Below are 57,671 nucleotides of genomic sequence, written 5' to 3' on the forward strand. Positions count from 1 at the left end.
GGCCGGCCGCATCCATGGGAGTGGCCGGCCACGTCCACGGACGGGAGACAGGCCGGTGAGCAGGGCATCTGCCCCCACCGCACCGGTCGGCCGGTGCGATGGGGGGCGGGGTCGGTGCGGCCGGGTCGGTCCGGGTCGCCGCCGTCAGGCCAGTTCGTCCGGGTCGACCCCGAGCAGGTTCGCCACCTGCTCGATGATCACGTCGTGGACGAGGTCGGCCAGGTCCTCGCGGTCCATCGCGCGGAACTCCAGCGGCCGGCGGTAGAGCACGATCCGGGGTGGCACCTCCTGCCGACCGGGTCGGCCGGGCAGCAGCCGGGCCAGCGGAACCTCGCCGTCCTCCAGCACGTCGGAGTCGTAGACGTTGAGGTCCGGGGGGACGTCCTCGACGGCGAACTCGACGCCTGCCAACTCCGTGGCGAACCGGCGCTCCAGCGTCTCCACCGTGTCCAGCACCAGGTCGTCGAAGATCTCGGCCTTGGTCCGGGCCAGCGGCACGGTCGCCGGCACCAGCCGCCCGCGGAGGCCACGTCCGTGGCGGTCGCGGTGGTTGCGCCGGCCGGAGCCGGGGCGGCGGTGTTCCGGGCTCGTCATGAGCAAAAGGGTAGCCCTCGGCCCGCCCCGGCCGGTGGTGGCGCGCGTCGACGGGCGCGGCGGGAGCACCAGGTGCGAATTGTGATCACGGTGACGGGCGTGTCGCAAAGCGAACCGGTGCGCCGGACCCGGTAATGGGGATACCCTGCCGCACGTGAGGTCACCACGGCGCTGCTCCCGTAACGGCTGCCCCCGGCAAGCGGTCGCCACATTGACCTATGTCTACAACGAGTCGACGGCGGTGGTGGGCCCGCTGGCGGCATTCGCCGAGCCGCACACGTACGACCTGTGTGAGCAGCACGCGCGGAGCCTGACCGCCCCCCGGGGTTGGGACGTCGTCCGGCACGAGGGCGAGTTCGAACCGCCGCCGCCCACCACCGACGACCTGGTCGCCCTGGCCGAAGCCGTCCGTGAGGCGGCCCGCCCGGTCGCCCCCCGCCCGCCCCAGGACGACCACGACCCCCACCACCCCAACCCCCAGACGCCTCCCACCGGCCGCCGAGGCCACCTCCGCGTAATCCCCCCCAACCACTGACCGCTCCCGCCTCGCCGCCTCGCCGCCAGGATCTCCCCGGTGATCAAGAGGTTTGCGTCATGGTCGATCTTCAGACTGACGCAAACCTCTTGATCACCGGGGAGATCCTGGCGGCGAGGCGGCGGCGGGCGAGCGGGTGGGTGGGGAAAGGTGCGGGGGGTCAGTGGCCCAGGAGGGGGGAGAGGGCGGTGGCGCGGCGGGCGGGGCGGCCGGTGCGGCGTTCGACCTCGTCGGCCGAGGACATCACCCGCAGACCGGCGTTGATCGCCAGCCAGCGCAGTGGTTCCGGCTCCCAGCGGGGGGAGCGGTGGCCCACCCACGGCAGCGCCGTCAGCTCCGACTCCACGCCCCGGACCAGGTCGGCGAGGGTGCGACCGGCCAGGTTGCTCGTCCCCACCCCGTCGCCGACGTAGCCGCCGGCCCAGGCCAACCCGGTCGACCGGTCCAGCCCGACCGAGGCGGACCAGTCCCGGGCCACCCCGAGCGGGCCGCCCCAGGCGTCGTCGACCGGCACGTCCGGCCCGAGCACCGGGAAGAGTTCACCCAGCGTCCGGCGCAGCGCGGCGAAGACCCGGGGTTCCCGGTCGTAGCCGGGGGAGACCCGGGAGCCGAAATGGTACGGGGCACCCCGCCCGCCGAAGGCGAGCCGCCCGTCGGCCGTGCGCTGGCCGTACACGATCAGGTGCCGGTAGTCGGAGAAGGTCTCCCGGCCGGTGAGCCCGATCCGCTCCCACGTGCGCCCGGGTAGCGGCGCGGTCACCACCATCAGCGAGTACACCGGGGCGACGGTACGGCGGTGGCCGGGCAGCGCCGGGGTGTACGCCTCGGTGGCCCGCACCACCACCTCCGCCCGTACCGTGCCGTGCGGGGTGACCACCGCGCCGGGCCGGATCGCCGTCACCGGGGAGCGCTCGTGCAGCCGCACCCCGAGCCGGCACACCACACGGGCCAGCCCCCGGACCAGCTTCGCCGGGTGCACGGCCGCGCAGTGCGGGGTGTACGTGCCGCCGCGTACCCCCTCGGCGGCGCACCTGGCGGCGGCCCCGGCGGCGTCGAGCAGCACCAGGTCGTCGGGGTCGAGGCCGTGCTCCCGGGCCTCGGCGACGGCGGCACGGGCCCGACCGAGCTGCACGTCGGTCCGGGCCAGCAGCACCGTCCCGCCGTGCCGCCAGTCGCAGTCGATCCCCTCGGCGGCGACCACCCGACCGACCTCGGCGACGGTGTCCCGCATGGCCCGATGCATCGCCAGCGCCGCCGCCGTGCCGTGCCGACGGGCCAACGCCGGCAGCGCGGTGGGGAACAGCGCCGAGCACCAGCCGCCGTTACGCCCAGACGCGCCGTACCCGGCGATCTCCGCCTCCAGCACGACGATCCGTAGCGTCGGATCGGCGCGGGCGAGGTAGTACGCCGTCCACAGTCCGGTGTAGCCGGCGCCGACGACCACCACGTCGGCGTCGGTGTCGGCGGGCAACGCCGGCCGTGGGGTCAACGGTTCGTCCACCGTGGACATCCAGTGGGACAGCTTCTGGTAGCGCATGTGCGGCTCCGGGGGAGAGCGCCGGTGGTCTACAGGCGGGCCCACGCCTCGGTGAGGACGGCGCGCAGGATCTGTTCCATCTCGTCGAACTGCTCCTGCCCGACGATCAGCGGCGGGGCGAGCTGGACCACCGGGTCACCCCGGTCGTCGGCCCGGCAGTAGAGCCCGGCGGAGAACAGCGCCGAGGACAGGAACCCGCGCAGCAGCCGCTCCGACTCGGCCTCGTCGAAGGTGGCCTTCGTCGTCTTGTCCTTGACCAACTCGATGCCGTAGAAGTAGCCGTCGCCCCGGACGTCGCCGACGATCGGCAGGTCGGTGAGCTTCTCCAGGGTGGCCCGGAAGGCACCCTCGTTGGCCCGGACGTGGCCGATCAGGTCCTCCCGGGCGAACACCTCCAGGTTGGCCAGGGCCACCGCGCAGGACACCGGATGCCCTCCGAAGGTCACCCCGTGGGCGAACATGCCGGTCTCGGTGAGGAACGGCTCCATCAGCCGGTCGCTGGCGATCATCGCGCCGAGCGGGGCGTAGCCGGAGGTGATGCCCTTGGCGGTGGTGATGATGTCGGGCTGGTAGCCGTACCGGACGGCACCGAAGTACTCGCCGAGCCGGCCCCACGAGCAGATCACCTCGTCGGAGACGAGCAGCACGTCGTACGCGTCGCAGATCTCGCGTACCCGCTGGAAGTAGCCGGGCGGCGGCGGGAAGCAGCCGCCGGAGTTCTGCAACGGCTCCAGGAACACCGCCGCCACGGTGTCCGGCCCCTCCCGTTCGATGGCCCGGCGGATCTCGTCGGCGGCCCAGACGCCGAACGCCTCGGGCGAGTCGCCGTGCTCGGGCGCCCGGTAGAAGTTGGTGTTCGGCACCTTGATCCCGCCGGGCACCAACGGCTCGAAGTCGCTCTTGATGCCGGGCAGGCCGGTGATCGACAGCGCGCCCATCGAGGTGCCGTGGTAGGCGAGGTACCGGCTGACCACCTTGTGCTTGGTGGGCCGGCCGGTGCGCTTGAAGTAGGCGCGGGCCAGCTTCCACGCCGACTCGACGGCCTCCGACCCGCCGGTGGTGAAGAAGACCCGGTTGAGGTCGCCGGGCGTCAGCGAGGCGATCTTCTCGGCCAGTTCGACGGCCTTCGGGTGGGCGTACGACCACAGCGGGAAGTACGCCAGCTCGCCGGCCTGCTTCGCGGCGGCCTCGGCAAGCTCGGTGCGCCCGTGTCCGGCGTTGACGACGAACAGCCCGGCGAGCCCGTCCAGGTAGCGACGGCCCTGCGCGTCCCAGACGTACGCGCCGTCGCCGCGCACGATGGTCGGCACCTCCCCGGCGGCGTAGCTGGCCATCCGGGTGAAGTGCATCCAGAGGTGGTCGGTGGCGTCGGCAGCCATTGTCAGCCCCATCGGGTCTTGGGCCGGTCAGGAGGGGAAACCGGCCGCTCTGCCCTCGGTTATCCCACAGCCCGACCGCGAAATGCAAGCCCACTTCGCCTTCGAGGCGACGGATTCAGCGTGACTCCGGGTAGTTGGCAACGGAATCCGCACACCCTCTGCGACGGTGCGCCCGACTCGACCTCCGCCGGCTCCATGATCGACTCAACATCGGCCAAGTTGCGGTATCCGGGTCATGGGACACCGCAACCTCGGCCCACAGGAGTGGATCAAGCGATCCTGCGGGCCGCGCATGGGGCGTCCGGGGTGCGGGATGCCGCTACTCCGGCCCGCGGGGGTGGATGAAGCGAGCCTGCGGGGTGGACGGTGGCATCCGGGCGTGGGGCAGCGCTACTCCGGCATCCCGGAGTGATTGAGGTGGGAGGGGTGGACCGGGGTGGGGCATTTCCGGTGCACTTCCGGTGCACCTCGGGGGCTTTCGGAGAGGTCCCGGGCCAACACGCGGATGCCGGGCGGACATCGACACGCACTGTCGCTAGGGTGCGCCGGAGCGTGTCGATCGGGCGGGAGGAACTGCCGGTGAACGAGGTGCTTCGGGTGGCGATGGCGGAACGCGGGGAGACGGTGGAATCCCTCGCGCACCAGGTCGGTGTCGATCCGAAGACGGCCGGCCGGTGGCTCAGCGCCGGGCGGGTGCCGCATCCCCGGACCCGGGTCGCGGTGGCCGGCATCCTCGGTCGGGAACCCGCCGAACTCTGGCCCGAGCCCTACCGCCGCCGCGACCTGCCCTGGTTCCGCCCGTGGGCGGAACTGGAACAGGACGCCGTCTCGATTCGCTCGTACCAGTCATTGCTCGTGCCGGGCCTGCTCCAGACCGAGGAGTACGCCCGAGCGGTGTTGGGGACCGGCGGCCTGCTCCCGCCCGACGAGGTTGCGCAACTGGTGAGCGGACGGTTAAAGCGACAGGTTCTGCTCGATCGTGACCCGCCGGCCCAGGTGGTATTCATGATCGACGAGCTGGTGCTTCATCGAATGGTGGGCAGCCGCGTGATCATGGCCCGACAAGTGGCCCATCTGGTGGCCGTCGCCGGGCGGGAGCACGTGCAGCTACGAGTGATCCCGCTCGACGGACCCTGGCACACCGGTCTGGCCGGGCCGTTCATGCTGGCGCGGCTGCCCGACGGAGCCGAGGTGGCCTATCTGGACAATCAGCTCCGTGGCGAGCTGGTGACTGAGAGCGCCGAAATTGCTAGCCTGGGCAGGAGATGGGAGAGCGTGGCCGGCGAGGCGCTGCCCGCTCGCCGATCGATTGAGCTGACCCGGGAAGCGGTGCAGAGATGGACCTGATCGAGCCCCGCTGGCGCACGGCCACTCGGAGCAGCAGTAACGGCGGCGACTGTGTCGAGGTAATGGACAATCTGCCGGGTCGGGTGCTGGTGCGGGACAGCAAGGACCGGGCCGGCGGCACGTTGAGCTTCACCCCTGAGGTCTGGCGTACCTTCGTTGCCGCCCAGAAGTAAGCGGTGGAGAGCATGGACGTGAACGGGCCCCGCTGGCGGACCGCGAGCCGCAGCAGCAACAACGGCGGTGACTGTGTCGAGGTGGCGGACAATCTGCCGGGTCGGGTGCTGGTGCGGGACAGCAAGGACCGGGCCGGCGGCACGTTGACCTTCACCCCCGACGCCTGGCGTGCCTTCGTCGCCTCCCGCTGAGTCCGGGGGAGTGGGCAATGGTGGGCGGGCTCAGGCCGTACCCCAGGTGTAGGTCTGTTTGCGGAGCTTGAGGTAGACGAACGCCTCGGTGGCGAGCACCCCGGGCACCGACCGCAGCCGTTGCAGGATCTCCAGCAGGTGGGCGTCGTTGCGGCAGACCACCTCGGCGAGCAGGTCGAACGAGCCGGCGGTGATCACCACGTAGTCGATCTCGTCGAACTCGGCCAGCCGGTCGGCGACGGCCTCCAGGTCGCCGTCGGTACGCAGGCCGATCATGGCCTGGCGGGGGAAGCCGAGCTGGAGTGGGTCGGTCACCGCGACGATCTGCATCACCCCGGCGTCGAGTAGCCGTTGCACCCGCTGGCGGACCGCCGCCTCGGAGAGCCCGACCGCCTTGCCGATCGTCGCGTACGGCCGGCGGCCGTCCTCCTGCAACTGTTCGATGATCTGTTTCGCCACGTCGTCCAACAGCGCGTGGCTGGCACCCTCACGCACCGCGACGCGTCGCCCGCCGGTGCCGTGCTCCTGCTGCCGGATCGTCATTGTTCGCTCCCCATGTCCGTTTCCCCCGGCCGAGCTTAGTCCCACCCGCACAGGCTGGCGTAATTCGTCGTCACAGCCTATTCCAGCAACGGAATCCCTTGTGGGGGCGGTGACCTCATGCCAGGATCATTCGTCTCAGGCACCCGACCTTCCCGCCGGCGCCGCACCCCCGTCCCCGCCGCCGTCGGACGACCCTTAGGAGTCGTCACATGCGTACTCCCCTCCGGCCCCTCACCCGGCGTGGACTGCTCACCGGCACCCTCGGATCGGCCGCCCTGCTCGCCACGGGCGGCAGCCTCACCGGCTGCGGCACCAAGGCGGCCACCCAGACCGAAGCCGGCTGCACGAGCGACGACGTGTCCGCCACGGAGAAGACCCTCGCCTTCTCCAACTGGCCGCAGTACATGGACGTGGACGACAAGGACGCCGCCAAGCGGCCCAGCCTCGACGCGTTCGTCGCCGCCAGCGGCATCAAGGTGACCTACACCGAGGACATCAACGACAACAACGAGTTCTTCGGCAAGGTGCAGAACCAGTTGGCCGGCTGTCAGAGCACGGGGCGGGACATCATCGTCCTGACCGACTGGATGGCCGCCCGGATGATCCGGCTCGGCTGGATCCAGAAACTCGACCCGGCCAAGCTGCCGAACGTGGCGGCCAACCTGCTGCCGTCGCTGCGTGGACGCTCCTTCGACCAGGAGAACCGGGTCGCCATCCCGTGGCAGTCCGGCCTCGCCGGGCTGGCCTACAACGGCAGCGTCACCGGGGAGATCCGCACCGTCGACGAGCTGCTCACCCGCTCCGACCTCAAGGGCAAGGTGACCGCCCTGTCGGAGATGCGGGACACCATGGGCCTGCTGCTCCAGTCCAACGGGCACGACCCGTCGAACTTCACCGCCGCCGAGTTCGACGACGCCCTCGCCAAGCTGCGTAAGGCCGTCGAGTCGAAGCACATCCGCCGGTTCACCGGCAACGACTATGCCCCCGACCTGGCCAAGGGTGACATCGCCGCGTGTGTCGGCTGGTCCGGTGACGTGATCCAGTTGGCCGGCGACAACCCCAAGATCAAGTTCGTCGCGCCGGACTCGGGGGTGATGCTGTTCAGCGACAACATGCTGGTGCCCAACAAGGCCACCCACCGGGGCAACGCCGAAGCGCTGATCGACTACTACTACCAGCCGGCGGTGGCGGCGAAGCTCGCCGCCTACGTCAACTACATCTGCCCGGTCAAGGGCGCCCAGGCCGAGATGGAGAAGATCGACCCGGAGTTGGCCGCCAACCCGCTGATCTTCCCGGACGACGCCCTGCTGGCGAAGTCCAAGGTCTTCATGGCGCTGGACGAGAAACAGGAAAAGGAATACGAGTCGAAGTTCCAGCAGGTCATCGGGGCGTGAGCGGGATGGCGAACGAGGCACCCGCCGGTGACCTGCGGCTGGCCCAGCTGACCAAACGGTTCGGCATCTTCACCGCCGTCGACGAGCTCAACCTGACCGTCCCGCAGGGGTCCTTCTTCGCGCTGCTCGGGGCGTCCGGCTGCGGCAAGACGACCACCCTGCGGATGATCGCCGGGCTGGAGGAGCCCACCGCCGGCCAGGTGCTGCTGGGCGACCGGGACATCGCCCGGCTGCGGCCGTACAAGCGGCCGGTCAACACGGTCTTCCAGAGCTACGCGCTCTTCCCGCACCTGGACATCGCCGAGAACGTCGCCTTCGGGCTGCGGCGGCGGGGCATCCGCAAGGTCGGCGACCAGGTCCGCCGGATGCTGTCGCTGGTCCAGCTCGACGGCTACGAACGGCGTCGCCCGGCCCAACTCTCCGGCGGCCAGCAGCAACGGGTCGCGCTGGCCCGCGCCCTGATCAACCACCCGCAGGTGCTGCTGCTCGACGAGCCGCTCGGCGCGCTCGACCTGAAGCTGCGCCGGCAGATGCAGATCGAGCTCAAACGCATCCAGACCGAGGTCGGCATCACCTTCGTGCACGTCACCCACGACCAGGAGGAGGCCATGACGATGGCCGACACGGTCGCGGTGATGAACGCGGGCCGGATCGAGCAGCTCGGCGCACCGGCCGAACTCTACGAGTACCCGGCGACCGCGTTCGTGGCGAACTTCCTCGGCCAGTCCAACCTGCTCGCCGCCGAGGCCGCTGGCCCGGCCGGGTCCGAGGTGCCGGTCACCGCACACGGCACGCGCTTCTCGGTGCCCGTCGACCGCGCCCGCGTCGACCGGGGCGCGGTCTACCTGGGGGTACGCCCCGAGAAGCTGCACCTGGCCGAGGCCGCCGACCAGGTGCCCGCCGGCCACCAGCAGGTCGAGGGGGTGATCACCGACGCGTCGTACGTGGGGGTGAGCACGCAGTACCTGGTGCGCACCGGGTGGGGCAGTGAACTGTCCGCGTTCGCGGCGAACAGCGGCGTCGGCCGGCAACACCCGGTCGGCGCGTCGGTGGTGGCGCACTGGGACCCCCGGCACGCCTTCCTGCTGCCCCGCGAGCCGGGCCAGGACGACCGCACCACCCCGCTGCTCGACGAGCCGGTCAAGGTGCCGTCGTGACCGCCCTGGCGCAGCTCGGCGGCGGGGTGCCCGCCTCGGGGGCGGCACCACCGGCCCGGCCGGGCCGGCACCGGCTGCTGCCGTACCTGCTGCTGTTGCCGGGGGCGGCCTGGCTGGTGCTGTTCTTCGTCGTACCGCTGGTGCAGCTCGCCGCCGCCAGCCTCTACGACCCGACCGGCTCGCTGTCCACCGGGTACGTGCTGACCTGGGCGTTCGGCAACTATCCGGAGGCGTTGCAGGCGTACGCGCCGCAGTTCGCCAGGTCGTTCGGCTACGCCGGGGCGGCGCTGGTGCTGGCCCTGCTGCTGGGCTACCCGCTGGCGTACGCGATCGCGCAGAAGGCCGGCCGGTGGAAGAACCTGCTGCTGGTCTGCGTGGTCGCCCCGATGTTCACCAGTTTCCTGGTGCGCACCCTGGCCTGGAAGACCATCCTGTCGGACAACGGGGCGCTGGTCGGGCTGCTGCGCGACGTACACCTGCTCGGCCCGGACGGGCGGCTGCTCGCCACCCCGGTCGCGGTGGTGCTCGGGCTGACGTACAACTTCCTGCCGTTCCTGGTCCTGCCGTTGTACGCGAGCCTGGAGCGGCTCGACCACCGGCTGCTGGAGGCAGCCGGTGACCTGTACGCGGGCCCGCTGCACGCCTTCCGCACGGTCACCCTGCCGCTGTCGATGCCCGGCCTGATCGCCGGCACCCTGCTCTTCTTCATCCCGGCCACCGGCGACTACATCAACGCCGAACTCCTCGGCACCCCCAACGAGTACATGATCGGCAATGTCATCGACTCGGCGTTCCTGGTCCGGCTGGACTACCCGCAGGGCGCCGCCCTGTCGTTCCTGCTGATGGCGGCGATCCTCGCGGTCGTCTTCGTCTACCTGCGCAAGGCCGGCACGGAGGAAGTCCTGTGAGCGCGAGGAGTGCAGCGCAGCGGAGCCCCGCAGTCGCGAACGAAGGTGGGTCCCTGTGAGCGCGAGGAGTGCAGCGCAGCGGAGCCCCGCAGTCGCGAACGGAGGTGTATTCCGGTGAGGGTGTCGCGGTGGTTGGCCGACCGGTGGGTGATGATCGTCGCCCTGCTGGTGCTCGGCTACCTGTTCCTGCCGATCGCCGTGGTCGCCGGCCTCTCCCTCAACCGCCCGTCCAGCCGGCTGTCGTACGACTTCAACGAGTTCACCCTGGACAACTGGCGGCAGCCCTGCGCCACCCCCGAGATGTGCGACGCGGTGGTGCGCAGCGTACAGATCGGGTTCCTCGCCACCGTCGGGTCCACGGTGATCGGCACGCTGATGGCGTTCGCCCTGGTCCGGCACCGCTTCCGGGGGCGCGGCGGAATCAACCTGCTGATCTTCCTGCCGATGGCGACGCCGGAGCTGGTGCTGGGCACCTCGCTGCTCGCCCTGTTCGTCTCCGCCGGGGTGCCGCAGGGCTTCTGGACCGTCGTCATCGCGCACGTGATGTTCTGCGTGTCGTTCGTGGTGGTGACGGTCAAGGCTCGGCTCGCCGGGATGGACCGGCGGCTGGAGGAGGCCGCGATGGACCTCTACGCCAGCGAGTGGCAGACGTTCCGGCGGATCACCCTGCCCCTGGTGCTGCCCGGCATCGTCGCCGCCGCCCTGCTCGCCTTCTCGCTCAGCTTCGACGACTTCATCGTGACGAACTTCAACGCCGGCACCACCGTCACCTTCCCCATGTACGTCTGGGGTGCCGCCCAGCGGGGCATCCCACCGCAGGTCAACGTGATCGGGACGGCGATGTTCGGCATCGCCGTGCTGCTCGTCGGGCTGAGTACGCTGCGCGGTCGGCGGGCCCGACGCGCCGCGCTCCCGGTCGCCGACCCGACCACCCGACGGGCGACAGGCCCGGCGGTCCCGGTCGCCGACGTGGCCGGCCGACGGGCGACAGGCCCGTCATGACCCTCCCGCATACCGGCCGGGCGCTCGCCGAGGCGACGTCCGGCCGGTATGCGCACCACCGCCCCGACCTGCCCCGTCCGGCCGCCGACATCCACCTCACCCGCTGGTCGCCGGACCGCGCCGACGCGTACGCGCACGACGACCGGCGTCAGCACTGGTTCCGTACGCTCGATCGTCTTGGTTTGGGGTTCGATTCCTGATGCGTATCCTGCTCGTCGGCGCCGGCGGGGTCGGCTCCGCCGCCGTCGCCATCGCCGCCCGCCGTTCCTTCTTCGACACCATGGTCGTCGCCGACTACGACCCGATCCGGGCCGAGCGGGCCGTCGCCGGGCACGGCGACCGGTTCGTCGCCGCCCGGGTCGACGCCTCCTCGGCGGACGCGGTCGCCGCGCTCTGCCGGGAACACCGGATCACCCACGTGCTCAACGCCGTCGACCCGCGTTTCGTCATGCCGATCTTCGACGGGGCGTTCGCCGCCGGGGCGGACTACCTGGACATGGCCATGTCGCTGTCCCACCCGCACCCGGCCCGGCCCTACACCCAGACCGGGGTGAAGCTCGGTGACGAGCAGTTCGCCGCCGCCACCACCTGGGCGCGCGCCGGTCGGCTGGCGCTGTGCGGAATCGGCATCGAACCGGGCCTGTCCGACGTGTTCGCCAGGTACGCCGCCGACGAACTGTTCAGCGAGATCGACGAGATCGGCATCCGCGACGGCGCGAACCTCACCGTCGACGGCTACGACTTCGCCCCGTCGTTCTCCATCTGGACCACCATCGAGGAGTGCCTCAACCCGCCGGTGATCTGGGAGCGGGACCGGGGCTGGTTCACCACCGAACCGTTCAGCGAACCGGAGGTCTTCGACTTCCCGGCCGGCATCGGCCCGGTCGAGTGCGTCAACGTCGAACACGAGGAGGTGCTGCTGATCCCGCGCTGGGTCCGGGCCCGGCGGGTCACCTTCAAGTACGGCCTCGGCGACGAGTTCATCGAGGTGCTGAGGGCCCTGCACAAGGTCGGCCTCGACTCGACCACCCCGGTGTCGGTGCGCGGCGTGCAGGTCTCACCCCGCGACGTGGTCGCCGCCAGCCTGCCCGACCCGGCCACCCTCGGCGACCGGATGCGCGGCAAGACCTGCGCCGGCACGTACGTCACCGGCACCGGCGTCGACGGCCGGCCCCGGAAGGTCTACCTGTACCACGTGGTCGACAATGAGTGGTCCATGCGCGAGTACGGCCACCAGGCGGTGGTCTGGCAGACCGCGGTCAACCCGGTGGTGGCGTTGGAGCTGCTCGCCACCGGCGGCTGGTCCGGGGTCGGCGTGCTCGGCCCGGAGGCGCTGCCCCCGCGCCCCTTCCTCGACCTGCTCACCACCTACGGCTCCCCCTGGGCACTCGAAGAACGCTGACCCCTAACCCCCTCCCCCTCCTCTCCCCGCCCCCTCCCCTCCTCCCGCCCCCGCCCCCGCCCCCGCCCCCCTTCCCGCCCGCCCTCCTCCCGTCGATCATGGAGTTGTGGTGGGTGATTGGTTAGCTTTTACGAATTTTGCGAGGTGCCACAACTCCATGATCGACGGGGAGGAGGGGCGGGCGGGGTGGCGGGGGGAGGGGTGGCGGGAGGGGTTGTCCACAGGGGGGTGGCGTGGGGCGGGTGGGGGGTTGTCCACAGGGGGTGGTGGAGGGGTGGGGTGGTGGGCAGGGTGGTGACTGTGGCGGGGCGGCTGTTTCGGTACTCGGAGTTGTTGTCTGCGGGATGGAGTCGGGAGGGGGTTCGGCGGGCGGTCGTCAAGGGGGAACTGCGCCGGTGGTCGCGGGGTGTCTACGGGCTGGGGGAGGTCGGTGAGCCGGGGAGAGTCCGGTCGCCGGGGAGTAGTCGGCCGGCCGGGAGCAGCCGGCCGCTGGGGAGTGTGCGGCCGCTGGGGAGTGTGCGGTCGTCTTGGAGTGGCCGGCGGCCGGGGGATGTCGGTGGGGGTGCGGAGAGTGGTCGATGGCAGGCGCTCCTGCATCGGCTTCCGGAGGGCGCGGTCGTCGGCTTCCATTCCGGTGCTCAACTGCACGGATTCGGTGCCGTAGCCAGCAAGGATCTCCACGTGATCGTGCCGGCCGGTGGAAGGGTGCCGCAGATCCGGGGTGTCGTGGTCCATCAGGCGGTCCTTGCCGTACCCGAGCCGGTGCTGCTGGCCGGCCTGCCGTGCGCACCTGCGGAGCGGTGCGCGGTGGACCTGGCCCGGACGGTCACCCGGCTGGACGCACTGCCACTTCTCGACCTGTGCCTGCGGGTGGGAGCCTGTCTCCCCGGGGATCTGGCTGCCGAGCTCGCCCTGCACGCGCGGTTGCGGGGTGTCGACCAGGCGCGGCAACTGGTGCGGCTCGCCGATCCCAGGTCGGAGTGCCGGCAGGAGAGCCAACTCCGGCTCGTCCTGATCGACGGTGGGCTGCCGATCCCGGAACCACAGGTCTGGGTGTCGGATGACGAGGGCTTCCGGCGCTACCGACTGGACCTCGGATACCGGCGGTCACGGGTCGGCATCGAGTACGACGGGCTGTCCCATCTCGACCCCGACCGTCTGCACCACGACCGTGCCCGGATGAACTGGCTGGCGGCGCACGGCTGGCGCATGCGCCACTTCACCGCCCGGGACCTCTACCAACGCCCCTCCCTCATCACCACCCAGATAGCCGACCTCCTCCGAACCTGACTAGTCGATCATGGAGTTGAGGGGAGGGGAAAGGGTCATTAAAGGGCTGAAAGGTGCACCGCAACTCCTTGATCGACAGCGGGACCACGGCATGCCGGCAGGCTGGTTTGAACGGGAGGGGCTCCTGGGCCGTACCAGGCGGTGCAGGCAATGGCGACGACGGGAGACGTGGTGAAGGTGCAGCGCAAGCACGTACTGGCGGCGGGGGTGGCGGTGGTCGCCACGGCGGTGGTCGCGGTGGGGACCGGGTTCGGGTTCGCCGACACCACGTCCGCCCGGCCGAGCCTCTGCTCCGGCTCGGTCACCTTCTCCGCCGAGGGCGGCGAGCCTGCCGCGACAAGTGACCGGTTCCCGGTGGGGACACGGTTGCGGGTGACGAACCTGGACAACGGGAAGGTGGCGACGGTGTCGGTGAGCGGTCCGTCGGGCAGTTGCGTGCTGCTCAACGCCGCCGCGATGGAGCTGGTCCGGGAGCCCGGCAAGAACGTGATCCGGCGCAACGTGGTCGAGCGGGTCGGTGCCGACGTACCTGCCGCCCCGGATCCCGGGGAGACCAGGCCCGGTGCCGCCCAGCCCCCGGCAGCCCAGCCCTCGGCGACCGGCTTGACGGCCCTGCCCGCCGCGTGCACCGGCTCGGTCACCTTCTCCGCCGAGACCGGCGCACCCGCAGCGACGAGCGACCGGTTCCCGGTGGGGACACGGTTGCGGGTGACGAACCTGGACAACGGGAAGGTGGCGACGGTGTCGGTGAGCGGTCCGTCGGGCAGTTGCGTGCTGCTCAACGCCGCCGCGATGGAGCTGCTGCGCGAGCCCGGCAAGAACGTGATCCGGCGCAACCTCGTCGAGCTGGTGCGCTGACCGCACCGGGCAGGCCGGCACCCTGGGCAGCTCCGCACCGGCCGTCACCCCGGGCAGCTCCGCACGGCCGGCACCCTGGGCAGCTCCGCACCGGCCGTCACCCCCGGCAGCCCCGCATCGGCCGTCACCCCGGGCAGGCCCGCACCGGCCGGGGCCCCAGGGCAGGCCCCGGCCCTGGCAGCCCTGGCCGCAGGCCCCGGCCGACGGTGCCCGGGGTCGTGCCACGGTCGGGGGGTGGGCGGTCAGCCGAAGGCGGCGTCCAGGATGTCCAGCCCACGGGCCAGTTCGTCGTCGGAGATCACCAGCGGCGGCAGGAACCGCAGCACGTTGCCGTAGGTGCCGCAGGTCAGGGTGAGCAGGCCGGCGGCGTGGCAGGCCGCCGAGACGGCGCTGGCGGCGGCCGGGTCCGGAACCAGGCCGCCCGGCCGGACCAGTTCCACCGCCAGCATCGCGCCCCGGCCGCGTACCTCGGCGATCCGGGGGTCGCGGGCGGCGACGGCGCGCAACCGGTCGGCGAGCACCGACCCGATCCGTCGCGCGGCGGCGGCCAGGTCCAGCTCCCGCATGGTGGCGACGCTGGCCAGGGCCGCCGCGCAGGCGATCGGGTTGCCACCGTAGGTGCCGCCGAGACCACCGACGTGCACCGCGTCCATCAGCTCCGCCCGGCCGGTCACCGCCGCCAGCGGCAACCCGCCGGCGATGCCCTTGGCCAGGGTGACCAGATCCGGCACCACGCCCTCGTGGTCACAGGCGAACCAGTCGCCGGTACGGCAGAAACCGGTCTGGATCTCGTCGGCGACGAACACCGCCCCGGCCGCCGTCGCCCACTCCCGCAGCGCCGGCAGGAAACCCTGGGCCGGTATGACGAAACCGCCCTCGCCCTGGATCGGCTCGATCAGCAGCGCGGCCACGTTCTCCGCCCCGACCTGCTTGTCCACCAGCTCCAGCGCCCGCGCCGCCGCCTGTGCCCCGGACAATCCGCCGTCGCGCAGCGGGTACGACATCGGCACCCGGTGGATCTCCCCGGCGAACGGCCCGAACCGGTGCTTGTACGGCATGTTCTTCGCGGTCAACGCCATGGTCAGGTTGGTCCGGCCGTGGTAGGCGTGCTCGAAGACCACCACCGCCTGTCGTCCGGTGGCGTGCCTGGCGATCTTCACCGCGTTCTCCACCGCCTCGGCACCCGAGTTGAACAGCGCCGACCGCTTCTCGAAGGTGCCCGGGGTCAGCCCGTTGAGCTGCTCGCAGACCGCCACGTACGACTCGTACGGCGCAACCATGAAGCAGGTGTGGGTGAACCGTTCGACCTGGGCGCGTACCGCCTCGACGACGCGCGGGGCGGCGTTGCCGACGCTGGTGACCGCGATGCCGGCGGCGAAGTCGATCCACTCCCGCCCCTCGACGTCGGTGATCGTGCCGCCGCTGGCGGTGTCGACGTAGGAGTCGATGACGCTGCCGACACCCCGGGCCACGGCGGCACCCCGCCGCCGGTGCAGCTCCGCGCTGGAAACCATGGGGCTCAGCCCTCGATGTGGTGCATGACGTGCTTGATCCGGGTGTAGTCCTCCAGGCTGTAGACCGACAGGTCCTTGCCGTGGCCGGAGTGCTTGAAACCGCCGTGCGGCATCTCCGAGACGAACGGGATGTGCGTGTTCACCCAGACGCAGCCGAAGTCGAGCCGCCTGGTCATCCGCATCGCCCGTCCGTGGTCACGGGTCCACACCGAGGCGGAAAGGCCGTAGTCGACGCCGTTGGCCCAGTGCACCGCCTCGTCCTCGTCGGTGAACCGCTGCACGGTGATCACCGGGCCGAACACCTCCTGCTGAATGATCTCGTCGGCCTGGCGTACCCCGGAGACCACGGTGGGGGCGTAGAAGTAGCCGCGCCCGCCCACCCGCGCGCCACCGGTGTGCAGGTCGGCGTGGTCGGGCAGCCGGTCGACGAAGCCGCTGACCCGGGCGAGCTGGTTGGCGTTGTTCAGCGGGCCGTAGAGCACGTCGGCGTCGTCCGGGCCGCCGGTCTTCGTGTTGCGGGCCTGCTCAGCCAGCGCTGCCACGAAGTCGTCGTGCACGCCGGGGCCGGCCAGCACCCGGGTCGCGGCGGTGCAGTCCTGGCCGGCGTTGAAGTAGCCACCCGTCGCGATCGCCTCGGCCGCCGCCGCCACATCGGCGTCGTCGAAGACCACCACCGGGGCCTTGCCGCCCAGTTCCAGGTGCGTCCGCTTGAGGTCCGGCGCGGCGGCCGAGGCGACCTCCATGCCCGCCCGGGTCGAGCCGGTGATCGACACCAGCTGCGGGGTCGGGTGCGCCACCAGGGTACGACCGGTGTCCCGGTCACCGCAGACCACGTTGAACACCCCCGGCGGGAAGAACTCGGCGGCGATCTCGGCCAGCAGCAACGTCGACACCGGTGTGGTGTCCGACGGTTTCAACACCACCGTGTTGCCGGCCGCCAGCGCCGGGGCGATCTTCCACACCGCCATCATCAGCGGGTAGTTCCAGGGGGTGACCTGCGCGCAGACGCCGATCGGCTCGCGCCGCACGTAGGAGGTGTGCCCCGCGAGGTACTCCCCGGCCGAGCGGCCCTCCAGCAGCCGGGCCGCCCCGGCGAAGAAGCGGAACTGGTCCACCGCCGGGGGCAGCTCCTCCTCGGCGGTGAGCTGCCGGGGCTTGCCGGTGTTGCGTACCTCCGCGTCGACCAGTTCGGCGGCCCGCGACTCCACCGCGTCGGCGAGCTTCAGCATCGCCCGCTGCCGTTCGGCCGGGGTGGTGTCCCGCCAGGTCTCGAAGGCGGTCGCGGCGGCCCGCATCGCGGCGTCCACGTCGGCCGGGCCGGAGACGGGCGCCCGGGCGAAGACGTCGCCGGTGCAGGGGTCGATCAGGTCGGCGTGACCGCCGTCCACCGGGTCGACGTACGCGCCGTCGACGAAGTTGCGGAGCTGCTGCTGGTCGCTCATGGTGAGGTCTCTCCAGGGGTGGCTGGGAGTGGAGTCAGCGGACGTAATCGCAGTCTGACTGCCATCTTCGCTACTGAATTCGCGGCAGACAAGGGCTTGAGCGACTGTTTCCGTGTGGCTGCCTGTCGTCTACGCTGCCGACGTGGAGCCGAGAGCGTTCTGGGTCGCCGGTCGGGCCGTGCACGGCGACGACGAGGTGACCGTCACCCACCCGTACGACGGTCGGGCGGTGGGGCGTACCAGTTGGGCCACGCCCGACCAGGTCGAGGAGGCCGTCGCCGCGGCGGCCCGGGTGGCGGCGGAGGCCGCGGCCCTGCCCGCGCACGTCCGGGCGGCGGCCCTGGACCACGTGTCCCGGGAACTCGCCGCCCGGACTGTCGAGGTGGCCGACCTGATCACCGCCGAGAACGGTAAACCGATCACCTGGGCGCGGGCCGAGGTGGGCCGGGCGGTGTCCACGTTCCGCTGGGCGGCCGAGGAGGCCCGACGGTTCTCCGGCGAGTTGCAGCGGCTCGACACCGACCCCGCCGCCACCGGTCGGATCGCCCTGGTCCGGCGGGTCCCCCGGGGGCCGGTGCTGGGCATCACCCCGTTCAACTTCCCGCTCAACCTGGTGGCCCACAAGCTCGCCCCGGCCCTCGCGGTCGGTGCGCCGATCATCGTGAAACCGGCCCCGGCGACGCCGCTGTCCGCGCTGCTGCTCGGGGAGATCCTCGCCGGCACGGACCTGCCGGACGGCATGGTGTCGGTGCTGCCGCTGCCCAACGACCGTACCGCCGCCCTGGTCGACGACCCCCGGCTGCCGGTGGTGTCGTTCACCGGCTCCGGGCCGGTCGGCGCGCAGATCCGCAGCCGGGTGCCGGCCAAGCACGTCACCCTGGAACTCGGCGGCAACGCGGCGGCGGTGATCTGCGCCGACTGGGCGTCCGACGAGGACCTGGACTTCGCCGCCCGACGGATCGCGACCTTCGGCAACTACCAGGCCGGGCAGTCCTGCATCGCGGTGCAGCGGGTCCTCGTGCACGAGCGGCGCTACGCCGACTTCCTGCCCCGGCTGGTCGCCGCCGTGCGGGCGCTGCGCACCGGCGACCCGACCGTCGAGTCGACCGACGTCGGGCCGCTGGTCTCCGTCGAGGCGGCCCGCCGGGTCGAGACGTGGGTCGACGAGGCCGTCGTCGCCGGGGCCACCGTCGAGGTCGGGGGCCGCCGCGACGGTGCCGGCTACCCGCCCACCGTGCTGACCGGGGTGCCACCCTCGGCGAAGGTCAGCGCCGAGGAGGTCTTCGGGCCGGTGCTGGTGGTGGCCCCGGTGGACAGCGACGACGCCGCGTTCGCCGCCGTCAACGACTCGGCGTACGGGTTGCAGGCCGGGGTGTTCACCCACCGGCTCGACGTGGCGTTCACCGCCGCCCGGGTGCTGGAGGTGGGCGGAGTGATCATCGGTGACGTGCCGTCGTACCGGGCCGACCAGATGCCGTACGGGGGCGTCAAGGGCAGCGGGGTTGGCCGGGAAGGCGTGCGGTCGGCGATGGACGACTACACCGAGCCCAGGGTGCTGGTGCTGACCGGGATGCCGCTGTAACCCCGGCACCTCCCTCGTCACCAGGTGCCGTCGTCCCGGACCCGGGGCGGGGCGAGGCCGAGCAGCAGAGTGGTCAGCGCGGCGTCGACGTCATCGCCGAGGAACCACTCGCCCGCCTGGTCGAGCGCGAAGACCCGGCCGTGGTCGTCCACGGCCAGGATCGCGTCCGGATGACCCGCGCCGATCGGGAAGAGCCGTACGCCGAGCACGGCACCGAAGTCCGCCAGGGTGTCGGCGGTGTACGCGGCGTGCACCGGGTCGACGGAGAACCGGGAGATCCACACCTCCCGACCGGGCCCGCGCCGCCCGGAAACGAGACCCGGGAAGCTGGTGAGAGCCTCCAGCGCGGAGACGAGGGCGGGATGGTGGTGGGAAATCTCCCTCGCTTCCGCGATCGCCTCCTCGGCAAGCCCCTGATCGCCGATCCCGGGACGCCAGCCGGCGCTGACCAGGGAGTCGGCGACCTCCGGCGGGAATCGCCCTGGTTCCGGCGCAGATTGCCGCTCCGGCCGCCACTGCCTGGTGAACGCCAGTTCCGACCAGCCGACGACTGCGAAGTGCACCAGGAAGTTCAGGCAGGAGTCGCAGGGACGTTCCGCCGGGCCGGCGTCCGGATCGCCCGGCTCGCGGACCAGGAACACGTCGATTCCGGTCGCCGTCAACAGCGACTCCGCCTCGCGCATGGTCAACGCGGGTAGGCCGGCGGCGGCGCGTCGATGGTCGTACTCGTGCAGGACGTCGGAGACGACGACCAGCTCGGCGTGCCGGTCGCCCCCACGGACCAGGTGCCCCACGGGTAGTTCGTCCAGGTAGGCCCGGACCAGGGGGTGGTGCCGCAGCGGCACGTCCCCCTTGACGCCGTGCCCGACGTAGGTGCGACCCTCGACGGTCAGGTGGGCCACGACGGCGGGCGTCGGCAGCCGCCGGATCTCGCGCAGCAGCAGGCTGGCCGGGTCGACGGTGCGCGGCGCGGGGGTGCCGGTGGGGCGGCTGCGCCGGTACATCTGCTGCACCACCGCCGCCGGCACCCGCGGCCAGGTGGTGACCTCACCGGTCTGCTTGTCGACGACGGTGGTGGGCAGATCGCCGGGGTTCGTGTCGACAGCGCGGTCGACGGTCGACCGGATCACGTAGCCCAGGTCGAACTCGTCGAGCGCGGGCCGGCACTCGTAGCCGAGGCGCTGCGAGTCCCGCCGCGCCCACACGTCGGCGAGCTGCTCGGCCTGTTGACGATCGATCACGGCCCGAAACTACCGGACCCCACGGGATCGTGGCGCCCGGTATGGTTCGCCTGACTGACGGTGACGGGGGAGGGTGGCGTTGGCCGAAAGGGTGGACCGGGACGTGAACCAGGCGCTCCGGGCGCGGTTCGACGAGGTGTACGGCCAGTACCAGCGGTTGCGGTCCGGTGTGGACGACCTGCGCGCCGAACTGGCGGAGTTGCGGGTCACGGAACGCTCGGACGACGGCCAGGTCACCGCGACGGTGGGGGCGCGCGGCGAGCTGATCTCGGTGGAGCTGACCCCGGCCGTCTACCACGACCGCGATCATCACGCGCTGAGTCGGAAGATCACCACAACCGTGCACCGGGCCTGCACCCGCGCTGCCACGGCGACCCAGGAACTGGTCACCGCGTACCTGCCGGCCGGCTCGGGGTCGGTGGAGTTCCTGCGTACCGGCGATTTCGGCGCGCTGCTCGGCCGCGCCGACGCGGTGCTCCGCCGGGAGGCGGAACGGCATGAGTGAGGGAAACCTGTGGCTGGACCCCGACCGGGCCCGACGGGGTGGGGCAGACCTGCGCCTGGCCGGCACCTCGGTGTCGGCACGTCGTGCCACCCTCGGTGGGGAGATCGCGGCGGCCAGCGCCACCCGTCCGTGGGGCCGGGACGACATCGGCGCGGCCTTCGAGAAGAGCTACCGGGCCTACGAGGAGACCCTGTTGCGTGCCTGGTCGGGGCTGGGTCGCACCATCGAAGGGCTCGGGTCCGACGTGGTGACCTCGGTGGACGCCAACGTCCGGACGGATGCGGCGAGCGGTCGGCGGCTCGACGGGGTGGTCGACCGGCGCGACCACCGGCGCTGACCCGGGAGAAGCCTTGAGCGTGCTGCCGAGCCCGATCCCGCATCCCCTTGACTACAGCCCCTGGGACCTGCCGGGTTGGGCCTACGAGGCGCTCGACTGGGTGGTCGGGGTGCAGTGGCCGGAGGGAAACGAACGCACCGTCTGGGATCTCGCCGACCAGTGGTACGCGGTCGCGGGGGCCCTGGCCGGGCCACGGGCCGATGCGGTCGCCGCCGCCGCCGAGGTCCGCAGCGGCTACGGCGGGACCGGGGCGGTGCCGGAGGCGTTCGAGGCGGCGTGGCGGCGGCTGGCCGAGGGCGACGAGGCCCCGTTGCCGGTGCTGCTGGCGGTCAGCACCGACCTGGGGCGGCTGGTCGAGGAGTGCGGCAGCGACATCGAGGCCGCCAAGCTCGAAGTGTGGATCGAACTCGGCATCCTGGTCGCGGAACTGCTCGCGCTCGCCGTCGCGGCCGCGCTCACCGCTGGTGCCGCCTCACCGGCGGCCGGCGCGGCGATCACCGCCAGCCGGCTGGTCATCCAGCAGATCTTCCGTCGGTTACTTGCCCAACTGGCCAAGAAGGCGCTCCGGCAGGGCCTCAAGGAGGCAGGCGAGCGGGCCGCCAAGGAAGTGGCCAGGCAGGGCGTGCGCGGGCTCGGCAGGCGGGCGGTCAAGGGGGGCCTGTTCGAGGCCGGGCAGGAAGCCGGGGTGAGCCTGGCGACGCAGGCGTACCAGAACTCCACAGGTCGCCGGCACGGCCTGGATCTTGCCGATCTCGGTGCGTCGGCGATCGGCGGGCTGGCCGGTGGGGCGGTCGCGCCGCTCGCGGGCCTGGGACGGCAGGCTACCGGGCGTGCAGCCCGGGTCGGTGAGCACGTCGGCCGCGAGATGACAGGCGAGGTGCTGGCGGAGGGCGCGGCCGGTCTGGCCACCGGCCAGGGGATGCCGTCGCTGGAGGACGCCAGCCGGGCCGCCGTGTCCGGGGTCGCCGGCTCGGCGACCGGGCAGGCGGACACCGCGCTACGGGCCCGGCTCGACGCGCGGTTGCATTCACTGGCCGACGTCTCCCAGCCGCCCGGGGTTTTCCCGATCCCGCCACCCGTGCCCGCCGGTGACCAGGTGCCGCCGGCCGTCGATGCCCTCATGCGGTCGCCCGGGGACGCTCCGGCACCGAAGCCGACGATGCCTGTCGACCCGGCCGTCATGACCGGCAGCGGCGCGGACGTGGGTGTCGAGACGTCGCCACCCCGGGACCCGCAGGCACCGGTCGACTCCGGGCGGACGGCTGTCGCAGGTCAGGTCGACCGGTCGGCCGAGCCGAACCCGACCGCACCGCTTCGGTCCGGACCCGAGGCGCAGCACCACGTGGGTGCTGCGGCACCGCCGGTCGCCGCCGGTCCGGTGCCCGACAGCCCCACCCTGTCATCGATCGCGGTGGACCGAGAGAGTTCCCTGGCGATGGCGGGCCGCACCGCCGACCCGGTGACGACGGCCCCGGTCGCGGCACCCCAGGGTGCCGACGCCGGGCAGGTCAACCCGACCGCGAGCGTGACGACAGCGGGACCGCCCGCAGGAACGGCCGCGACGCCCACGCCCGTGACGGGTACGGCCCTGACCGGCGTTCCGTCCGGACCGCCTATCGGCCCTCCGGTAGGCGCGGCGCCGGCGGCGGGGCCACCGAACAGCAGCGCCCCGGTCACGGCGCCGCCCCCGGCCGACCGGGACCGATCGCCGGGCGGCGGCGACCCGGGGCGGCAGCGGGGTGGGCGGTTGCCACTCCTGACAACACTGGCACCTGCACCCGTGGCCTCCCCCGCCACCGGGAGATCCGTCTCCGGGCCGTCGGCGAACGACCAGCCACCTTCCCCCAGGACCCCCGAGTGGTACGCGGTCAGGTGGGCGGCCGAGCGGGAGGCGCTGGAACGGCGTCGCTATCAGGGCTACTTCGAGTCGCAGCGGCACTGGTTCGAGGACCGGCGACGAAGCGACGATGCCGATCTCCGACGGCAGGTCGCCCGCGAGCACGCGGCAAGGGCGCACCGTGCTGCGCGACGCGCCGACCATGCGCACCGAGACGGTCGCACTGAACTTGCGAACTGGTACCGGCAGATCGCCATCCGTGCGCACGAGGACAGCTACCGCGAACTGGATCTGGCCTCGGCGGTCCTCAATGGCCGCATCTATCCCGCCGACGTCACCGTGGAGGATCCGGACGACTTCCGCCGCATCAACGACGATGTGGCGGAGTTGGCCGGTGGTGGGGTCGAGACGGGTGACAGGTCGGCGTTGACCGGCGACGACGATCCACCGCCCATCGACCGTTCCCGCCGGTACGGGGAGTTCGGCGGGCTGCGCCCTCCCCTCGCGCTGCACCAGACCGACCTCGAACGGCAGATGCCCCGCACTCCGGACGGCGGCGTCGTGCGTACCGCCGATCCCCGGCAGGGCGGCTGGTTCGCGCTGGCCAACGACGGGGGGCCGCAGGCCGATCCGACCCGGGGCATCAACTGCCTGGACTGCACCCTGTCCCTCTACGAGACGTGGCTGCACGGCCGGCCCAGGGTGGCCGCACCCCGTACGTTCGACGGCTACCTGCAGGGCGACGTCCGGCGTCCCGTCAACGGTGAGACCGGTGGACCCGGCCGGGTGGAGGAGGTCACCGGCGGGCGGTTCCAGAAGCTGTTCGCGGTCGACGAGGGCCGCTCGCCAGGGCCTGCGGCGCTACGCACGTCCGTCGAGCGGGGATACCGCAACCTGCGTGACCAACTCGTCCTCGGTGGCCACGGCAGTTACGCCTTCCTGATCACGGAGTGGGAGAACGGCGGTTCGCACGCCTGGGTGGCGCTCAACCAGAACGGCACCGTGCTCTATCTCGACCCGCAGGCGGGCACGGTGCACGACCGCCCGCTCTACGGGCACGCGGGCCGGCGGCGACCTGACAACGTCGTCGGCATCGACGCGCTGATCCTCGGCGGCGACGGCCGGCCGATGCCGTTGGGCGGGCTGGCGCGGGGCCGGTTCAGCGCCCGTCCCGATCTGCCCGAACACCCTGCGGTGCCGGACGACGAGCAAGGGTACGGCGACCCGTATCTCAACCGCATGCACCTGCTCGACGGGCCGGGATCCGCCGACCAGGTGGGGTCGGCGGTCGGAGACTTCGATCGACCACCGGACCCGGCCGGCCTCCCCCCGGGCGAGGGACCGCAGCGGCCGACCGGTCATCCGATGCCTGAACGCCCGGACGACCGGGTGCGGGGGTTGCTGCCCGCCGGTACCGGTCTCGACGGACTCCTCGATGCCGGTCTGTCACCTGCGGAGATCTGTGCGCGTGTCGACGCCCGGACGATCCGGCGACTCGTCCCCCAACTCGACGATTCCGGCGCGGCGGACGTGGCGGGGTTGCTCCGTGACCAGCGGATCGTGCGGATGTTCGATGACGCCTGGCGTGACCCTTCCGGCGGGCAGCGGGAACTCGCCCGCACCCTCGTACGGCAGCTGGCGCGGCAGCCGGACCTTGCCCGCATGATTTTGGCGACGCCCGAGTTGGCCACCTCGCTGACCGCCCGCCCGGTGACACTGCACCACTTGGCCACCCACCCGGAAGCGGTCGATGCCCTCGGATCCCTGCTTGGCGAGATGGCCACACAGGATGCGGACGACACCCTCACCACACAGCCGCCGGTGCCGATGCCGACGCCGCTCTCTGCGGAACAGGTGCGTGTCAGTGAACGTGCAGTGACGACTGGCGAGGATGTGCGGCAACCAGGGTTCGATCGTCGACGAGCAACCGACCCCGGCTACCGCACCGCATACCTTGATTCCCTCTACGCTGCCGCTGCCGTGGCGCAGGTGGAGTTGAACGGACTCGCCGTCGACCTGGCACGTGACCGTGGCGCGGTCGTCGGCTCGGCCGGCTGGCGGCAAAGCCCCAAGGACCGCCGGCGTGCCGAGGACAAGGTCCGCAAATATCGGGGCGATGCTTCCCGCCTGCGGGACCTCGCTGGTGCGAAGGTCGAGTTCCAGTCTCTGGACGATCTCTATCGAGCACTCGACCGCCTGTGCCACCACCCCGGAATCCGGATCGTGCGGTGCGAGGACAGGTTCGTCGTCCCGCAGGAGAGCGGCTACCGGGACGTGCAACTCATTCTTGAAATGTCGAACGGTCATCTCGCCGAGTTCCGGCTGCATCTGGCGGCGCTCGATGAGGTGGCGGTCTGGGAGCACGCGCTGTACGAGGTTCGTCGTGATCTGGATAGCCTTGCTCGGCAGGACGGCCGGGCCATGACCCGGGTGGAATGGTCCCTCGTGACCGGCATCCTGCGTGAGCAACAACGATTGTTCTGGCGCGCGTTGATGTCGACACTCAGGGAGACGTGATGGCGGCCACGGGTGTAGGTATGGACTTGCCGGCCTATTACTCCTATTACGACTCTCCCGTCAAGGTCGTCGCCACGGAGGACGGGGTGCCGCAGGTGTGGCGCATCGTGATGGATACCGGTGGCTGGATGAGGGACGACAGCATCCTCGGCGAATTGCTCTTCGCCGCCGCAGGCGAGGTTTCAAGGCGTTCGGCCGAGGAGTTCGTGCAGGACGTGGAGAGGTACCGGTCGGACTACCTGTCCGGCGATGGGCCGGTGTTCGCCCTGTACGAGACGGCAGCGGCGATTATCGATTCAGCTGTCCGCGAGCGACGCAACCCCAGCCCCAGGGAACGGGCGATGGTGCGCGGTATCAGACGGAAGACGTTCGTCATGTTCGAGGAGGCGCTACGCGCCGCCGGAGATCCCGCCGCTGATCCCAATGTCGAGGGCTGAGGGTCCGCCGGTACCGGCGGACGAGGAGCAGGCGGCCGTGGGGGACGCCGATTAGGGTGGGGCGATGACGGACCCTGCTGCCAAGAAGCGTCAGACGGCCGCCTGGGTGTCGGGCCTGGCCATCGGCATCGTCATCGGGCTGATCATGTTCCGGGACGCCGTCGGTGTGGCGTTCGGGATCTCCATCGGCATCGCCTTCGCGATCGCCTTCGGTGCCTTCGACAAGAAGAAGGAGGACGGACGCGACGGTGAGCCCGGCTGAGACCGGGGGACGGCTGGAGCACGGGGACACCGGGTCGCCCGGGTTGACCGTCGCCGAGGCGGTGGCCGTGCAGGACCGGTTGCGGCCCCGGGTGGACCTGGTCGGTCCGGGTCCCTGCCGGCCCGCGACGGTGGCCGGCCTCGACGTGGCGTACGCGCCGGACGGCGACCTGCTCGCCGCGGCCGTGACCGTGCTCGACACCGCGACCCTGACGGTGGTGGACCACGCGGTCAGCGTGGGCCGGCCCGCGTTCGGGTACGTGCCGGGGCTGTTCGCCTTCCGTGAGCTGCCCGCCCTGCTGGCCGCCCTGGACCGGCTGACCACCCGCCCCGAACTGCTGGTCTGCGACGGACACGGGGTGGCCCACCCGCGCCGGTTCGGGTTGGCCAGCCACCTGGGCGTGGTGACCGGTCTTCCCGCGATCGGGGTGGGCAAGACCCCGTTGGTCGGCGGGTGGACCGGGCCGGGCCCGCGCCGGGGGGACACCGCGGCCCTGGTCGACGCCGGTGAGGTCGTCGGCCGGGTGGTGCGTACCCGGGACGGGGTGAAGCCGGTGTTCGTCAGCGTCGGGCACCGGATGGGACTGGACAACGCCGTCGCGCAGGTGCTCGCGTTGACCCCGCGGTACCGGCTGCCGGAGACCACCCGTACCGCCGACCGGCTCTGCCGCGCGACCCTCGCCGCCGCCGTCGGCCCGGCCCGCGCCGCCGGCTGAGGGGCCCGGCGGGCCGGAGCTGCCCGGTCGGGTGGAGGGGGTAACGCGGCCCACATGTGGGGCGCTCTGTCACCGGGTGACCTGTCGCGCTGGTAGTAACCTGGCCGGCGGCCCCCGCCGGGGCGGAGGGGGAGGTGGGAGATGTCCGTGCGTCGGCAGGCGGCACGGGTGGTTACCGTCGGTGCGCTGCTCGGTGGCCTGGTGGCGGTCGGCGCGCTCCCCGCCCATGCCGACGAGGACCGGGTGCGGGTGCGGGCCTCGGGTGGCTTCTCCGCCGGGGGTTCCCCGGGCGGGGTCGCGATCGAGGTGCGCAAACGCACCGACGGGTGCGTGCTGCTGCGGACCGGGCTGGGGTTGAGCCTGGCCGGGGTTGGCGCGGACCAGGTGCGGGTAGAGGTGAACGTCGGGGGGCGATGGTCCACTGTGTCCGTCACCGGTGGCGGCGGCGTGCTCCAGGTCTCCCGTACCTCGTCGGCGGGTCCACCGTTGTGCAAGGGGAAGAGCAGCACCGTCCGCTACCGGGTGGCGTTCCTCGCCGGGGCGCCGGCGGGTCGGCTGGACGTGGTCGGTGAGGCCACGACCGCGGCCGGCCGGCTGATCGGCCGGGGTGCCGACACGTCCCGGGTCGGCGGGCGGGCCGCCGGTTCCCCCACGCCGAGTCCCACTCCGACCAGGAAGCCCACGCCCACCCCCGACGCGACCACGCCCGCGCCCGCGCCGACGACGGTGACCGCCGGGGCCGCGCTCGCCGCCCCGGCGGCCGGCCCCACCACCGCCGCCGCAGAGACCTCCGGAGGATCCATGACCATGTTTGCCGGCATCGCCCTGGTGATCCTGGGTGCCGGGCTCATCGCCCTGCTGATCTTCCGGTCCCGCGCCGACCGGGCCGCCGTCGACCCGGGCCGGGCCGTCGACCCGGTCGACCTTCCGGCCCTGCCGCAACCCCGTAACCCGGTAACCCCGACCACCTACCGCTCCGGGGGTGTGGCGGCGGGTCCGGCCCCGGCCCCCTCCGGGCAGGTGTACGGGCAGCCGCAGCCGCCCGCGCCGGCCCGCCCCGGCAGCCTGTACGGGGCACCGGCCGCCTACCCGACGGTGACGCCCGCGCCCCGCCCGGCCGGCGGGGTGTACGGCAGCCGTCCGGCCGCCGCCCCGCCCGCCCAGGGCGGTCCGGTCTCCGCGCCGCCCGCCCCGGCTGCCGTCCCGCCCGTGTCGGCTGCCGTCCCGCCCGTCCCGAACCCGCCGGTCTCCGCGCCGCCCGCCCCGGACCGGCCGGCGTCACCGCCCGCCACCGGCGGCGAAGCGACGACGATCATGCCCGAGCTCCCCGGCTAGGAGGGGACGGACGCCACCGCTCCGATACGCTCAGGGTCGTTGACGACCCCTGTCGAGGAGCTGAAACCGGTGTCTGACCTGTCCCAGATCGTGAAGGCGTACGACGTCCGTGGGACGGTGCCCGACCAGTGGGACGAACGGGTCGCCGAAGCCCTCGGCGCGGCCCTCACCCGGGTGCTCGACGAGGCCGGCGAGCCGGACGGGGCCGTGCTGATCGCGCACGACATGCGGGCCACCGGCCCGGGGCTGGCCGCCGCCTTCGCCAAGGGCGTGCGGGCCGAGGGGCGGGCCGTGATCGAGTTGGGGCTCGCCTCCACCGACATGCTCTACTACGCCTCCGGTGCGCTCGGCCTGCCCGGGGCGATGTTCACCGCCAGCCACAACCCGGCGCAGTACAACGGCATCAAGATGTGCCGTTCCGGGGCCCGCCCGATCGGCCAGGACAGCGGCCTGGCCGACATCCGGGTCCGGGCCCAGGCGCTGCTGGATGCCGGCACCCGGCCGGCCGCCGCGTCACCGGCCCCGGTCGACCGGCGTGACCTGCTCCCCGACTACGCGGCCCACCTGCGCAAACTGGTCGACCTGTCGACCATCCGCCCGCTCAAGGTGGTGGTGGACGCCGGTAACGGGATGGGCGGTTACACGGTGCCGAGCGTGCTCGGCGACGCGGCGTTGCCGGCCCTGCCGCTGGAGATCGTGCCGCTCTACTTCGAGCTGGACGGCACCTTCCCCAACCACGAGGCCAACCCGCTCGACCCGAGGAACCTGGTCGATCTCCAGCGGGCGGTGGTGGCCCACTCCGCCGACCTCGGCCTGGCCTTCGACGGCGACGCCGACCGGTGCTTCGTGATCGACGAGCGGGGCGAGCCGGTCTCCCCGTCGGCGATCACCGCCCTGGTCGCCGCCCGCGAGCTGGCCAAGCACCCGGGGTCCACGGTGATCCACAATCTGATCACCTCCCGGGCCGTGCCGGAGATCATCCGCGAGCACGGGGGCGTGCCGGTGGTGGCCCGGGTGGGGCACTCCTTCATCAAGGCCGAGATGGCCCGGACCAACGCGATCTTCGGCGGGGAGCACTCCGCGCACTACTACTTCCGGGACTTCTGGTTCGCCGACACCGGCATGCTCGCCGCCATGCACACCCTGGCCGCCCTCGGTGAGCAGTCCCAGCCGCTGTCCCTGCTGGCCAGCGGCTACGAGCGGTACGTCGCCTCCGGCGAGATCAACTCCACGGTCACCGACCAGGCCGCCCGGGTCGCGGCGGTGCGGGCGGCGTACCCGCAGGCGGAAGCGGACGAACTGGACGGGCTCACCCTGCGGTTCCCCGACGGTGCGTGGTTCAACCTGCGCGCCTCCAACACCGAACCGCTGCTGCGGCTCAACGTCGAGGGCCCGACCGCGGAGCGGATGACCTCGCTGCGCGACGAGGTGCTGGAGCGGGTTCGCCGATAGGATCCCCTCCGCCGGTCGGCACCGCCGACCGGCACAGACCACACACGTGGAAGGAGCCGCGCCGTGGCCCTGGACCCGCAGTTGCTCGAAATCCTCGCCTGCCCGGACACACACCACGCACCGCTGGACTACGACGCTCAGGCCCAGACCCTCACCTGCACGCAGTGCGGTCGCATCTTCGAGGTGCGCGACGACGTGCCGGTGCTGCTGCTGGACGAGGCTCGTGGCGGGCCGGAGGCGCAGCGGTGATGGAGGGAACGGCCGGCGTCAGCGGCCGGCGGGTGGCCGACGAGTCGATCCTGGACGACCCGGAGGCGGTCGCCGCCCACGATCCGGGCGGCATGCTGCGTTTCACCGCCTCGGCCGGGGCCCAGGTGCGGGAGTCCGCCGCGCTGGCCGCCGAGGCCAACCTGGCGCTGCTGGAGGACGAGGGCCGCCCGCGTGCGGTCGTCATCGCCGGCATCGGCACCGCCGGGCGGACCGGGGACGTGCTGGCCACGGTCGCCGGGCCGCGCTGCCCGGTGCCGGTGATCCCGCACCGCAGCGCCGGGGTGCCCGGTTGGGTCGGCGCGGCCGACGTGGTGATCGCGGTCAGCGCGTCCGGCCGTAGCCCGGAGGCGTTGGGTGCCGCCGAGGCCGCGCACCGCCGGGGTGCCCGGCTGGTCGCGGTCGGTGCGCCCGACTCGCAGTTGCAGTCGGTGGCCGAGCGGGCCCGCGCGCCGTTCATCCCGGTGCCCCGCCGCGCCCCGGCCCGGGCCAGTCTCTGGGCGCTCACCGTGCCGGTTCTGCTCGCCGCCCGTACGCTCGGCCTGGTGAAGGTCAACGAGGCGGATCTGGCCGAGACGGCGGCCCGGCTGGACGCCGACGCCGACCGGTGCCGGTCGACCGCCGAGTCCTTCGTCAACCCGGCGAAGTCGCTGGCCCTCGGGCTGGCCGGGTCGATTCCGATCGTCTGGGGTTCGTCCCCGCTGGCCACCGTGGCGGCCCGCCGCTTCGGTGACACGCTGTCGGCCAACGCCCGTTACCCGGTGGTCGCCGGGGCGCTGGGTGAGGCCGGTCGGGGCCGGGTCGGCCTGCTCGACGGTGTCTTCGGCGGCCTGGTGGAGTCGACCCGGGACATCTTCGCCGATCCGGGGGAGGCCGAGCCCGATCCGACCCGGCTGCGGCTGGTGCTGCTGCGTGACGGTGGCCTCAACGCCGACGACGACACCGACGAGCCGCTGGCCGTCGAGGAGCGTCGCGCCGACGCGGTGCAGACCCTCGCCGAGCGGCGCGGGGTGCGTTGCGACGTGGTCACCGCCGAGGGCGGCTCCGCGCTGGAACGGCTCGCCTCCCTCGTCGCGGTGCCCGACTTCGCGTCGGTCTATCTTGCCCTGGCCCATGGGCTGGACCCGATGGCCGTTCCGGCCGTCACCGAGATGAAGGAGCTGTCGAACCAGTGAGCGCGAACGGCGGTACCAAGGCGATCATCGCCGCCCTGCTGGCGAACGTCGGTATCGCCATCACCAAGTTCATCGCGTTCCTGCTGACCAGCTCGTCGTCGATGCTGGCCGAGTCGATCCACTCGGTGGCCGACTCGGGCAACCAGGCGCTGCTGCTGCTCGGCGGTAAGCGGGCCAAGCGGGCGGCCACCCCGGAGCATCCCTTCGGGTACGGCCGGGAGCGCTACATCTACGCGTTCATCGTGTCGATCGTGCTGTTCAGCCTCGGTGGTCTGTTCGCGCTCTACGAGGCGTGGCACAAGGCGGCCGACCCGCACCCGATCACCTCGTGGCAGTGGGTGCCGGTGGCGGTGCTGCTGGCCGCGATCGTGATGGAGGGCTTCTCCTTCCGCACCGCGATCAAGGAGTCGAACCACACCCGGGGCAGCCAGTCCTGGGTGAACTTCATCCGTCGGGCCAAGGCGCCGGAGCTGCCGGTGGTGCTGCTGGAGGACTTCGGCGCGCTGGTCGGCCTGGTGCTCGCGCTGTTCGGTGTGGGGATGACGCTGATCACCGGCAACGGCATGTGGGACGCCGCGGGCACCGCGATGATCGGCGTCCTGCTGGTGATCATCGCGATCGTGCTGGCGATCGAGACGAAGAGCCTGCTGCTCGGCGAGGGTGCCGACCCGGGCGACCTGGCGACCATCGAGCGGGCCGTCACCGACGGTCCCGAGGTCGAGCGGATCATCCACATGAAGACGCTCTACCTCGGCCCGGAGGAGCTGATGGTGGCCGCGAAGATCGGCGTGCCGGCCTGGGAGAGCGCGGAGGAACTGGCCCGGGGCATCAACGCGGTCGAGGCGCGGATCCGGGCGGCCGTGCCGATCGCCCGGGTGATCTACCTGGAGCCGGACATCTACAGCGTCGCCGCCGAGCGGGCGGGCACCGGCACGGCCGCGCCGACCGCCGCGGCACCGGCGTCGGCTGGGTCGAGTGAGGTGGCCGGGCGGGCCGGAGGCTGACCGTGGAACTGCTGCACGGGTCGATCCGCGACTACGCCTGGGGGTCCCGCTCGGCGCTGGCCGAGTTGCAGGGGCGACCGGCGCCGACCGACGGCCCGGAGGCGGAGCTGTGGCTGGGTGCCCATCCGGGTGGCCCGGCCACGGTCGACCGGGACGGCGAGCGGGTCAGTCTGACCGACCTGCTGGTGGCCGAGCCGGACCACTGGCTCGGCGAGCAGCAGGTCGGCCGGTTCGGCACCCGGCTGCCGTTCCTGTTGAAGGTGCTCGCCGCGGAGGCCCCGTTGAGTCTCCAGGCCCACCCCGACGCCGAGCAGGCCCGCGCCGGCTACGCCGCCGAGCAGGCTGGCGTCCAGCCGGCCGGTGCCGGGCGGGCCGGTGACGGGTGGGTCGACGGGATGGCGGGGCCGGGGCAGGGGCCGCGCAACTACGTCGACCCGTACCACAAGCCGGAGTTGCTCGTCGCGTTGACGCCGTTCGACGCGCTCTGCGGGTTCCGGGATCCGCAGCTGTCGGCGACGGCGTTGGCCGGGTTCGGCGTACCGGAGCTGTCGCCTGTGGTGGCCGCGCTGCGGGCCGGGCCGGCGGGGCTGCGGGAGGCCGTACGTGTGCTGCTGACCTGGCCGGACGCCGAGCGTGCCGGGCTGATCGGGGCGGTGCGCTCGGCGGACGCCGCCGGGCCGGACGCGGAGCTGGCCCGGGACCTGGCGATCCGCTATCCGGCCGATCCGGGGGTGCTGGTGGCGCTGCTGCTGCACCATGTGCGGCTGACGCCGGGGGAGGCGATCTGGATGCCGGCCGGCAACCTGCACGCCTACCTGAGCGGCACCGGTGTGGAGATCATGGCGGCCAGTGACAACGTGCTGCGCGGCGGGCTCACCCTGAAGCACGTGGACGTCGACGAGTTGCTGCGGGTGCTGCGGTTCGAGGTGCTGGACGATCCGGTGCTCGTCGCCCGGCCGGTGACGCCCGGGGTGGTCTGCTGGCCGGTTCCGGTGGACGACTTCGCGCTGCACCGGGTGACGGTGGACGCGGCCGGGCCGGAGGTCCGGCTGGCGCGGCCCGGCCCCCGGGTGGTGTTCTGCCACCAGGGCAAGGTCGGGGTGGACGACGGGGAGGGCGCGGTGATGCTCGGCCCGGGGCAGGCCGCCGTGGGCACGGCCGCGGGTGCGGCGCTGGTGCTGTCCGGTACGGGCACGGCGTTCGTCGCGACCTGCGGCGGTTGACGGTACCTCGGGACCACCTGCGCCACGCCACAAGTCCGACTTTCCCGAATTGCTTGACCGATCCGTGTCTCACGGTAATCTCATGAGTACGCAGCGTTGTCGCGACGAAGGTCCGGCGGCGCGCGGGGGTAACCAAACCGGGGGGATGCACGGGGCGGCCGGCAGGTGGACGGAGGTTTCGTCCCACGCCGACCGCCCCGTGCGCTGTCTCCGGACGGCCCACCGTGCGCCGCGAGGAGGCGGGCGTAAGGTTGATGGTCGCGCAGCCATCGTTCGACAGGAGCCTTCATGACCAGCACCCTCCCGGCGTCATCCAGCGACGCCCGGCCGGCCACCCTCGCCGAGGGCGACTACAAGGTGGCGGATCTGTCGCTCGCCGAGTTCGGGCGCAAGGAGATCCGCCTCGCCGAGCACGAGATGCCCGGCCTGATGGCGATCCGCCGCGAATTCGCCGACGCCCAGCCGCTCGCCGGCGCCCGGATCACCGGTTCGCTGCACATGACCATCCAGACCGCCGTCCTGATCGAGACGCTGGTCGCCCTCGGCGCGCAGGTCCGCTGGGCGTCCTGCAACATCTTCTCCACCCAGGACCACGCCGCCGCGGCGATCGTGGTCGGCCCCGAGGGCACCCCCGACGCGCCGTCCGGCGTCCCGGTCTACGCCTGGAAGGGTGAGAGCCTCCAGGAATACTGGTGGTGCACCGAGCAGGTGCTCGCCTGGCCGGACGGGCAGGGCCCGAACATGATCCTCGACGACGGCGGTGACGCCACCCTGCTGGTGCACAAGGGCGTCGAGTTCGAGAAGGCCGGGGCCGTCCCGGCGGTCGAGACCGCCGACTCCGAGGAGTACGCGGTCATCCTTGAGGTGCTGCACCGCAGCCTCGCCGAGGACAACCAGCGCTGGACCCGGATCGCCGCCGGCATCAAGGGCGTCACCGAGGAGACCACCACCGGCGTGCACCGGCTCTACGAGATGCACCGGGCCGGCACCCTGCTCTTCCCGGCCATCAACGTCAACGACTCGGTGACCAAGAGCAAGTTCGACAACAAGTACGGCTGCCGGCACTCGCTGATCGACGGCATCAACCGGGCCACCGACGTGCTGATCGGCGGCAAGATGGCCGTCGTGCTCGGCTACGGCGACGTGGGCAAGGGCTGCGCCGAGTCGCTGCGCGGCCAGGGCGCCCGGGTCGTGGTGACCGAGGTCGACCCGATCTGCGCGCTGCAGGCGGCGATGGACGGCTACCAGGTCGCCACCCTGGAGGACGTGGTCGAGCAGGCCGACATCTTCATCACCGCGACCGGCTGCTTCGACGTCATCACCAACGAGCACATGGCCCGGATGAAGCACCAGGCCATCGTCGGCAACATCGGCCACTTCGACAACGAGATCGACATGGCCGGCCTGATGAAGCGCTCGGACGTCACCCGGGAGAACATCAAGCCGCAGGTCGACGTGTGGCGCTTCGACGACGGCCACGCCATCATCGTGCTGTCCGAGGGCCGCCTGCTGAACCTGGGCAACGCCACCGGCCACCCGAGCTTCGTGATGTCGAACTCGTTCGCCAACCAGACGATCGCCCAGATCGAGCTGTTCACCAAGACCGACGAGTACCCGGTCGGCGTCTACGTGCTGCCCAAGCACCTGGACGAGAAGGTCGCCCGGCTGCACCTGGACGCGCTCGGCGCCCGGCTGACCGAGCTGACCAAGGAGCAGGCCGCCTACCTGGGCGTCTCTCCCGAGGGCCCGTTCAAGCCGGAGCACTACCGCTACTGAGCGACGCGGACACAGGAGGGGGTCGGCCACGTCGTGGCCGACCCCCTCACCCGTCTGTGGGCCCGTGCCGGGGTGGGCGGGATCAGGACATGCCGGAGCCGGACGGCCGGGTCAGGACGGGCCGGGGCCGCGGCGGGTCGGGCGGACCCAGGTCCACACGCACCAGGCGAGCCAGGCCACGGAGACGGCCAGGGCCAACGGGCGCAACCGCAGGGCGCTGAGGACGGTCACCAGCGCGAGGACGGCCAGCCACGGGCCGAAGCCCCTCACCGGTGCCGTCCCGGCCGACGGTGGCGTGGCCCACACCGGCCTGGTGCGGGGGCGTGTGCGGGACGGCGGGCGGGGATGCGGGGCGCGTCGTTCACGGGGCGTCCTGTCCTGGGGGTATGCCGCATCCTGCCACGTCGGGCGGCGGGGCGGCACCCCCGGCCGACGGGTCCGGGCCGACCGTCCCGACCAGGGTGAAGCTGTCAAGAACGACTTGACTGAACCCCCGATCGGGAGGAAGGTATGGCTGCCCTAAGTTGCCTGAGGCAAGCCTGACCACGACACGGAGCACCGATGTTCGCCACGTACCTGATCGGCCTGCGGGAGGGCCTGGAGGCCACGCTGGTCGTCAGCATCCTGGTCGCCTTCCTGGTCAAGTCGCAGCGCCGGGACCGGCTGCCGCAGGTGTGGGCCGGTGTCGGGCTCGCCGTGGCGCTCTCGGTGCTGTTCGGCTGGCTGATCGAGTACACGTCGACCTCGCTGCTGGCCCGGTCGGAGGACCGGGAGCTGTTCGAGGCCGTCACCTCGGTCGCCGCCGTGGTCTTCGTGACCTGGATGATCTTCTGGATGCGACGGGCCGCCCGGACGATCGCCGGTGAGCTGCGCGGCAAGCTGACCGAGGCGCTCGCGGTCGGCTCGCTCGCGGTCGCCGGGATGGCCTTCCTCGCGGTGGTCCGGGAGGGCCTGGAGACCGCGCTGATCTTCTACTCGGCGGCGCAGAGCGCGACCGGTGGCACCGGCTCCGGGCCGCTGCTGGCCCTGATCGGCGGCATCGCCACCGCCGTCGGGATCGGCTTCCTGCTCTACCGCAGCGCCCTGCGGATCAACCTGTCCACGTTCTTCACCTGGACCGGCGCGCTGCTGATCCTGGTCGCCGCCGGCATCCTCAAATACGGCGTGCACGACTTCCAGGAGGCCGGGGTGCTGCCGGGCCTCAACGACCTGGCCTTCGACATCACCGGCGTGCTCGACCCCAACACCTGGTACGCCGCCCTGCTCGCCGGGATGTTCAACGTCACCGCCGCGCCGAGCGTGCTGGAGACGGTCGCCTGGGTCGCGTACGCCGTACCGGTGCTGGTGCTGTTCCTGCGCCGGCCGGCCGCGCCGGCGAAGCCCACCCCGACCCCCACCGTCGCGCCGGACGGCCCCGCCACCGCGCAGCCGGCCGGGTCGCGCCGCGCCTGATCCACCGCCCTCTCCAAGGAGACAAGCAAACGATGCGTACCACCCGTTTCCTGGTGCTCGCCGCCGTCGGCGCGCTGGCCGTCACCGGTGTCACCGCCTGTGGCAAGGACGAGCGGCAGGACGCCGGAGCCGCCAACACGGTCAAGGTCAAGGCCACCGACAGCGTGTGCGAGGTCGACGTCACCGAGTTGGACGCCGGCCAGGCCACCTTCACCGTGACCAACTCCGGCAGCAAGGTCAACGAGTTCTACGTCTACGCCGCCGGTGACCGGGTGATGGGCGAGGTGGAGAACATCGCCCCGGGGCTCAGCCGGGAACTGCGGGTGGAGCTGCCGGCGGGGACGTACGAGACGGCCTGCAAGCCCGGGATGAGCGGCCGGGGCATCCGGGGCGCGCTGAAGGTCAGCGGCACCGCCGCGACGGTGGCCCCGGACGCCGCGCTGACCGAGGCCACCGCCAGCTACCAGCGGTACGTGACCAGCCAGACCGCCGCCCTGCTGACCAAGACCGAGGAGTTCGTCACCGCCGTCAAGGCCGGCGACGTGCCGAAGGCCAAGGCCCTCTACCCGGTGGCCCGCACCTACTGGGAGCGGATCGAGCCGGTCGCGGAGAGCTTCGGCGACCTCGACCCGAAGATCGACGGTCGGGAGGAGGTCATCGAGGAGGGCATGGAGTTCACCGGCTTCCACCGGATCGAGAAGGACCTCTGGACCACCGGCGACATCAGTAAGGACGGTCCGATCGCCGACCGGCTGCTGGTCGACGTCAAGGAGATCGTGAGCCGGGCCAACGCCGAGAAGCTCACCCCGCTCCAGCTCGCCAACGGGGCGAAGGCCCTGCTCGACGAGGTGGCCAGCGGCAAGATCACCGGCGAGGAGGAGCGGTACTCGCACACCGACCTCTGGGACTTCAACGCCAACCTGGAGGGCTCCAAGGCGGCCGTCGCCGCACTGCGGCCGGCGCTGGAGCAGCGCGCCCCGGAACTGGTCGCCCAGCTCGACAAGGAGTTCGCCAACGTGGAGGCGGCGCTCGGCAAGCACCGCGACGGCGACGGCTGGAAGCTGCACACCCAGCTGAGCAAGGCCGACCTCAAGGAACTGTCGGACAGCATCAACGCCCTCGCCGAGCCGGTCAGCAAGGTCGCCGCCGCCGTCGCCCGGTGACGACGGGTCAGCACGGCCGTCGTCCGGCCGGTCCCTCCCAGGAGAGTCGATGAGCGAGCAGAACAGCACCGCCGGCCGGGGACGCCGCCGGCTGTCCCGCCGGCGGGCGATCACCCTCGTCGGGGTCGGTGCCGCCGGGGTGGCCGGGGTGGCTGCCGGAGCGGGCGCGCTGGCCCGCGACGGTGACCGGGCCGCCGCGTACGACGGGGCCGCCGGTGCGGTGCCGTTCCACGGTGAGCACCAGGCCGGGATCACCACCCCGGCCCAGGACCGGCTGCACTTCGTCGCCTTCGACGTGATCACCAAGGACCGGGACCGGCTGGTCGCGATGCTCCAGGAGTGGACGGCCGCCGCCGCCCGGATGACCGGCGGGAAGGACGCCGGGGTGATCGGTGCGGTCGGCGGTATGCCGGAGGCCCCGCCGGACGACACCGGCGAGGCGCTGGGCCTGCCCCCGTCGCAGCTCACCCTGACCGTCGGCTTCGGCGCGACGCTGTTCCGCGACGCGCAGGGCCGGGACCGGTTCGGCATCGCCGGCCGCCGGCCCGCCGCCCTGGCCGACCTGCCGCACTTCGCCGGGGACGCGCTGCGCCCGGAGATCTCCGGCGGCGACCTGTGCGTGCAGGCGTGCGCCAACGACCCGCAGGTGGCGGTGCACGCCATCCGTAACCTGGCCCGGATCGGGATGGGCGTGGTCAGCGTCCGCTGGTCGCAGCTCGGCTTCGGGCGTACCTCGTCGACGTCGCGGGACCAGGCGACCCCGCGTAACCTGTTCGGTTTCAAGGACGGCACCGCCAACCTCAAGGCCGAGGACGCCGGGCTGCTGCGCGAGCAGCTCTGGGCCCAGCCCGACGACGGCGCGGACTGGATGACCGGCGGGTCCTACCTGGTCACCCGCAAGATCCGGATGCAGATCGAGACCTGGGACCGTAGTTCGCTGGCCGAGCAGGAGCAGATCGTCGGCCGGACCAAGGGCGGCGGCGCACCGCTGGGCCGCCGCGACGAGTTCGACGAGCCGGACTTCGCCGCGAAGGGCGACGACGGCCAGCCGGTGATCGCCGTCGACTCGCACGTGCGCCTCGCCCACCCCACCCTCAACGACGGTGCCCGGTTGCTGCGCCGGGGCTACAACTACGTCGACGGCTCGGACGGGTTGGGCCGGCTCGACGCCGGGCTGTTCTTCATGGCCTACCAGCGGGACCCGCGCCGACAGTTCGTGCCGATCCAGACCCGGCTGGCCCGCAACGACGCGATGAACGAGTACCTGCGGCACGTCTCCAGCGGCCTGTTCGCCTGCCCACCCGGGGTCCGCGACGCCGCCGACTGGTGGGGTCGGACCCTGTTCGGCTGACCGGCGTACCGGTCAGGCCGGATGGTCCGGCGACGCCGACCGGAGCGCCGGCGCGGCCGGTCGTACCCCGGCCGGGGCGGGTCGGTCGGCGGCAGCCGGCGCGACGACGGCGGGGGTGGCCGGGTCGGGCCAGAGGGCGGCGGTGAGCGCCCGCTGGTGGCGCAGCCGCAGCGAGCCGCGCCGGTTGCGTTCGGCGAGCACCGCCGCCAACAGCAACGGCTCCGGTACGCCCGGCGGCGGCGTCGGGGCGGTCACCGCCGCCACCTCGCGCCACAACTCCCGGGCCAGCCGGCTGCGGTGCGGCTCGACGATCTGCTGCCCCCGGGTCAGGTACTGCCGTACCGCCAGGGCCAGCGCGTCGTCCAGCCGGGTCAGGTCCAGGGTGGCGGCCCAGCCGGCCAGTGGCGCGACGATCGCCGGGGCCGGCCGCCAGGGGTACGTGGTGCGGGTATGCACCACCATCGTGCCGGCCACCAGGTCACCCAGCCGTCGGCCCCGCGGGTCGGTCAGCATCACCGTCGCCCCGGCCACCCAGCTCAGCAGCGGCAGCACCAGCCCCGGCCACTCCACGGCCGCCCCGACCAGCGCCCGGGTCAGCGACTGACGCCACTGCACCGGGCCGCCGTCGGCGCTGACCACCCGCAGCCCCACGGCGAGCTTGCCGGGCGTCCGGCCGTGGTTGAGGCGTTCCCACAGCACCGGGTAGCCGACCACCACCAGCACCAGGCCGAGGGTCTCCAACGCGCCGGTCAGTGCCCGGTCCACCACCTGGTCGGGGAGCACGATCAGCACCAGCGGGGTCAGCGTCAGGGCCAGCAACGCCGCGCAGAACAGTTGCCCGACGACGTCGATCAGCAGCGCCAACACCCGGGAGCCGAGCCGTGCCGCCCGCACGTCCAGCGCGACGGCCTCGCCGCTGACCAGCCCCGCGTCCGCCCAGCGTCCCGCCGGGTCGACGCCGGCCGGGACGGTGCCGGCCGGCACCGGTGGTTGCGCGCTCACCCGGACAGTGAACACTATGGTCGCCGGACGGGGGAGGACCAGTGGATCTCGACGCGTACGTCGCCGAGCACAGCCACGAGTGGCGACGGCTGGAGCTGTTCTGCGACCGTCGCCGGCTCGACGTCGACGAGATCGACGAGATGATCGTCCTCTACCAGCGCACCGCCACCCACCTGTCGGCGCTGCGCAGCCGGGCGCCCGATCCGGCCCTGGTCAGCCGGCTCTCCCAGCTCGTGCTGCGGGCGCGGGCCCGGATCACCGGCCGGCAGCGGGCCTCCTGGTCGGCCGTCGGGCGGTTCCTCACCGTCGGCTTCCCCGGCGCGGTCTACCGGGCCTGGCCGTGGTGGTGCGCGGTGGCGACCGGGTTCAGCCTGCTCAGCGGCTTCCTCATCTGGTACGTGGCGGGCAACCCGGACACCGCCGCCGCGTTCATCGGCCCGGATGCCGCCGCCGACCTGGTCGACTCCGGCTTCGCCGGCTACTACACCGAGTTCGCCGCGCCGACCTTCGCCTTCCACCTGTGGACCCACAACGCCTGGATCGCCGCCCAGTGCCTCGCCGCGGGGGTGCTCGTGGTGCCGGTGCTCTACCTGCTGTGGCAGAACGCGCTGAACATCGGGGTGGTGGGCGGCGTGATGGTCTCCTACGGCCGCTCCGACGTCTTCTTCGGACTGATCACCCCGCACGGGCTGCTGGAGCTGACCGGGGTCTTCGTGGCCGCCGGGGTGGGGCTGCGGACCGCCTGGGCATGGATCTCGCCGCCGGAGCACCTGGGCCGGGGCCGGGCGGTCGCCGAGGCGGGCCGGTCGGCGATCCTGGTGGCGGTGGGCCTGGTCGGGTTGTTCGCGGTCTCCGCGCTGCTGGAGGCGTTCGTCACCCCGGCCCCGGTGCCGGTGGCGCTGCGGGTCGCCGTCGGCGCGGCGGTCTGGCTGGGCTTCTTCACCTACGTGGTGCTGCTCGGCCGCCGGGCGGTCGCCGCCGAGCGGGCACCGGCCGAGCGGACCGACCCGTGGCTGGCCGAACTCTGGCCGTCGACCGATCCCGCCCGCGCCTGGCACCCCACCTCCCGCCCGCCCCGGTGACCCGCCCGGGTCAGAGCTGACCGAGGGCCTTGAGCCGCAGGTAGGTGTCGGCCAGGGCCGGGGCGAGCCGGTCCGCCGGGGCGTCCACCACGGTCACTCCGTACCGGCCGAGGACGGCGCGGACCCGGTCCCGCTCGGCGAGCGCCCGCCAACCGGCCGCGGCGGCGTAGGCGTCCTCGGGGCGTACCGGCGGGGCGGTGGTCAGCGCGGTGAGCACCGGGTCGTGCACGGCCGCCACCACCACCCGGTGCCGGGCGGCCAGCCGGGGCAGCACCGGCAGCAGCCCTTCGGCGAGCGCGCCCGGCTCCAACGCGGTCAGCAGCACCACCAGGCTGCGCCGCCGGTGCCGGCGCAGGATCTCCGCGACGATCAGGTCGAAGTCGGTCTCCACCAGCGCCGGGTGCACCGGCGCGAGCGCGTCCACCAGCCGGTGCAGCAGGTCCCGCCGGCCGGTGCCGGTGACGGTGGCCCGGATCGTGGCGTCGGCGGCCAGCAGGTCGACCCGGTCGCCGGCGCGGGCGGCCAGGGCGGTCAGCAGCAACGCCGCGTCGATGGCGGCGTCCAGCCGGGGTACGTCGCCGACGCGTACCGCCGAGGTGCGGCCGGTGTCCAGCACGCACACCAACCGCCTGTCGCGCTCCGGCCGCCAGGTGCGGACCAGCACGTCGGAGCGGCGGGCGCTGGCCCGCCAGTCGATCGAGCGGACGTCGTCGCCGACCACGTACTCGCGCAGGGTGTCGAACTCGGTGCCCTGGCCCCGACCCCGGGTGACCTGGGTGCCGTCGATGACCCGCAGCCGGGACAGCTTTTCCGGCAGGTGCCGCCGGGAGTCGAACCGGGGCAGCACGCGCAGCGTCCAGCCGGGGGTGGCGGGTCGCCCGGCCCGCTGCCGGAACGCCAACCCGAGCGGCCCGAACGACCGCACCGTCACCGTCACCGCCGGCCGGTCGCCGCGCCGGGTGGGGGTGAGCCGGTTGGGCAGCACCAGCACCCCGCCCGGCCCGACCCGGGACACCCGGTCCGGCGGTACGTCCGGCCGGGCCCCCGCCGACGGCACCCACCCGTCGCGCACCTGGGCGCGCAGCGTACGGCCGGAGGTGTTGGCCAGGCGCAGCGTGACGGTCGCGCGGTGGCCGAGCCGGACGGCCCGGTCGCCCTCCCGGTCGAGGGTGAGCCCGTGCAGCGGGGCGGCGAGCGTCCAGTCCACGGCGGTGAGCAGCAGCACGACGGCGGTCATCACGGCGACGGCGGGCACCGGGTCCGGCCAGAACGGCAGGGTGGGTACGCCCGCCAGCAGCAGGACGGCCGCCCGCCAGGTCATCGCGGGGTCGGCACGGTGGCCAGCACCGTGTCCAGCACCGCGTCGACCCCGACCCCCTCCAGCTCCACCTCGGGGCGCAGCCGCAGCCGGTGCCGCAGCGTCGGCCGGGCGGTGGCCTTCACGTCGTCGGGGGTGACGTGGTCGCGGCCGGCCAGCCAGGCCCACGCCTTCGCCGTGCTGAGCAGCCCGGTGGCCCCCCGGGGCGACGCGCCCAGCTCCAGCGCCGGGGTGGCCCGGGTGGCCCGGCACAGGTCCACGATGTAGCCGAGCACCGGCTCGGCCACGTGCACCCGGCCGACGGCCTCCCGGGCGGCGGCCAGGTCGGCGGCGTCGGCCACCGGACGTACGCCGGCCGCGCCGAGGTCACGCGGGTCGAACCCGGCGTGGTGGGCGCGCAGCACCCCCAGTTCCTCGTCCCGGTTGGGCAGCGGCACGGTCAGCTTGAGCAGGAACCGGTCCAGCTGCGCCTCGGGCAGCGGGTAGGTGCCCTCGTACTCGACGGGGTTCTGGGTGGCGGCCACGATGAACGGGTCCGGCAGCGGCCGGCGGGCGCCCTCGACCGACACCTGGCGCTCCTCCATCACCTCCAGCAGCGCCGACTGGGTCTTCGGTGGCGTCCGGTTGATCTCGTCGGCGAGCAGCAGGTTGGTGAAGACCGGCCCCTCCCGGAAGGTGAACGCGGCGGTACGCGGGTCGAAGATCAACGATCCGGTGACGTCGCCGGGCATCAGGTCGGGGGTGAACTGGACCCGCTTGGAGTCCAGATCCAGGGCGGTGGCGACGGTACGGATCAGCAGCGTCTTCGCCACCCCGGGCACCCCCTCCAGCAGGACGTGGCCCCGGCAGAGCAATGCGATCACCAGGCCGGTGACCACCGAGTCCTGACCGACGACCGCCTTGGCCACCTCGGTGCGCAGCCGGTGCAGGGCGGCCCGGGCGTCGTCCGGGCCGGCCGTGGGCTCGGCGGTGGTGGCGGGTCGGGTCACCGGGGGTCTCCTTCGGTCGGGCGGCCGGGCGCTGCCGCCACGGTACGGGTCAGCCGGTCCAGCGACCGGGCCAGCTCCAGCAGTTCGGCGTCGGTCTGCGGGGCCGCGCCGAACAGCAGCTCGTGGATCTGCTCCGGGGTACCGCCGGCGGGCCCGGCCACCCGGGCCGCCACCTCCGTCGGCCCGAGCGTCGCGGGTAGGTCGAGCCGGCCGCGCAACCGCCCCAACGCGGCGGTCCGCAGGGTCGCGGCGGCCGGGCCCCGGGCACGGGCCCGCTGGTAGAGCCGGGCCCGCCCGAGCACGGTCTCGGCGGAGCGGACCTCGACGGGCAGCGGCTCGGTCACCGGCGGGCCGAGCCGGCGGGCCCGCCAGAGCACGATCAGCAGGGCGACCAGGGCGAGCTGGAGCAGCAGCGCCCAGAACCAGGGCGGGAACGCGTCCAGCAGCGGATGGTCGTCGGGCGGTGGGGGACCGGCCGAGTCGGGGGCGTCCCCCGAACCATCGCCGTCGCCGGTGGCGGGGCCGGGGCCGCCCGGACCGCCCTCGCCGGTGCCGTCGCCGTCGTACCCGGTGGACCCGCCGGGGGTGGGTGACCAGGCCGGCTCGCCGGTGCCGCCGGGACGGCCGAACGTGGGGGCCGGTGCCGGGCCGTCCAGGTCCAGCCAGACCACCCGGCCGTGGACGCCGAGCAGGCCGGTGCCGAGCGCCTCGTTGCCGTGTTCGGCGATCCGGTCGTTGCGGAACGGGTCGCTGGCGCCGATCACCACCACCTCGGCCCGGCCGGGCAGCCGGACCAGGCCGTCGGCGTAGCAACGGTCGACGGCGGCCGCCGTGCCGGGTGCGGCGGCGTACCGCTGGAGCACGGCGGCGGCGACCCCGGCCCGGTCCGCCTCGGGCAGCGCGCAGGGCCGGCCGTCGGCCGTCGGCCGGACCGCCCTGGTGGCCCAGCGGCGGTCGGTCGGCACCAGCGGCAGGCCGGCGGATTCGAGCACCCGGCGGGACGGGTCGACGAGGACCAGTCGCCGACCGGCCGGCAGTTCGCCGAGCGCGCCGAGGGTGTCGGGGTGCAGCAGCTCCGCCGCCGGGACGAACAGGGTGGCCGGGCCACGGTCGAGGCCGAGCAGGGCGGGCAGCAGGTCGGTCTCCCGGGTGACGGTGACGCCCCGGGCGCGCAGCGCGTCGGCGAGGCGGGCGCCCCCGTCGTCGTCGGTGGCGACCGGGGAGAGGAAACCGGGTTCGGTCGGGTCCGGCTGGTCCAGCGCGTGGGCGCCGATCGTGCCGGCGATCAGGGCGGCGGCCAGCGCCAACGGCACGATCACCCGGTGCCGGCGTCGACGCCGACGCACCGCCGGTGCCGGGCCGCCGGGACCCGTCGGGGCCGGTGCCGGGCCGGCGGTCGTCGGGGTGGCCGGGCCGGTCACGGTGTGCCCCCGTCAGGTGGTGGGGCGGCCAGCGCCCGGTCCAGGTCGTCGGCGAGTTCCCGCATCCGCCGGTCGTGGTCGGCGGCGGCCGGGCGCTGGGCGTACCACAGCTCGGTGAAGATGGCCCCGGCGGCGCGCATCGGCGGGTCGACCGGGGGCCGGGCGCGGGCCGCCGCGTCGGTCAGCTCGGTGACGGTCATCCCGGCCCGGGGGGCCACCGCACCGACCGCGACCAGCCGGCGGATCATGGCACGCAGCCGCTCCCGGACGGCTTCGGCGTACCGGCCCTCGGCCGCCAGCCGGTCGGCCAGGGAACGCGCGGCGTCGGCCGGGAGGTCGTCGTCGGCGGTACGGGGGCGGGGCAGCGTCACCGCGCCCGGCCCGTCGGCCGTGCGGCGTCGCCGCCGGGGCAGCCGCCACCGGGGCCATCGGAGGCGGGGCAGCCGTAGCCGGGGCAGCCGGCGGGGCACCCAGGCCGGGAAGTGGTACCAGGCGAGCGCGACCACCCCGGCCAGCAGCACCACCAGCAGCGCCAGCAACGGCAGCGGCAGCACGTCGCCGAGCGCGGCGACGGCCTCCGTCCACCACCGGCTCACCGCTCGACCGCCGGCAGGCCGGCCGCGACGAGCCCGGCGGGGGTACGGGCGAGCTGGATGTCCAGCCCTTCGGTGCGCATCCGGGTGTCGAGGTGGATCACCGCGTCCAGGCAGGCCAGGGCGGGGTAGGCGACGCTGTTCACCGTGCCGAAGGCGAGCATGGCGGCGGCGACCCGCAGGTCCGGGTCGGCCAGGTCGACCAGGTGCAGCGACTCGACACCGAAGAAGAGGCCCAGGGCCAGCCCGACCCGCAGCACCCACCAGCCGAGGTAGCCCAGCAGCCGGACGGCGGCGGCCCGGCCGCGTACCGCGACGCGGGCCGCCCGGGGCACCGCCGACACGCCTGGCACCCGGTCCAGCACCACCGCTGCGGCGACCGAGCCGAGCAGCCCGTAGCCGACCAGCCAGGCCGGGCCGAGCAGCGCCGCGGTCAGCATCAGCAGGCCCACCGCCGGGGCGAGCAGCAGGGTGACGCCCCAGCGGGCACCGGCCGGGCGGAGCAGTTCCGCCACCGTGGCCCGGCGGCCGAGCAGTGCCGCGCCGGCCGCCCGCGCGGCCGGGTTGCCGAGCAGCAGGACGAGCACCGCCTCGGTGGCGGCGCCCACCGCGAGCAGTTGCCACCACAGCGGGAACACCCCGTTGTCGCTCCACCACACCGGGGGCAGCGCGTCGGCGAGCCGGCGCAGCGGGTACAGCAGCAGTTGTTCACCGGCGGCGAGCAGGACGCCCAGCGGGATCAGCACCCGGCCCTGGGCGCGTAGCAGCAGGACGGCGGAGTCGAGCAGTTCGCCGACGGTGAGCGGACGCCGGGGGAGCACGGTGGTCGGGCCGACGTCGGGCACGCGTACTCCTGCGGATGGTGGCTGGCGGGCGGCGACCTGCCCGGGGATCATGGTGACACGGCACGACCGGCCGGGTGGACCCGCCGTGCGGCCCAACGCGATGCGGTCATCGGGGCAGATATCGCGCGTGGGACGTGCGGTGGCACCTCTCCCGGCAGTACCGTGCCATCCAGACGCCGATCCCACCAACTGAACGGGGATGGAAACATAAACCCCATGAGAGCCCGGGTACTGGTGGTCGACGACGACCCCGCGCTCGCCGAGATGCTCGGCATCGTCCTGCGCAGCGAGGGCTTCCTGCCCTCCTTCGTCGCCGACGGGGAACGGGCGCTGGCCGCGTTCCGGGACAGTCGCCCCGACATCGTACTACTCGACCTGATGCTGCCCGGAATGAGCGGTATCGACGTGGCACGGGCGATCCGTGGCGAATCGGGCGTGCCGATCGTGATGCTCACCGCCAAGAGCGACACCGTCGACGTGGTGCTCGGCCTGGAGTCCGGCGCCGACGACTACGTGGTCAAGCCGTTCAAGCCCAAGGAGCTGGTGGCCCGGATGCGGGCCCGGCTGCGTCGGGGTGAGGACGTGGCACCGGAGATGCTGACCATCGGCCCGCCCGGCAACCAGATCACCATCGACGTGCCGGCGCACACCGTCAGCCGCGACGGTGAGGAGGTGAAGCTGACACCGCTGGAGTTCGACCTGCTGGTTGCGCTCGCCCGCAAGCCGCGTCAGGTCTTCACCCGGGAGGTCCTGCTGGAGCAGGTCTGGGGCTACCGGCACGCGGCGGACACCCGGCTGGTCAACGTGCACGTGCAGCGCCTCCGCGCCAAGATCGAGCCGGACCCGGAGCGGCCGGAAATCATCCTGACCGTGCGGGGCGTGGGCTACAAGGCGGGCACCGGATAGCCTGGGTCGCACCGTGACCAGTGCACCCGCCCACACCCCCGAGCACACCGCCGGCTGGCGTCCCGCCGCGCGGGCGCTGCGGCGCGTGCTGGTGGGCCGCGCGCTGCGGGTGACCGCCGGTGTGCGCCAGACCTGGCGACGGTCGTTGCAGGTCCGGGTGGTGACCATCACGCTCGTGGTGTCCAGCCTGCTGGTCGGCGGCTTCGCCTACCTCATCGCTGACAAGATCACCAACATCCTGCTCGACAACGCCGAGACCGACGTCCTGCTGCGGCTGCGCAACGGCAGCGACTACTCGGCCAAGCAGTTCTTCCTCTACAGCCAGCCCCAGGAGGCGCAGCTCCAGGACACCATCGAGGGCACGGTCAACTACCTGGCCGGGGGCGACCCACAGCAGACCAGCGGGGTGGTGGTCGCGATCACCGCCGACAACTACGCCGGCATCATCGAGACCCGCACCTCACCGGCGATGGACGTCCGCCCGCTGGTCAGCCGGGAGTTGCGGGCCGCCGTCGCCGACGGCAAGGTGGCCCACCAGATCCGCACCGGACGACTCGCCGGCGAACGGACGAAATACCTGGTCTACGGCTCCCCGGTGCCGACCCGCTTCGGCCAGCTGGAGCTCTACTATCTCGTCCCGCTCAACCGGCAGGACGCCACCGCCGCCGACGCACGGGCCACCGTGCTGGCCACCGGGGTGGCCCTGGTGCTGCTGCTGGGCCTGCTCGCCGCCCTGGTCACCCGGCTGGTGGTGACCCCGGTCCGGGTCGCCGCGCGCACCGCCCAACGGCTCTCCGCCGGCCTGCTCGACCAGCGGATGGTGGTCGACGGCGAGGACGACCTCGCCCTGCTCGCCGCCTCGTTCAACCAGATGGCGACCAACCTGCAACGGCAGATCCTCCGGCTGGAGGAGATGTCCCGCCTGCAACGCCGGTTCACCTCCGACGTGTCGCACGAACTGCGGACCCCGCTGACCACCGTCCGGATGGCCGCCGACCTGATCTTCGCCGAGCGCGACGAGTTCGACCCGGCGGTGGCGCGCAGCGCCGAACTGCTCCAGGCGGAGCTGGACCGGTTCGAGGAACTGCTCACCGACCTGCTGGAGATCAGCCGCTTCGACGCCGGCTTCGCCATGCTCGACTCCGAGCCGACCGACCTGGTGCCGGTGGTGCACCGGGTCGCCGACCGCCTCGCCGGGCTGGCCGAACGGGTCGGCGTCACCATCGAGCTGGCCGTGCCGACCACCCCGGTGATCGCCGAGGTGGACCCGCGCCGGGTCGAGCGGGTGCTGCGCAACCTGGTCGGCAACGCGGTGGAGCACGGCGAGGCGAAGCCGGTGGTGATCACCCTCGGCGTCGACCAGACCGCCGTCGCGGTCACCGTCCGCGACCACGGTGTCGGGCTCAAACCGGGCGAGGAGAAACTGGTCTTCAACCGGTTCTGGCGGGCCGACCCGTCCCGGGCCCGGCAGACCGGCGGCACCGGGCTGGGCCTGTCGATCAGCCTGGAGGACGCCCGACTGCACGGCGGCTGGCTGGAGGCGTGGGGCGCTCCCGGGCAGGGTGCCCAGTTCCGGCTCACCCTGCCGGTGCGCTCCGGGGACCGGCTCACCACCTCGCCGCTGCGGCTGGTGCCCGCCGACGCCACCCTGCCCTTCGGCGGCCCCCGCGACGGCGACCTGCTGGCCATCGGCCCGGCCGGCGGAGGTGCGCTGGCCATCGGCCCGGGCCCGACCGCCGGCACCGACGAGCGCGCCCGGGCCCGGTCGTGAGCCGGCTGCGTGCCCTGGCCGGGCTGCTCTGCGCCGCACTGCTGGCCACCGCCGCCGGCTGCGGCATCCCCGACCACACCGACGTCCAGGTCGACGGCTCCGGACCGGCCGTCTCGGCGGGCGCGTCCAGCTTCGGTCGGGGCGAACCCCCCACCCGGACGGCCAGCGGCACCGACCGGGAGACCTTCGTCCGCAACTTCCTGTCCGCCGCGGCCGGCGAGCCCGAGCGGGCGTACGCCCGGGTCAAGCAGTTCATCGCCCGGGAGGACCGCAACCGGCTCGCCGAGAAGCAGGGCAGCGAGGTCGCGATCAACGTGGTCCGGCTGACCGAGGACCCGGTGATCACCGAGAACGCCAGTGGGCTGCTCACCGTGCGGGTGCCGGTGCAGCAGGTCGGGGTGCTGCGGGCCAACGGCGTGCTCGGCCCGCCGGTGGTGACCGACACCGAGTACCAGTTCTCGCTGCGGGGCTCCGCCGAGCCGGGGGAGGGTACGGAGGCCGGCGGCTACTACGTCACCGACCCGCCCTCCGTGCTGCTGCTGGACGCGCTCGCCCTACAGCTGTACTTCCAGCCCCACACGGTCTACTTCTGGAACTCCGACGCCACCCGGCTGGTCGCCGACCAGCGCTACCTGCCGCTGGCCGTGCCGACCGAACGGCTGGTCAGCGAGGCGGTCAAGTGGCTGATCGCCGGGCCGTCGGAGTGGCTGCGGCAGGGGGTGAGCGGCCTGCCTGACCGCACCGCCCTGATCAACAACGCGGTCAAGACCGACGGCCGGTGGGAGGTCAACCTCGACCTGCCCGGCGACGACCGGCGCAAGCTGGAGAAGCTCGGCATCCAGTTGGCCTGGTCGCTGTCCGACCTGAACGGGCCGCTCCAGCTCACCACCCGCAACCAGTCCCGGGTGACCATCGACGACCTGGCCGCGCACCGCCTCGCCAACCCGGTCTACCCGCTCACCGAGGGGCCGCAGCGGTTCACCGTCTACGCCGGGGCGATCCACCCGCTCGTCTTCGAGGCCGAGGCGATCGGCACCGTGCCGATCCGCACCGAGGACAACCACGACATCGTCTCGGCCGCGGTGCGACGGGCGGCCGGGGAGAAGACCCTCGCCGCCCTGGTCACCGCCGCCCCGGGCGGCCGGCAGCGGCTGGTCACCGGGTCGGGGGCGGCACCGGTGCCGGTGATGACCCCGGCGACGCAGACCTTCACGGCGATCGGCCGGCCGGTCTGGCTGCGTCCGCTCGGCACGGCCCAGCCGTACGGGCTGGTGGTGGCCGACGGGCGGCTCTACCGGTTCGACGACCGGGCCCGGATGGTGCCGGTGCCGGTGGGTGTGGCGGGCCAGGTCACGGCGGTGGCCGCCTCGCTGGACGGGCACCGGATCGCGCTGGTCGTCGGTGGCCGGCTCTGTCTCAGCGCGGCGAGCCTCGACGGCGGGGTGGTCTCGCTCGGCCCGGTACGCCAGGTCGCCACCACGCTGACCGACCTGTCGGCGGTGGACTGGGCGCAGGAGAACACCCTGGCCGTGGCCGGTTCCACCAACCGTTCCGCCGTGTACGAGGTGGGCGTGGACGGGGCGCTGCAGACCGCCCTGGTCACCGACGTGGGCGCCCGGGTGACCCACCTGTCGGTGTACCCGGCCAACCCGACGTACGTGCTACCGACGGTGATGATGATGTACGAGGCCAACGGGGTCGCCTACCGCTACCGCTCCTCGTCGGCCGAGACGATCCGCAGCGAGCAGGTGCTGGATGCGCCACCCCCGCCCGCCGGTGGCCGGGCGGGCAGCCCGACCGCGCCGTTCTTCCTGTTCTGAGCCGGCCGTGCCGGACGTGGGCGGGCTCTGGGCCGACCTGACCGATCTGGTCTTGCCGACCGGGTGCGCGGGGTGCGGCCGGCGGGACGCGCGGCTGCGGCAGGGCTGCTGCCCGCAGTGTGTACGCCGCCTCGCCGCGCTGCGCCCGGTGCCGGCGCGGCCCACCCCGGCCCCGCCCGACCTGCCGCCGTGTCACGCCCTCGGCCCGTACGCGGGACCGCTGCGGGAGGCGCTGCTGGCGTACAAGGAACGGGGTCGGCACGGGCTGGCCCGGCCGTTGGGCGGGTTGCTGGCGGAGGTGGTGGCGGCCTCGGTGGGCCAGGCCCGGCCGGTGCTGCTGGTGCCGGTGCCGGACCGGGCGGCGGCGGCCCGGGAACGCTATGGCGACCACCTGACCCGGTTGGCCCGGCACGCGGCGGCCCGGTTGCGGCGGGCCGGCTGGGACGTGCGGACGGCGGTGCCGGTGCGGGCGTTGCCCCGGCCGGATTCGGTGGTGCTGGACCGGGCGGGTCGGGCCGCGGCGGCCCAGTCGGCGTTCCGGCTGCGGCCCGGTTGGGCCGGGCGCGGTGCCGGCGGCCGGGCGGTGGTGGTGCTGGACGACATCCTGACCACCGGGGCGACAGTGGCGGCGGTGAGTCGGACTTTGCGGGCGGCGGGAATGACGCCATACGGAGCGGCCGTGCTGGGTGCAACGCAAAAACGGCGGCACCGGTGACGCTTCGTGTTTCTGTTTCACCCCATGGTGTTGGTTGCTGTTAATTCTCTGAGGGTTTCCCGCAACCGGGGGTGACTGTCAGCCGTACAGGAGTTAGCGTTTTCGTGTCGGGGGTAGGAAGGTTTCCCACCAGCCCCCGACGGTGGAAGGAGGCGTAGCCGTACCTGACCGGTCGACGCTCCCAGGGGCCCTCCCGAGGTCGCGCGACCGGATTCGAAGATCAGCCGGCCATCCGGAAAAGGGAGGTCACGTGGACATCGTGGTCAAGGGTCGAAACGTCGAAGTGCCGGACCATTACCGGGTACACGTAGCGGAGAAACTCGCAAAAATCGAACGCTACGATCACAAGCTCATCCGGGTCGATGTGGAGCTGTTCCACGAACGCAATCCCCGGCAGTCCGACACCTGCCAGCGAGTGGAGATCACCTGCGTCTCCCGGGGCCCGGTGATGCGGGCCGAGGCATGCACGAACGACTTCTACAGCGCGCTGGACGCCGCGATCGCCAAGCTGGACACCCGACTGCGCCGGGCGGCCGACCGCCGCCGCGTACACCGGGGTCGGCACGCGCCGATCTCGGTCGCCGCCGCCACCGCCGGTCTGCCGGTGGCCGGCCTGAACGACGCGGGCGTGTCCGCCGGTGGCACGGCCACCGCCGTCGAGGAGCGCCCGGAGGAGCACGACGACCAGCCCTGGCACATCGCGCGGGCGAAGGTGCACCCGGCCGACCCGATGACCGTCGACGACGCCCTGTTCCAGATGGAACTCGTCGGCCACGACTTCTACCTGTTCCACGACAAGGAGTCCGGCCGCCCCAGCGTCGTCTACCGTCGCCACGCCTACGACTACGGCATCATCTCCCTCGACACCTGACCCACCCGCACCACCTCCCTCCGCCCCGGCCCGCCGTCCTGCGGCCCGCCGCCCTGCGGCGGTGATCAAGAGGTTTGCGTCAGAGTTGAAGATCCAATTGACGCAAACCTCTTGATCACCCGGGAAGTGGGCGGGGGGCGGTGGGGTCGGTGGGGAGGAAGGACCAGAGGACGGTGTCGGGGCGGGGGGTGTCCGGCGTCGGGGCGGGGAGGCGGGCGCGCATGACGCCCTCGCGGTGGAAACCCGCCCGGTCCAGCACCCGCTGGGAGGCGGTGTTCCAGGGGGCCGTGCCGGCCCAGAGGCGGGCCAGGCCGACCTGGTCGAACGCCCAGCCGGCCAGCAGACGGACCGCGCGGGTGGCCAGTCCCCGGCCGCGCGCCTCGGGCAGCAGGCTGTAGCCGATCATCGCCTGGCCGGTGGCCGGCTCGTCGTGGACCAGGGCGCAACCGCCGACCATCGTGCCGGTCGCCGCGTCGCACACCGCGAAGTCGGCCGCCCGGCCGGTCAGCCAGTCGCTCTCGGCGACGGCGCAGCGCCGGTCGATGTCCGCCCTGGTCGGTGGGACCGGGCGGACCCGGGTCGCCACCACCTCGGGTCGGGTGTGCAACCGGTGCAGCACCTCGGCGTCGGGAGGCGCGAGTCGGCGCAGGGTCACCACCGTGTCGGTGAGCCGCCCGTCGGGCAGGTCCGGCAGCAGGCGCGGGACCGGGCCGGGCGGGTCGCCGGCGAGGCGTACCCAGGCGAGCAGGTCGTACCGGTCGCCGTCACGGCCCGGGCCGGCAGCCCGGCGTACCCCTTCAAGGCGGAAGCCGGCGGCCAGCGCGACCCGCTGGCTGGCCGGGTTCTCGGCCCTGACCAGCAGCTCCAGCCGGGCCAGGCCGGCCTGGAAGGCGGCGGTCGCCAGGGCCCGGGTGGTGGCGGTGGCGATCCCGCGCCGCCGGGCCCGCGGTGCCACCCAGTAGCCCAGCTCCGCCTGCCCCCGGCCCGGCACCACCTGGCTGAGCCCGGCCCCGCCGACCAGCCGGTCGGTCCCGGCATCGACGATCGCGTACGCGGCCCCGCCGCTGCGCCACGCCGCCGGGGCGCCCTCGGCGATCCACCAGTGCGCGTCGGCGACCGTGTAGGGATGCGGCATCCCCACCGGGTTGAACCGCAGGTTCACCGGATCGTCGCGGCCGGCGGCGAGGTCCTCGGCGTCGTCCGGCCGGAACGGTCGCAGCCGCACCGGGCCGGCCTCGACGACCTCCGGGGTCACGTCAGGTCCTCGGCGAGCAGTGCGCCGATCCAGGCGTCGACCCGCTGACCCCGCTGCGACACCCCGCCCCGCAGGGTGCCCTCGACGGTGAAGCCGGCCTTCTCGGCGGCCCGCCGGGAGGCGGTGTTGCCGACGTGGGCCCGCCACTCGACCCGGGTCAGGTCGAGGCCGGTGACACCCCAGGCGGCGAGCGCGCCCAGCGCGGCCGGCATCCAGCCCCGGCCCCGGGCGTGCGGTGCGGTCATGAAGCCGACTTCGGCCCGCAGCGGGTCGACGGGGTCCAACCGCAGGTCGACGGTGCCCGCGAAGGCGTCGTCCGGGTCGGCCAGCACGAAGCAGGCGCTGCCGCCCCGGGCCCAGGCCAGCCCGCCGTAGGCCAGGTACCGCTCGGCGTCGGTGCGCTGGTAGGGGTGCGGCACGCCGGTCCACCTGACGGTGTCCGGGTCCCGGCAGGTGGCGGCGACAGCGTCCAGGTCGCGTTCCTCCATCGGCCGCAGCCGCAGCTCGGTGTCCCCGGCGGTGGCGAACAGGACGGGCTGCGGTCGGCCGAACACGGCGGCCCGCCGGGCGTCCAGGGTGCCCGGCCCGGCCGGACCGTCCGCGCCGGCCGCCGGCACCTCGCCGGGCAGCAGCGAGCCGACCCAGCCCTCGACCCGGCCGTCCCCGGCGGGTCGGGCGAGCCGCAGCTCACCGGAGATCTGGAAGCCGGCCCGCAGGGCGACCAGCCGGGAGAAGTGGTTGCCGACCTCGGCCTGCCAGATCAGCCGACGCAGCGCCAGGGCGTCGAAGGCCCAGCGGGCGACCGCCCGGGTGGCCCGTACGGTGACCCCCCGGCCCCGGGCCCAGGGGGCGGTCCAGTAGCCGATCTCGCCGGTCTCGACGTCCCGGTCGACCGCGACCAGCCCACAGGAGCCGAGCAGTTCGCCGGTGCCGGCGTCGCAGACCGCGAACGGTGCCCCGCTGCCGTCGGCCCAGGCGCGGGGGCTCACCTCGGTGACGAAGCCGTGGGCGTGTTCAGGCCGGTACGGACGCGGTACGGTGGTCCAGCGCTGGATGTCCGGGTCCTGGCAAGCCCGGTGCACGTCGTCCGCGTCCGAGGCGAGCCACGGACGCAGCAGCAGGCCGTCCTCGATGATCTCCACAGGCTCCATCCGAGTCATCGTGCCGGATCGTTCGCGGTGGGCGTAACCGGATAACCGCCGGGCGGCGGGTTGAGCCGAGCGTTATGTCGGTTTGGTCGGGTCGGACCGCCGCCACCAGTGACCATCGCGCCGACTGAGCGCCTACGATGGTTCGAGACTGTCTAGGGGAGCGTTGATCCGTGTCGATTCTGGAAAGGGTCCTCCGCGCGGGCGAGGGCCGTATGGTGCGCCGGCTGAAGGCCATCGCCGCCGCCGTCAACTCGATCGAGGACGACTACGTCAACCTCACCGACGACGAGCTGCGGTCACTGACCGACCAGTACCGGGAGCGGCTCGCCGACGGTGAGACCCTCGACGACCTGCTGCCCGAGGCGTTCGCCACGGTGCGCGAGGCGGCCGCCCGGGTGCTCGGCCAGCGGCCGTACGACGTCCAGGTGATGGGTGGCGCGGCGCTGCACTTCGGCAACATCGCCGAGATGAAGACCGGTGAGGGCAAGACGCTGACCTCGGTCATGGCCGTCTATCTCAACGCGCTGTCCGGCAAGGGCGTGCACGTGGTCACGGTCAACGACTACCTGGCCCAGCGTGACGCCGCCTGGATGGGCCAGGTGCACGAGTTCCTCGGCCTGACCGTCGGCGTGGTGCTGCCCAACCGGCCGGCCGCCGAGCACCGCGCCGCCTACGAGTGCGACATCACCTACGGCACCAACAACGAGTTCGGCTTCGACTACCTGCGCGACAACATGGCCTGGTCCCGCGACGAACTGGTCCAGCGCGGGCACAACTTCGCCGTGGTCGACGAGGTCGACTCGATCCTGATCGACGAGGCCCGCACCCCGCTGATCATCTCCGGCCCCGCCGAGCACTCCGCCCGCTGGTACGGCGAGTTCGCCGCCGTGGTGGGCCGGCTCCAGGCCGGCAAGGACGGCGAGGGCGACTACGAGGTCGACTACGCCAAGCGCACTATCGCGGTCACCGAGCGCGGCGTGGCCAAGGTGGAGGACCGGCTCGGCATCGACAACCTCTACGAGTCGGTGAACACCCCGCTGGTCGGCTACCTCAACAACGCGATCAAGGCCAAGGAGCTCTACAAGCGCGACAAGGACTACATCGTCAGCGACGGCGAGGTCCTGATCGTCGACGAGTTCACCGGGCGCATCCTGCACGGCCGCCGCTACAACGAGGGCATGCACCAGGCGATCGAGGCCAAGGAGGGGGTGGAGATCAAGCAGGAGAACCAGACCCTGGCCACCATCACCCTCCAGAACTACTTCCGCCTCTACGAGAAGCTCTCCGGCATGACCGGTACGGCCCAGACCGAGGCGGGCGAGTTCAACAAGGTCTACAAGGTCGGCGTGGTGACCATCCCGACCCACCGGCCGATGGTCCGCGAGGACCGCGCCGACGTCATCTACAAGACCGAGAAGGCCAAGTTCAACGCGGTCATCGAGGACATCGCCGAGCGGCACCAGGCCGGCCAGCCGGTGCTGGTCGGCACGGTCTCGGTGGAGAACTCCGAGATCCTGTCCACGCTGCTGCGCCGCCGGGGCATCCCGCACTCCGTGCTGAACGCGAAGTTCCACGCCCGCGAGGCCGAGATCGTCGCCCAGGCCGGCCGCAAGGGCGCGGTCACCGTCGCCACCAACATGGCCGGCCGGGGCACCGACATCCTGCTCGGCGGCAACGCCGAGTTCCTCGCCGCCAGCGAGCTGCGCCAGCGCGGCCTCGACCCGGCCGAGCAGGAGGACGAGTACGCCAAGGCGATGGAGGAGGTCCTGCCCACCTGGAAGCAGGCGTGCGAGGCGGAGGCCGAGGAGGTCGCCGCCGCCGGTGGGCTCTACGTGCTCGGCACCGAGCGGCACGAGTCCCGCCGGATCGACAACCAGCTGCGCGGTCGGGCCGGCCGGCAGGGTGACCCGGGCGAGTCCCGGTTCTATCTCTCGCTCCAGGACGAGCTGATGAAGCGGTTCCGGGCCGGTGCGGTCGAGGCGGTGATGGAGCGGTTCAACATCCCGGAGGACGTGCCCATCGAGTCGAAGATGGTCACCCGGCAGATCAAGAACGCCCAGGCCCAGATCGAGGGCCAGAACGCCGAGATCCGCAAGAACGTCCTCAAGTACGACGAGGTGCTCAACAAGCAGCGCCAGGTGATCTACGCCGAGCGGCTGCGGGTGCTCAACGGCGAGGACCTCTCCGACCAGGTCCGCAACATGATCGACGACACCGTCGGCGCGTACGTGGTGGGTGCCACCAGCGACGGTTACGCCGAGGACTGGGATCTCGACCAGCTCTGGGCCAGCCTCAAGCAGCTCTACCCGGTGGGTGTCACCGTCGAGGAGCTGGAGGAGGAGGTCGGTTCCCGGTCCGGCCTCGACCAGGACTTCCTGCTCGCCCGCCTCCGGGAGGACGCGAACGCCGCGTACGACAGGCGCGAGGAGAGCCTCGGCGAGGAGGCCACCCGCCAGTTGGAGCGGATGGTGCTGCTCCAGGTCATCGACCGCAAGTGGCGTGAGCACCTCTACGAGATGGACTACCTCCAGGAGGGCATCAGCCTGCGGGCGTACGCCCAGCGCGACCCGGTCATCGAGTACCAGCGCGAGGGCTTCGACATGTTCGCCACCATGATGGAGGGCATCAAGGAGGAGACGGTCGGCTTCCTCTACAACCTGGACGTGCAGGTCCAGGAGCCGGAGCCGGAGGCCGAGGAGGTCCAGCTGCTGGAGAAGCCGGTCGAGATCCGCGCCAAGGGCCTCAACCGTGCGCCGCAGCAGCAGGGGCTGCAATACTCCGCCCCCACGATCGACGGTGAGGCGGGTGCCGGTGCGGTGGCCGTGGAGCGGCCCGAGCCCGAGCCGTCCGCGCCGGCGCTCGGCATCGGGGGTGGGCAGCCGCAGGCTCCGTCGCAGGCCCGACCGGCCGCCGGCGGGTCGCGTCGGCCGGCTGCCGCCGGGGCGAGCGGTCAGGCCGCCGCAGCCAGCACCGCCAGGCGGAACACCGGCCCGGTCGACCGGGCCGCCGAGGGTGGCCCGTCGCGCAACGCCCC

Annotated in this window: 52 protein-coding genes (1 of these 52 running past the window's edge); 36 read left to right on the forward strand and 16 right to left on the reverse strand. The window is 72.9% G+C overall.

Annotated features, from left to right (window positions below):
* Nucleotides 1–144: 144 nt before the first annotated feature.
* Nucleotides 145–594, reverse strand: a complete 450-nt coding sequence (locus JQN84_RS00985; RefSeq protein ID WP_088642935.1) for a metallopeptidase family protein — start codon at nt 592–594, stop codon at nt 145–147.
* Nucleotides 595–748: 154 nt separating this feature from the next.
* Between JQN84_RS00985 and JQN84_RS00990 the strand changes: the two genes are divergently transcribed.
* On the forward strand, nt 749–1,129 hold the full coding sequence (locus JQN84_RS00990) for a DUF3499 domain-containing protein (protein ID WP_194822950.1): 381 nt from the start codon (nt 749–751) through the stop codon (nt 1,127–1,129).
* Nucleotides 1,130–1,289: 160 nt separating this feature from the next.
* Here JQN84_RS00990 and JQN84_RS00995 read toward each other — a convergent pair whose 3' ends face one another.
* A complete protein-coding gene (locus tag JQN84_RS00995) occupies nt 1,290–2,666 on the reverse strand; it encodes an NAD(P)/FAD-dependent oxidoreductase (protein WP_204956527.1) in 1,377 nt (458 codons plus the stop codon).
* Between the two features lie 29 nt (nt 2,667–2,695).
* Nucleotides 2,696–4,045 (reverse strand): aspartate aminotransferase family protein, encoded by a 1,350-nt coding sequence (locus tag JQN84_RS01000; protein WP_204956528.1) that lies wholly within the window; start codon nt 4,043–4,045, stop codon nt 2,696–2,698.
* 579 nt (nt 4,046–4,624) lie between these two features.
* Between JQN84_RS01000 and JQN84_RS01005 the strand changes: the two genes are divergently transcribed.
* From JQN84_RS01005 to JQN84_RS01015, 3 genes are read left to right on the forward strand one after another with little or no spacing between them, the layout of a single operon-like run.
* Complete coding sequence (locus JQN84_RS01005; protein WP_372445869.1) at nt 4,625–5,392, forward strand: Scr1 family TA system antitoxin-like transcriptional regulator; 768 nt, start codon at nt 4,625–4,627, stop codon at nt 5,390–5,392.
* A complete protein-coding gene (locus JQN84_RS01010) occupies nt 5,383–5,565 on the forward strand; it encodes a DUF397 domain-containing protein (RefSeq protein WP_204956529.1) in 183 nt (60 codons plus the stop codon). The genes JQN84_RS01005 and JQN84_RS01010 overlap by 10 nt, the downstream gene beginning before the upstream one ends.
* A gap of 12 nt (nt 5,566–5,577) precedes the next feature.
* Nucleotides 5,578–5,757: a DUF397 domain-containing protein gene (locus JQN84_RS01015; protein WP_204956530.1), complete on the forward strand. Its 180-nt coding sequence runs from the start codon at nt 5,578–5,580 to the stop codon at nt 5,755–5,757.
* Nucleotides 5,758–5,787: 30 nt separating this feature from the next.
* Here the strand turns inward: JQN84_RS01015 and JQN84_RS01020 are convergent, their stop codons facing one another.
* Nucleotides 5,788–6,300 carry an Lrp/AsnC family transcriptional regulator gene (locus tag JQN84_RS01020; protein ID WP_204956531.1) on the reverse strand — a complete coding sequence of 171 codons (513 nt, stop codon included), beginning with the start codon at nt 6,298–6,300 and terminating at the stop codon, nt 5,788–5,790.
* Nucleotides 6,301–6,509: 209 nt separating this feature from the next.
* On the opposite strand from JQN84_RS01020, the gene JQN84_RS01025 reads away from it, so the two are divergent.
* The 8 genes from JQN84_RS01025 to JQN84_RS01060 all read left to right on the forward strand — a co-directional run bounded on the left by JQN84_RS01025 (nt 6,510) and on the right by JQN84_RS01060 (nt 14,311).
* Entirely contained in the window at nt 6,510–7,694 is a 1,185-nt protein-coding gene (locus JQN84_RS01025) for a polyamine ABC transporter substrate-binding protein (RefSeq protein ID WP_204956532.1), read from the forward strand.
* Nucleotides 7,695–7,699: 5 nt separating this feature from the next.
* Nucleotides 7,700–8,851 (forward strand): ABC transporter ATP-binding protein, encoded by a 1,152-nt coding sequence (locus JQN84_RS01030; protein WP_204957262.1) that lies wholly within the window; start codon nt 7,700–7,702, stop codon nt 8,849–8,851.
* Between the two features lie 5 nt (nt 8,852–8,856).
* The gene (locus tag JQN84_RS01035) at nt 8,857–9,759 is read left to right on the forward strand and encodes an ABC transporter permease (RefSeq protein ID WP_204957263.1); all 903 of its coding nucleotides are present in this window, start codon (nt 8,857–8,859) and stop codon (nt 9,757–9,759) included.
* A gap of 114 nt (nt 9,760–9,873) precedes the next feature.
* Nucleotides 9,874–10,761 (forward strand): ABC transporter permease, encoded by an 888-nt coding sequence (locus JQN84_RS01040; RefSeq protein WP_281900389.1) that lies wholly within the window; start codon nt 9,874–9,876, stop codon nt 10,759–10,761.
* On the forward strand, nt 10,758–10,961 hold the full coding sequence (locus JQN84_RS01045; RefSeq protein WP_204957354.1) for a hypothetical protein: 204 nt from the start codon (nt 10,758–10,760) through the stop codon (nt 10,959–10,961). Before JQN84_RS01040 ends, JQN84_RS01045 begins: the two co-directional genes overlap by 4 nt.
* Nucleotides 10,961–12,163, forward strand: a complete 1,203-nt coding sequence (locus tag JQN84_RS01050) for a saccharopine dehydrogenase family protein (RefSeq protein ID WP_204956533.1) — start codon at nt 10,961–10,963, stop codon at nt 12,161–12,163. Before JQN84_RS01045 ends, JQN84_RS01050 begins: the two co-directional genes overlap by 1 nt.
* 300 nt (nt 12,164–12,463) lie before the next feature.
* On the forward strand, nt 12,464–13,453 hold the full coding sequence (locus tag JQN84_RS32690) for a type IV toxin-antitoxin system AbiEi family antitoxin domain-containing protein (protein ID WP_504739424.1): 990 nt from the start codon (nt 12,464–12,466) through the stop codon (nt 13,451–13,453).
* Between the two features lie 150 nt (nt 13,454–13,603).
* Nucleotides 13,604–14,311 (forward strand): RlpA-like double-psi beta-barrel domain-containing protein, encoded by a 708-nt coding sequence (locus JQN84_RS01060; protein WP_239484615.1) that lies wholly within the window; start codon nt 13,604–13,606, stop codon nt 14,309–14,311.
* 242 nt (nt 14,312–14,553) lie between these two features.
* On the opposite strand, the gene gabT is transcribed toward JQN84_RS01060, so the two are convergent.
* Both gabT and JQN84_RS01070 read right to left on the reverse strand, forming a co-directional pair.
* On the reverse strand, nt 14,554–15,825 hold the full coding sequence (gabT, locus tag JQN84_RS01065; protein WP_204956535.1) for a 4-aminobutyrate--2-oxoglutarate transaminase: 1,272 nt from the start codon (nt 15,823–15,825) through the stop codon (nt 14,554–14,556).
* A 5-nt stretch (nt 15,826–15,830) separates the two neighbouring features.
* The gene (locus JQN84_RS01070) at nt 15,831–17,267 is read right to left on the reverse strand and encodes a gamma-aminobutyraldehyde dehydrogenase (RefSeq protein WP_204956536.1); all 1,437 of its coding nucleotides are present in this window, start codon (nt 17,265–17,267) and stop codon (nt 15,831–15,833) included.
* A gap of 142 nt (nt 17,268–17,409) precedes the next feature.
* On the opposite strand from JQN84_RS01070, the gene JQN84_RS01075 reads away from it, so the two are divergent.
* Entirely contained in the window at nt 17,410–18,849 is a 1,440-nt protein-coding gene (locus tag JQN84_RS01075; protein ID WP_204956537.1) for an aldehyde dehydrogenase family protein, read from the forward strand.
* Nucleotides 18,850–18,866: 17 nt separating this feature from the next.
* On the opposite strand, the gene JQN84_RS01080 is transcribed toward JQN84_RS01075, so the two are convergent.
* The gene (locus JQN84_RS01080) at nt 18,867–20,090 is read right to left on the reverse strand and encodes an SUKH-3 domain-containing protein (protein ID WP_204956538.1); all 1,224 of its coding nucleotides are present in this window, start codon (nt 20,088–20,090) and stop codon (nt 18,867–18,869) included.
* A gap of 103 nt (nt 20,091–20,193) precedes the next feature.
* Between JQN84_RS01080 and JQN84_RS01085 the strand changes: the two genes are divergently transcribed.
* The 13 genes from JQN84_RS01085 (at nt 20,194) to ahcY (ending at nt 34,932) form a co-directional block, all read left to right on the forward strand.
* Complete coding sequence (locus JQN84_RS01085) at nt 20,194–20,595, forward strand: YbaB/EbfC family nucleoid-associated protein (protein ID WP_307820937.1); 402 nt, start codon at nt 20,194–20,196, stop codon at nt 20,593–20,595.
* Complete coding sequence (locus JQN84_RS01090; RefSeq protein ID WP_204956540.1) at nt 20,588–20,932, forward strand: hypothetical protein; 345 nt, start codon at nt 20,588–20,590, stop codon at nt 20,930–20,932. Before JQN84_RS01085 ends, JQN84_RS01090 begins: the two co-directional genes overlap by 8 nt.
* 19 nt (nt 20,933–20,951) lie before the next feature.
* A complete protein-coding gene (locus JQN84_RS01095; RefSeq protein ID WP_307821021.1) occupies nt 20,952–25,286 on the forward strand; it encodes a toxin glutamine deamidase domain-containing protein in 4,335 nt (1,444 codons plus the stop codon).
* Nucleotides 25,286–25,723, forward strand: coding sequence for a hypothetical protein (locus JQN84_RS01100; RefSeq protein ID WP_204956542.1), 438 nt, complete (start codon nt 25,286–25,288; stop codon nt 25,721–25,723). The genes JQN84_RS01095 and JQN84_RS01100 overlap by 1 nt, the downstream gene beginning before the upstream one ends.
* 64 nt (nt 25,724–25,787) lie before the next feature.
* The gene (locus tag JQN84_RS01105) at nt 25,788–25,985 is read left to right on the forward strand and encodes a hypothetical protein (protein ID WP_204956543.1); all 198 of its coding nucleotides are present in this window, start codon (nt 25,788–25,790) and stop codon (nt 25,983–25,985) included.
* Between the two features lie 13 nt (nt 25,986–25,998).
* Nucleotides 25,999–26,700: an endonuclease V gene (locus tag JQN84_RS01110; protein ID WP_239484723.1), complete on the forward strand. Its 702-nt coding sequence runs from the start codon at nt 25,999–26,001 to the stop codon at nt 26,698–26,700.
* A 141-nt stretch (nt 26,701–26,841) separates the two neighbouring features.
* Nucleotides 26,842–28,035: a hypothetical protein gene (locus JQN84_RS01115; RefSeq protein WP_204956545.1), complete on the forward strand. Its 1,194-nt coding sequence runs from the start codon at nt 26,842–26,844 to the stop codon at nt 28,033–28,035.
* A 69-nt stretch (nt 28,036–28,104) separates the two neighbouring features.
* Entirely contained in the window at nt 28,105–29,487 is a 1,383-nt protein-coding gene (locus tag JQN84_RS01120) for a phosphomannomutase/phosphoglucomutase (RefSeq protein ID WP_204956546.1), read from the forward strand.
* A 63-nt stretch (nt 29,488–29,550) separates the two neighbouring features.
* On the forward strand, nt 29,551–29,736 hold the full coding sequence (locus JQN84_RS01125) for a Trm112 family protein (protein ID WP_088642951.1): 186 nt from the start codon (nt 29,551–29,553) through the stop codon (nt 29,734–29,736).
* Complete coding sequence (locus JQN84_RS01130) at nt 29,733–30,929, forward strand: SIS domain-containing protein (protein WP_204956547.1); 1,197 nt, start codon at nt 29,733–29,735, stop codon at nt 30,927–30,929. Before JQN84_RS01125 ends, JQN84_RS01130 begins: the two co-directional genes overlap by 4 nt.
* Complete coding sequence (locus JQN84_RS01135; protein WP_204956548.1) at nt 30,926–31,933, forward strand: cation diffusion facilitator family transporter; 1,008 nt, start codon at nt 30,926–30,928, stop codon at nt 31,931–31,933. Before JQN84_RS01130 ends, JQN84_RS01135 begins: the two co-directional genes overlap by 4 nt.
* A gap of 2 nt (nt 31,934–31,935) precedes the next feature.
* Nucleotides 31,936–33,156 (forward strand): mannose-6-phosphate isomerase, class I, encoded by a 1,221-nt coding sequence (gene manA / locus JQN84_RS01140; protein ID WP_204956549.1) that lies wholly within the window; start codon nt 31,936–31,938, stop codon nt 33,154–33,156.
* A gap of 288 nt (nt 33,157–33,444) precedes the next feature.
* The gene (gene ahcY / locus JQN84_RS01145; RefSeq protein ID WP_204956550.1) at nt 33,445–34,932 is read left to right on the forward strand and encodes an adenosylhomocysteinase; all 1,488 of its coding nucleotides are present in this window, start codon (nt 33,445–33,447) and stop codon (nt 34,930–34,932) included.
* Nucleotides 34,933–35,043: 111 nt separating this feature from the next.
* Here the strand turns inward: ahcY and JQN84_RS01150 are convergent, their stop codons facing one another.
* Nucleotides 35,044–35,202: a hypothetical protein gene (locus tag JQN84_RS01150; RefSeq protein WP_204956551.1), complete on the reverse strand. Its 159-nt coding sequence runs from the start codon at nt 35,200–35,202 to the stop codon at nt 35,044–35,046.
* Nucleotides 35,203–35,493: 291 nt separating this feature from the next.
* Between JQN84_RS01150 and efeU the strand changes: the two genes are divergently transcribed.
* Genes efeU through efeB form a run of 3 tightly spaced genes read left to right on the forward strand, consistent with a single transcriptional unit; the run spans nt 35,494 to nt 38,898 of the window.
* A complete protein-coding gene (gene efeU / locus JQN84_RS01155; protein ID WP_204956552.1) occupies nt 35,494–36,384 on the forward strand; it encodes an iron uptake transporter permease EfeU in 891 nt (296 codons plus the stop codon).
* Between the two features lie 32 nt (nt 36,385–36,416).
* Entirely contained in the window at nt 36,417–37,547 is a 1,131-nt protein-coding gene (gene efeO, locus JQN84_RS01160; RefSeq protein ID WP_204956553.1) for an iron uptake system protein EfeO, read from the forward strand.
* Between the two features lie 49 nt (nt 37,548–37,596).
* Nucleotides 37,597–38,898, forward strand: coding sequence for an iron uptake transporter deferrochelatase/peroxidase subunit (gene efeB, locus JQN84_RS01165; RefSeq protein WP_204956554.1), 1,302 nt, complete (start codon nt 37,597–37,599; stop codon nt 38,896–38,898).
* Nucleotides 38,899–38,910: 12 nt separating this feature from the next.
* On the opposite strand, the gene JQN84_RS01170 is transcribed toward efeB, so the two are convergent.
* Entirely contained in the window at nt 38,911–39,900 is a 990-nt protein-coding gene (locus JQN84_RS01170; protein ID WP_307820938.1) for an RDD family protein, read from the reverse strand.
* Between the two features lie 41 nt (nt 39,901–39,941).
* Between JQN84_RS01170 and JQN84_RS01175 the strand changes: the two genes are divergently transcribed.
* Nucleotides 39,942–40,982, forward strand: coding sequence for a stage II sporulation protein M (locus JQN84_RS01175; RefSeq protein WP_204956555.1), 1,041 nt, complete (start codon nt 39,942–39,944; stop codon nt 40,980–40,982).
* Nucleotides 40,983–40,992: 10 nt separating this feature from the next.
* Here JQN84_RS01175 and JQN84_RS01180 read toward each other — a convergent pair whose 3' ends face one another.
* From JQN84_RS01180 to JQN84_RS01200, 5 genes are read right to left on the reverse strand one after another with little or no spacing between them, the layout of a single operon-like run.
* On the reverse strand, nt 40,993–42,303 hold the full coding sequence (locus JQN84_RS01180; RefSeq protein ID WP_204956556.1) for a DUF58 domain-containing protein: 1,311 nt from the start codon (nt 42,301–42,303) through the stop codon (nt 40,993–40,995).
* Nucleotides 42,300–43,289, reverse strand: coding sequence for an AAA family ATPase (locus JQN84_RS01185; protein ID WP_145918022.1), 990 nt, complete (start codon nt 43,287–43,289; stop codon nt 42,300–42,302). Before JQN84_RS01185 ends, JQN84_RS01180 begins: the two co-directional genes overlap by 4 nt.
* A complete protein-coding gene (locus JQN84_RS01190) occupies nt 43,286–44,710 on the reverse strand; it encodes a DUF4350 domain-containing protein (protein ID WP_239484616.1) in 1,425 nt (474 codons plus the stop codon). Before JQN84_RS01190 ends, JQN84_RS01185 begins: the two co-directional genes overlap by 4 nt.
* Nucleotides 44,707–45,306, reverse strand: a complete 600-nt coding sequence (locus tag JQN84_RS01195; RefSeq protein ID WP_204956557.1) for a DUF4129 domain-containing protein — start codon at nt 45,304–45,306, stop codon at nt 44,707–44,709. Before JQN84_RS01195 ends, JQN84_RS01190 begins: the two co-directional genes overlap by 4 nt.
* The gene (locus tag JQN84_RS01200; protein ID WP_204956558.1) at nt 45,303–46,148 is read right to left on the reverse strand and encodes a hypothetical protein; all 846 of its coding nucleotides are present in this window, start codon (nt 46,146–46,148) and stop codon (nt 45,303–45,305) included. Before JQN84_RS01200 ends, JQN84_RS01195 begins: the two co-directional genes overlap by 4 nt.
* A 216-nt stretch (nt 46,149–46,364) precedes the next feature.
* On the opposite strand from JQN84_RS01200, the gene mtrA reads away from it, so the two are divergent.
* The 5 genes from mtrA to hpf all read left to right on the forward strand — a co-directional run bounded on the left by mtrA (nt 46,365) and on the right by hpf (nt 52,231).
* On the forward strand, nt 46,365–47,054 hold the full coding sequence (gene mtrA / locus JQN84_RS01205; protein WP_067306208.1) for an MtrAB system response regulator MtrA: 690 nt from the start codon (nt 46,365–46,367) through the stop codon (nt 47,052–47,054).
* 91 nt (nt 47,055–47,145) lie between these two features.
* Nucleotides 47,146–48,825, forward strand: coding sequence for an MtrAB system histidine kinase MtrB (gene mtrB / locus JQN84_RS01210; RefSeq protein ID WP_281903216.1), 1,680 nt, complete (start codon nt 47,146–47,148; stop codon nt 48,823–48,825).
* Nucleotides 48,822–50,645, forward strand: a complete 1,824-nt coding sequence (locus tag JQN84_RS01215; protein ID WP_281900341.1) for an LpqB family beta-propeller domain-containing protein — start codon at nt 48,822–48,824, stop codon at nt 50,643–50,645. The genes mtrB and JQN84_RS01215 overlap by 4 nt, the downstream gene beginning before the upstream one ends.
* 7 nt (nt 50,646–50,652) lie before the next feature.
* Entirely contained in the window at nt 50,653–51,360 is a 708-nt protein-coding gene (locus JQN84_RS01220) for a ComF family protein (protein WP_204956560.1), read from the forward strand.
* A 250-nt stretch (nt 51,361–51,610) separates the two neighbouring features.
* The gene (gene hpf, locus JQN84_RS01225; RefSeq protein WP_204956561.1) at nt 51,611–52,231 is read left to right on the forward strand and encodes a ribosome hibernation-promoting factor, HPF/YfiA family; all 621 of its coding nucleotides are present in this window, start codon (nt 51,611–51,613) and stop codon (nt 52,229–52,231) included.
* A 115-nt stretch (nt 52,232–52,346) separates the two neighbouring features.
* On the opposite strand, the gene JQN84_RS01230 is transcribed toward hpf, so the two are convergent.
* On the reverse strand, nt 52,347–53,486 hold the full coding sequence (locus JQN84_RS01230) for a GNAT family N-acetyltransferase (RefSeq protein ID WP_204956562.1): 1,140 nt from the start codon (nt 53,484–53,486) through the stop codon (nt 52,347–52,349).
* Complete coding sequence (locus JQN84_RS01235; protein WP_204956563.1) at nt 53,483–54,637, reverse strand: GNAT family N-acetyltransferase; 1,155 nt, start codon at nt 54,635–54,637, stop codon at nt 53,483–53,485. The genes JQN84_RS01230 and JQN84_RS01235 overlap by 4 nt, the downstream gene beginning before the upstream one ends.
* A gap of 170 nt (nt 54,638–54,807) precedes the next feature.
* On the opposite strand from JQN84_RS01235, the gene secA reads away from it, so the two are divergent.
* On the forward strand, nt 54,808–57,671 hold the 5' portion of the coding sequence (gene secA, locus JQN84_RS01240; RefSeq protein WP_204956564.1) for a preprotein translocase subunit SecA. Its footprint extends 64 nt past the window's final position; the window shows 2,864 of its 2,928 coding nt (coding positions 1–2,864); it begins with the start codon at nt 54,808–54,810; its stop codon lies beyond the right edge, outside the window.

Source organism: Micromonospora humidisoli (assembly GCF_016900955.1).
Taxonomy (GTDB): Bacteria; Actinomycetota; Actinomycetes; order Mycobacteriales; family Micromonosporaceae; genus Micromonospora; species Micromonospora wenchangensis.

Excerpts from the sequence above, each read along its gene's own strand:
- JQN84_RS00985 (WP_088642935.1), bottom strand. The coding sequence starts at position 594 with ATGACGAGCCCGGAACACCGCCGCCCCGGCTCCGGCCGGCGCAACCAC.
- JQN84_RS00995 (WP_204956527.1), bottom strand. The coding sequence starts at position 2,666 with ATGCGCTACCAGAAGCTGTCCCACTGGATGTCCACGGTGGACGAACCG.
- JQN84_RS01000 (WP_204956528.1), bottom strand. The coding sequence starts at position 4,045 with ATGGCTGCCGACGCCACCGACCACCTCTGGATGCACTTCACCCGGATG.
- JQN84_RS01010 (WP_204956529.1), top strand. The coding sequence starts at position 5,383 with ATGGACCTGATCGAGCCCCGCTGGCGCACGGCCACTCGGAGCAGCAGT.
- JQN84_RS01015 (WP_204956530.1), top strand. The coding sequence starts at position 5,578 with ATGGACGTGAACGGGCCCCGCTGGCGGACCGCGAGCCGCAGCAGCAAC.
- JQN84_RS01020 (WP_204956531.1), bottom strand. The coding sequence starts at position 6,300 with ATGACGATCCGGCAGCAGGAGCACGGCACCGGCGGGCGACGCGTCGCG.
- JQN84_RS01025 (WP_204956532.1), top strand. The coding sequence starts at position 6,510 with ATGCGTACTCCCCTCCGGCCCCTCACCCGGCGTGGACTGCTCACCGGC.
- JQN84_RS01030 (WP_204957262.1), top strand. The coding sequence starts at position 7,700 with ATGGCGAACGAGGCACCCGCCGGTGACCTGCGGCTGGCCCAGCTGACC.
- JQN84_RS01045 (WP_204957354.1), top strand. The coding sequence starts at position 10,758 with ATGACCCTCCCGCATACCGGCCGGGCGCTCGCCGAGGCGACGTCCGGC.
- JQN84_RS01050 (WP_204956533.1), top strand. The coding sequence starts at position 10,961 with ATGCGTATCCTGCTCGTCGGCGCCGGCGGGGTCGGCTCCGCCGCCGTC.
- JQN84_RS01060 (WP_239484615.1), top strand. The coding sequence starts at position 13,604 with ATGGCGACGACGGGAGACGTGGTGAAGGTGCAGCGCAAGCACGTACTG.
- gabT (WP_204956535.1), bottom strand. The coding sequence starts at position 15,825 with ATGGTTTCCAGCGCGGAGCTGCACCGGCGGCGGGGTGCCGCCGTGGCC.
- JQN84_RS01070 (WP_204956536.1), bottom strand. The coding sequence starts at position 17,267 with ATGAGCGACCAGCAGCAGCTCCGCAACTTCGTCGACGGCGCGTACGTC.
- JQN84_RS01090 (WP_204956540.1), top strand. The coding sequence starts at position 20,588 with ATGAGTGAGGGAAACCTGTGGCTGGACCCCGACCGGGCCCGACGGGGT.
- JQN84_RS01100 (WP_204956542.1), top strand. The coding sequence starts at position 25,286 with ATGGCGGCCACGGGTGTAGGTATGGACTTGCCGGCCTATTACTCCTAT.
- JQN84_RS01105 (WP_204956543.1), top strand. The coding sequence starts at position 25,788 with ATGACGGACCCTGCTGCCAAGAAGCGTCAGACGGCCGCCTGGGTGTCG.
- JQN84_RS01115 (WP_204956545.1), top strand. The coding sequence starts at position 26,842 with ATGTCCGTGCGTCGGCAGGCGGCACGGGTGGTTACCGTCGGTGCGCTG.
- ahcY (WP_204956550.1), top strand. The coding sequence starts at position 33,445 with ATGACCAGCACCCTCCCGGCGTCATCCAGCGACGCCCGGCCGGCCACC.
- efeU (WP_204956552.1), top strand. The coding sequence starts at position 35,494 with ATGTTCGCCACGTACCTGATCGGCCTGCGGGAGGGCCTGGAGGCCACG.
- efeO (WP_204956553.1), top strand. The coding sequence starts at position 36,417 with ATGCGTACCACCCGTTTCCTGGTGCTCGCCGCCGTCGGCGCGCTGGCC.
- efeB (WP_204956554.1), top strand. The coding sequence starts at position 37,597 with ATGAGCGAGCAGAACAGCACCGCCGGCCGGGGACGCCGCCGGCTGTCC.
- JQN84_RS01180 (WP_204956556.1), bottom strand. The coding sequence starts at position 42,303 with ATGACCTGGCGGGCGGCCGTCCTGCTGCTGGCGGGCGTACCCACCCTG.
- mtrA (WP_067306208.1), top strand. The coding sequence starts at position 46,365 with ATGAGAGCCCGGGTACTGGTGGTCGACGACGACCCCGCGCTCGCCGAG.
- JQN84_RS01235 (WP_204956563.1), bottom strand. The coding sequence starts at position 54,637 with ATGGAGCCTGTGGAGATCATCGAGGACGGCCTGCTGCTGCGTCCGTGG.